Here is a 55,333-nt window from a genome sequence, read left to right as displayed (position 1 = left end):
CCGCGACCCAGTGAGTCGAGGGTAGCGTAGTCGGATGTACGTTGGTCCTGATGTTGGTTCTCCATGAAAATGCTGGAGGCAATGAGCACAATCATCAAAACGAGCCATTGCATTGTCATGATATGAGCTCCATCCACAAAATGGTGGTTGTTACCACCTACGCGTCAATAACAAAACTATTTCGTGAGGATAATCAATGTTAAGCAAATTCCTACTAGGCCAAGCGCAATGACAGTCCACTTTGCGGCTCGCTTGATGCTCATTGGTTTGCGTTGTGGATTGATTAATTCCATAGTGGCGATCTTTTTTACTAAATAACGACCAGAGGCCGTTGGTTGTAACTTGTAAGTGAACTCGCCGACCTCGAATGCCTCTTTTTCTTCTAGTGCGCGACGCCATAGCACAGTTGAGCATATCCTGCTTCGGGTGCTTAGCCAGGTCTGTAATTCTCCAGCACTATACTCAACGTTATTCTCAAGCGTCTGCACTGCAATAATCCCCATAAACATACTATAAAACGTTTTTGAAATTTTATAAATGGATGCTTTATTTGAAGCAGCTCCAATAGAAAAGACCTGGCCAGGAAAGTCGAGATGTGGAGAGAAACCATCCACTTGCATTTCTGAAGATGTACCCAGTCTCACTATCCCCGATGCCAAAAGCGCCAGTTAAAGAGCATGACTTCCATGTAGTGTCGCCAAGGGAGCAGGTCACACTTCCTCTGGCAGGCGCCTGGCAGGTGCCCTGGATCAGCTGGAATTCCCACCCACCTGGTCTTTTCCATAAGCCTTGTTCGCAGGACAACGTTATTCCCGCGGCGCTTTTTGCAAGAAGGGTTCGGTCACTGCACTGTTGCCCCTCGGTAGCTATGCCTCCCAGGGACAAATATTCATTTGTCTGAATGCGATCATAGGCCGTTATCTTGCCCGTCGAGGTTATCTTTCCACCCCATAGTTCACCTCCGGTTGAAAAGTTTTTGTCGTTATAAACTTGGACCCAGTTGGGGCTATTTTGATAAATCCCGCCTCCCCATTTTTCGCTGTACCAGCCTGTGTCACCACGTGTTCTGAACCAACCACCTGTGCTGGTATCACCGGTAATGGTTGCAGTAGCGGCATTAACATTGGCTGTGGCGATAACGTTTCGAGCTGTAATGTCGGCGTTAGCTGTTATGTTGCCTGACGCTGTGATACTTCCTGCGTTGTTAATATTGTGGTTGCCCATCGTGATATCAGTATTCATCGTGTTGAATTCTGGATGATTGGGCACTGCGTTTCGATATAGATAGTCATTAGCCAACGCTCCATCCATAAGAAAAAGTGCGCTAGCTGTATGTCCTGGGCCAGGAGCTATAGCATAGTTACTTAGTGCTACCTGCCATCCACCCCGCACGCCCTGGACGATGTTCGGATTGGCAGAAGAGATGAACCCACCAGGTCCTCCGAGATTTTCAGCGATGGTTCGAATACCCATTTCAGGAATCGTCTGCCCACCTGTAGTAACCACAATCACTTCCAGTTGATTGGCGTTGGGTTTCCGGGCGAGGCCGACAATGGTCTGCCCAAAGGCGTTAGTGGGGCTATAACCTGCAGGAAGGTAGTTGGTGTTGACGAGCATCGGAACGGTTATTTGCACCGGTACGGTTGCTGCCGCGTTGGCCAGCACCACGCTGTAGTTATCCTTCAGATATTTGGCCAATGCCTCTGAAATGGTTCTCTGTTGATCAGCCGCAATTCGATAGTCCTGAGAATCCATCTGCTTGATTTGCCATGCGATCGCCAAAGTGACGACAACGGAGAAAACGGCCAATCCGATCGCCATGTCCAAGCTCAAGAACCCCCGCTGCTTGATCCTACTGGTCATTCCAGAGACTCCTTGATGATTGGTGAGCGATGTCGTGATCGAGCATCGTGATCTTTCCTGCATGGACTTTCTCTCGGATGCCCGGTCCGTCATCGCCTGTGAAAAGCAGGCTCTGCAGGGTTAATCGACGACTTCCTTCGTTGCCACTTGATAAGGACTGGTGAAGAACAGCCACCAACCCCTTGGAGAGCAGCTCTCGGGCGTTATTGAGTAACGGCTGAGCCAGGGCTGATATACGTTCAATGCCTTGAGTAACGCTGCCGGCATGACCTGTGCTGATAATGAGATGGCCATTGATCGAGGCTTGAATTACTTGTGCTGCTGTCGAGCTGTCGCGAATTTCTCCCACGAACAGGAAATCGGCTCTTGTGCGCAGCGCTAGGATCAAAGCTTCCTCGTATCCCCCCATCCGGCGAGAGACCGGAACTTGAATGCAGCGCCCACTCCCATGCCTGCCATTCAAAAATGGTTCTGGAGGATCCTCTACAGCCACACAAATGCCTCCCCAGGCCTCGAGACGTGCTTTCACCAGTGATGCAGCACTTGAGGTTTTCCCTGTGCCCATTTCCCCACAAATAAATATCAGGCCGCGTACCGTGTCGCTCATCAGCGCGTCCTGCAGATAGTCGGGCAGACCCAGCATGTCCAATGGACGGATCTGGACTGAGGATTTGCTTACGACAAACACAGGCTTGCCATTCAAATCCAGCAACTGGGTTACACGAAGGACGACGCCATCTTCAATTAGGGCGAACTCTGGATCCTGGGTTGCCTTGTGCTTTTCCTCGCACTGCGCCCGTAAGCGCTCAAGGTCTGCCCGCCATTCGGCGGGCGCTTCAACCCTTCGTGCCTGCCCAGGGAGACCTTTGGCGTCGGCAAATCCATCGCCGAGGTACAGGTCGACGAATTCAGCATCAGAGATCACGCTCACACTGAGTTCCTTAGTACGAAGTCCAAGCGATGGTATTGGCGTCCGAGGAGCAGCTGGTCGCAGCTGCCACCGCAGTGATTTCGCCGGCAATTGCAGTGCCGCCATTGATCGCCGTCGTTGTCTGTTTGTCCTTGGCCATGTTCGAGGCAAGGGTGATGCAGGCATTTTTCGGAAGGTTGGATTCTGTGATGGTGAAGGTCATGCCGTTGCTCATTACGGTCACTGCGCCGTTCCAGCGGTTGGACAGGGCATTACCGTTGATGCTCATGCCGCCAGTTGCCTCGAGGTTGATCAAAGAAGGCGCCAAGTTGGTGCCTGCCGTGGCGTAGCCCGTGGTGCTTTTCAGTCGTTTGGTATTGCTCAGCAACGTGCCGAGATTGCTCTGTTCAATGGTGACGTCCGAGCTGCCGAACGTTCTGTAGCCCATGAACACGATGAAACCAAGTGCCACCGCGATCAGCATCAACCAGAACATCCCGTCCAGGGAGAGAAATCCGCGTTGGTTGTTTTGAGTGTTTGTTGGCATTTCCAGTACCTCATTTAGGTTTGATTTAAAGCGTTGCAGTCACATTGCCGGCCAACTGGAAGATCCCGACCACTACCAGAATCATCATGACCCCCATGGCCATGGAGGACATGCCGATAAGAGATTTGGCGATGGCTTCGACGCGCTGAAGCGTTTGCTCCAGCCACCGGTTGGAAAACCGTTCCATCGACTCAGCGAAGCCTTTGCGGGTGGCGAGCACTTCCAGAAAATGCATCGCCATGGGGTCTGGGAATTGATGACCCGCAAGCTTCAATGCGGTACCGAAGTTTTTGCCGGCGCTCACTCCGTAATGAATGGCGCTCAGGCGCTCTTTCAACCATGGAGAGGCATTGCGTTGAAGAGAGGTCAGCGCATCTAGTTGGTTGATGCCGGAGCGCAGCATCACAGCCATGTTGAGCAGAAAGATCGATCCGTGGAGCGCCTTGTAGACTGACCAAGGCGGGAGCCTCTCTGCTCGGACTCGCAGGACCTGGAGCAGCTTGTTCAACTGCAGCTTCCACGAAGGGCTGGCGGCCGTAATCTGAAGGCCGCAAAACACGGGTAGAGTGATGATCGATATGAGGATAAAGACGATTACAGCTATCAGCGTCACTAGCCCGTAGTGGGTCACGAAATTCGATAGGGCATAGAGGAAGGCCGGCACGCCGGTCCACGCCTCGGGGTTGGAGCGTCGTGTCATGGAGGGCACCATCCACACTGCAATCACATACAGCAACGCCGCCATGACGCTCCACACCATGGAGGGGAAAACGGTGGCGGACGCTACGAGTTTGCTGATCCGCTGACGTACTTCGATGATCCTCACGCAGTCCCGAAATGCCTGCACCAGGTTGCCGGTGTCTTCCCCGGAAGCGATCAAAGAGTTCTCGTCATAGGGAACCCAGCCTTCGCAGGAAATGCTCAGCGATTTCCCACCTTTTACCGATTGCGCGATATCCCTGCAGGCAAGGGACACTGGATGGAGCTTCTGCCCGTTATCGCTGAATGCTCTGGCCACCGTGTGCAGTGCGTCTTCAAGCGACACACCATCCTCAAGGATGCCCATCAGGCTCTCGTAGAACTGGATTCTTTCGTTTTTGCCAAACTGCTTGGCATAGAAGGTCTCTGCCCAACGATTCAGCATCGCTCTGACGTCACTCAGCATGAGCGAGCTCCAGGATTTGCCGGTCAAAGTCCAACGGCCCCACCGTCATTTCGGCGTGGCGGGGGTCTACTAATCCTTGTTTCAGTTTGATGATCGTGTGTGCGGTCTTGGTAATACCGCCCATTTCCTTGACCCAGTGGCGACGTGCCGCACTTGCACCCTGCCCATTGAAAACGCGCATGAATTCAAGGTCGGTGAGCAAAGTTTCCGCAACCACCGTGCGACCGGTGATGCCCAAGCCTTTGCAATGCGGGCATCCCGGTCCTTTGAGGTAGGTCTCATCAATCGCTTCCAAATCGCGCAAGTGCTGCACCAGCGCACTGTTGAGCTGCCCGAGATGCTCGCGTGCGGGGACGCGGCAGTGGGAACACAGCACGGGCAAGAGGGATTGATTGACCACGCTTGTCATCAGTGCAGGATCAGTAACCAGGTGTCGGTCTACACCCATGTCGATCAGTCGTTGAAGAGCTGCTACAGCGTTGTTGGTGTGCAGTGTCGTCAGCACCAGGTGACCAGTCATACCGCCGCGGAAAGCCGCTTGTGCTGATGCAAGGTCCCGGATCTCCCCATACATGAGAATGTCAGGGTCGAGTCGCATGGAATTGGTGATCCCGTCATTCCAGGTTTCACCGGCGCCCAGCGGTGACTGATTGGCGAGAAGTGGATATTCAGGTGGATCTTCCATCGTCAGAATGTGTTTTGTTCCACCGCACTCTTCGTGCAAGAGGTTCAGGTTTACCTGCAGCGACTTCGATTTGCCGGAACCGGTGGGTCCAGTGATCAGGTTCACCCCATAAGGCAAGCTGCGGATGCGGCTGAATGCATCAATTTGCTGCGTCAGGAAACCGAGATCACTAAGCGTCATTTTGGTTTTGTCGTCATACAGCAGACGCAAAACCATCAGAGGGCCATCTACGAGCGGCCGAGTGGCGACTCGGGCACCGAACAAACCGAGTTGGTCGACATAGGCGCGTTTTACCCTGGCGTCCTGGCTCACCTGCGGCTGGTAGTGGTCTTTCGCGACATCGCACATGCTGTTGTAGAGGGACGAGCAGAGCTCCATGCCCACCTGGCTCTGGTGCTGTTCTGCCTCCCACAAGAGCCCGTGGATGCGAAAGAAGATTCGAGTGATATCGTGACCTACGACAAAGTGGACGTCGCTGGCATTGCGCCGGTGGGCTTCTCCTAAAAGCTGCACCACCTGGGCCTGGCGCTTCGTCTCAGTCGCCGATAGTGCTTTACCATTTGCATCATCATTGGCGCGGTAGAGTGCCTTGATTGTGCTCATCGAGCAGACCTTGACCTCAAAGTGGTGATTTTCGTGTTCCAGCTGGTCCTCGAATGCCATGACATAGGCATCCGTTTGGTGTTGGGCTGACACATACAAAATCCCATCGCTGGTCAACGCACATAGTTGACGCAGCTCGGGTTTCAGCTCAAACGGTCCACCAGGGGCCGTCAGCAGTATTTGGTGCGACGTCAGTAGGACTGCAGCAGACTCATCACTGTCAGGCTCTATGACATCTGGTTTTTCAGTCAGGATCGTCATCGAACTTCTCAATCAACGTTGGCCAGGGATCAGCCCAGGCGGCATAGGTGCTGATGGGGTAATGCTGGGGGCTGAATTGTTAACGTTGCTCAAGCTGGCCGGGGGCGTACTGGAAAAGCCGAGGGGGTAGCGCTTACCGCCACGCTCGAGGGTCACGTTTTCGACGGAGAGGATGGCCATGCGATAGCCACCGGGTAACTCCCGAGATGAGGCATCTGCGTCTACTTCAAATCCGCTGCTGTAGAGCAGAGTCGCACGCAGCCGTTTTGCTGAGCCGAATACCGCTTTCACGACAGGCAAGTCAGACTGTGTATCACTGCTGTGCGCCGAGGCTGCAGCCGGCTGTGTGAGGTTTCCTTGAGAAAAAAACACAGTTGACGGCTGCGTCGTCGCACTTTGGTCTTCGCCCTTGATCGATCTTTCGGCCTTGGCCTTCTCGGCTTTGGCATTCAACAAGATCGTCTGGCTTTGAATCTGGGCCAGCTCGCCGACGTTCACCCCAGATAGGGTGTTCTCATCTGCCCAGCTCGATGGTGCCCCTAACGCAAGGATGGAGCACAAAAAGCACAGCGCTTTATTTCGCATATAGGTCACCTATTACTGACCAGACAAGGTGGCCGGTCTCATATTTGGTTGTGATTTCGCGCAGCCGTAAGCCCTGACTGGGTGCGCCGGATAATGAGTCCAGCGGCGTAATGCCAGTGGCATAGCTCAGCTCGAATTGCTTCCATTGAGGCGGTGGGGGCGGCGGTGGCGCAGGTTGGCCCGGTATCGCTGGTTGAATGGGCACAACGACCGGCACTTCTTTCAGCACTGGGGTTTGAGTGAAGCTGTGCAGCCAAGACGACAGGTTCGCCAACATCACGATGGCGTCTTTTAGAGGCTCATCACCGGCTGCGGGTAGAGAGATGTCGAATTTCAACGTGGCCGAGTTGCCCTCGTCAAAGAAGGCCGGCCGATCAGAAAAGTGGCCCTGCGTCGCCTGTATCAGTTTGTCGGCCGTGCTATTGCCCGAGCGCTTATAGGAGGACAAAACCTGTGCGCCGTCGCAGACGGCACTCGTGAACTGCCATCCCTGAATGGACAGAGGCAACTGATAAATGACGTTGCTGCAACCCTCCAGGAAATCTGCAACAGATGGACGTTTGGCCCAAGGGTGTTCAAGCGCTTGGGGCGTCTGTTCCATACCGGATTCTTTTTGCAGTCTGGCCAACTCTGCCAGGCGTTGCTGTTCAGCCTGGAAAGCCGCCTCTTTGGCTATCTGGTCCTGATGGTTCTGCCATTGAGCCCATCCGATGATGCCGGCAGCGATCAGCACGCCAAGAACCGCCAGCTGTACAAGTTCTGGTTTGGATAGCCCAAAGACGAGTGGCCGTAGCCGGTACTCGCGTTTTAGATGCGACGGCTGAAGCAGCTCTGCCACGTCCAGTGGTTGACCGCCCATATCGAACTCTGGGGGCAGGTACTCGTTGTCGAAGTTGATCCCACGACTGCGTTGTTGCGCGACTCGGCGGCGGACCTCAGCACCAGTGCCGATCATGTCGCAGCCAGAGATCACGCCACCTTGATACACAGCAACGAGGGCATATTGGTCAATCTCGCTTTCAGTTTTCCAGGCCGCGATCCATGAGTCCCCCAGCTGTCCAGCCAGGGTGGCCGCGAGCGAGTACATCCCTTTGATGACCTCCTCGCTGCGCGCTACAAAACCTGCCTGAATAATGGCTGGTGTTCTTCTAATGGCGACAATGTCGAGGTGGTGCTCACGACCGTACTGGCGCGCTTCCTTCATGTGCCCGGTGACACTACCCAGCGGATGCCAGCGCAGACCGGTGACAAATGATTTTCCACGATACTGGAGTACCTGGACTCGAGCAGAGCGTGCATTTTTTGAGGTTTCCGCAACCATGGCTTACCCCTTGGAACCTGTGCAATGCAGCAGTGGGGTAGGGCAAGAGCCCCAAGGCTCGTTGGCAGCAGGTGAAATCACCGCGCTGGGGCTGCCTGTGTCGCTATCAACAACAGGAGTAATCAGCACTACGAGTACGCTGTGCCCTGTGGTGCGGACACGGCTGCCGCCCAAACCGAAGAATCCAGGATCCCCTACGCCAGACTTGGTTGCGTTTTCGCTGTTCTCCTCAAAACCAGTCAGTACGAGGGTTTGACCGCTGCGCAATTTGACCTTGGGCGACAGATTCTTGGTGTCGTAATCCGCTGTCTGGACACTGGAGCCGTTGCTCGTAAAAGTGGTGAAGGTCGGTTTGCTACTCATGCTCAGGGTGATCATCAGCAACATGTTGTCCTGGTCGATGATTCGAGGGAGCAACATCATGTTGAAGCCGCTGGTGATAGTCGCGGGGGTGAGCGAAGTAGACGATCCAACGGAAGCCGTAGTGGTTGTCGAGCTTGATGCGACATAGCTCTTTACGTTGCCGATCTGGATGGGTGCCGGCTGCAGATTCAGCGTGGTGACCGACGGCGAGCGAACGTTCGAGATTCGGCCCTGTTCGGAAAGTGCTTTGATGATTAAGTTGGAGCCAGCCCAAGGAGACTTCGACGTGTCCAAAATACTCAACGAGCCCGACACCGCGCCCGTGCTTATGCCGGTGGTGGCATTCTTCAGCGAAAAGCCCCATTTGTTGCTCAAGGACGTATAGACAGCCGTCCAGTCCAGGCCGGTCTGGTCTGTGTCGGTGAGAGTTACCTCGAAAACTTTGACGTTGAACAACACCTGACGGGTGATACTGCTGTTGATCGAATTCAGGTATTTAGCAACGTTTGAGAGTACTTCTGGTCGATCACTTACCGTCAGGGTGCCAGTGGAACGCGAGAGGAACATCCGACCTTGGGGCTGTTGGCTCAGCATCGCCTTGACGTTTTTTTCAATGTCTCCGATCAGCGAGGTCTTGATGGTAACGGTGGTGCTCTGGTTGCTGCCTGATTCACCCGATGCACCTGTCGACGAAGATCCGCCGCCACCACCACCGGAACTGCTCCCGCTGCCTGTAGCGGTCAGCAAGCCCGACTTCACTGTGCTTTCAATGACCTGGTCATCACCAAATGCCCAGACGTCGAACGTCTTGGTGTCGAAGTAAGTGACATGCACGCTTCGATCATCGGAGGAATAATTCCACGCTAAGCCCAACTGGGAGGTCGCTTGATTCAACAACCCTGACAGCTTGCCGCTGTACTTAATGGGGAATGTGTTGGGTGCAGTCAGCCCAATCGAATTCATTGAGCGGGCGTTGCTCGGAACATTGCCGATGACGCCGGCGGGCATGAAGTTGGTCAGGTTGTCGGCAGAGCCCAAACCAGGTGGAACTGCAGGTCCTGAGTTGCCCTGCGTCGAACTGGAAAGGACACTTGGGTCGATTGCGTCAGGGGCTACGATGACCGGTACACCACATTCACTAGTGATGTACTGCGCGATCTCAGCGATCCCAACGTTATATGAGGGGCGATAGGTGATGTCGCAATCCATGGTCAGCGGTAAACCACGCTTGGCGACCAGCGGTTTTTTGGACACCCATGGTTTGTCGCTGAACACCACCGTAGCGCGCGCGGACTCTTGCTGCTGATTTCTCAGAAATCGGCTGTATTGAGAGGCTGTCGCAGCGTCATTTTCAGCTCGGCTGGCCGATTCATTCACACGCTGCAGCGAACAGGAACTCACCAGTGCGACGATAAGTGACAAGGCTGTGCTTTTGATCCAGAGACGAGCAGTCATCATTTGTTCCTCTCTGTAATAAAAATCAGCCGCTGTGAGGAGTTACTGTCGACCACATCGACCAGAAAGGACCGTGGAGCCGAGTCGTAGAGAGGGAAAATCGACCCAATGGCTTCTTGGAAACTGCCCTCAAATCGAAGTGGAGCGTCAATTGAGTAATCCAAATCATCGACCTGCCACATCAGTTTCCAGCCCGCTTTTTCAGCCCAGCCTTCGACGGTTTGACGAAGGGTTGAGCCAGTTGAAGCCGTCCATGTCTGGGCCAGCGGCTTCGGCGCTGCAATGTCCGTCGCAACCGGCTTTGGCGCTGCAGAAACTGCGGACGGCGCGGTGACCAGTTTCGGAGTTGAAGCGGCCTTGGCATCTGGGTTGCTGGACGAAGTCGAGGCCGGACTCTGAGTCGGCAAGGCAGACGTTTGTTTTGTAGAGCCATCCTTGGTAATCACCGTAGGAGGGGCCACGGTTTTGGCTGGTGCAGCGTTCGCCACAGGGGTAGCGGCTGATGCCGTTGTTGTGAAAGGCGCTGTTTGGGGAACGGCGGCGACTACTACTTGGCTGCCCGCATCATTGTTATTGCTCTTCGCTGCGATAGGCTGTGCAGCTGTCGATGTGTTGAGTTGAGCAATCTGAGTTGATGCAGGACGTGGAGAGTCCGGGAGCTGGTAGCCAGGGCGCAGGACGTAGCACACCTGACGGTTGACCTCGTCGACCTTCACCTGCCAGGCCGGACCTGCGAGCACCTGCAGGGTGTTACGCAGGGTCATAGGGCCAAGTTTATATTGGGCTGCTGGGAGTGGTCGGGTGTAAAGGATGTTGACGTGGCCAGAGTCTGCCGAGCAAAGCGTATAACCTGAACGGTCCACCACGTACTGCATGGCCTCATGCACATTTGGGTGCATGTTGGCTGGAATGCTGATGTCGATAATCTGAGCCATCAGGTCACGTTGGCCAGAATCTGGCAGCGTGCTGACGAGGGTGTAGCGGCCATAGCGCACTACTGGTTCTTTTTCAGGAACGGCGCCGCCAGGATAGAGGTCTGGCGTCAACATGTCCGGATTGCGACTGCTGTCGAAAGCGGGCTTGGGTGTCTGCGCCGTTTGGGTCGTGCAACTGGCGATTAACGCTAGAAGCGAGAGCGTGGTGACGTGCCTGATCATGTGCCGAGAGGCCCCCTGTAATGATAGGGGAACGGTGACAGGCTGGTACCAGCTGCGCAGTAGGAAATAGAAAACTACGTCTATAGGTATTTATAGGCTATACAAAGATGACGCGACCGAGGTGGAAAATTACCTAGTATCTGATCACCCATTTCCATTCACGCTGAGCATTCATTTGCATTCACGCTGACCACTCAATTGCATTCGACCTGACCAGCTATCCTGCCATTACGCCTAGAGTAATGAATCCAAAATCGCGTTCAGCGAACATCCATTCGAACATCAAATCTCCGTCCGCGTGCTGAGGCGATTGTTAATCCCTCCTGGTCGTTACCCTGTGGTCGACCGGTGAGCATTGATCCCCATCGTTAACTCCCGCCACAGGCATTTGTGCAAGCAGGCTGAACGTGGTTAAATCTGCATATTCGATTATCCACATATGCAGAGCGATTGCTTATGAGCCTTACACCACACACATTCTTCAAGTGCTTGGGTGATGAAACTCGCGCCCGGATCATGCTCATGCTTTCGGCTGAGGGTGAGTTGTGCGTGTGCGAGTTAATCTGGGCACTGGACGATAACCAGTCGAAGGTCTCCAGGCATCTTGCCCAACTGCGTGCTTGCGGGTTACTCGCAGATCGGAGGCAGGGTCAGTGGGTTTACTACCGGCTGCATCCCGAGCTTGAACAGTGGGCACTGGATGTTCTGAACGTCACTACGCAGGCACACCAGTCCTGGGTTAACGACCATCAAGGACGGCTGGCTTCCATGGAAGACAGACCCGTGCGCCAAGCCTCCTGCTGCTGACATCCTGATCTGGAACATACTCATGCTCATCGCAGCATCGATTTTCGTAGTTACGCTCGTCTTTGTTATCTGGCAACCCAAGGGGTTAGGTGTCGGCTGGAGCGCGGCAGCGGGTGCCGTTCTGGCACTACTGACTGGCGCCGTAAGTCTAGGGGATGTGCCGGTTGTGTGGCACATCGTCTGGAACGCTACCGCGACCTTCATTGCTGTGATCATCATCAGTTTGTTGCTCGATGAAGCGGGATTCTTCAAATGGGCGGCGCTTCATGTCGCTCGCTGGGGTCGGGGCAAAGGCGGACGTCTGTTTGCGCTGATGATCCTGCTCGGTGCAGCCGTTTCGGCACTGTTCGCCAATGATGGAGCCGCACTGATTCTGACCCCAATCGTCATCGCGATGCTGACGGCGCTTCGCTTCAGCCCGGCATCCACCTTGGCATTCGTGATGGCCGCAGGCTTCATCGCTGATACCGCCAGTCTGCCGATGGTGGTGTCCAACCTGGTGAACATCGTTTCGGCAGACTTTTTTGGCGTGGGTTTCGGTGAATACGCTTCTGTCATGTGGCCAGTGAACCTAGTGGCCGTGGCCGCGACACTGTTCATGCTCTGGATGTTCTATCGCAAGGACATTCCCGCCCAGTACGACGCGGATCAGCTTGAGGCCCCGGAGTCGGTGATTCGAGATCGGGCGACCTTCATTGCTGGCTGGTGGGTACTTGGCCTGCTGCTGGTTGGTCTGTTCGCACTGGAGCCGTTAGGTATCCCCATCAGCGCTGTTGCTGCTGCGTGTGCAATGATCCTGCTGGTCATCGCAGGTAAAGGCCAAATCATCTCCACGAGAAGGGTCATCAAGGACGCGCCCTGGCAAATTGTCGTGTTTTCGCTGGGCATGTATCTGGTGGTCTATGGCCTGCGTAATGCTGGCCTAACCGACTCGCTCTCGGGGCTGCTGAACATATTTGCCGAGCATGGCCTATGGGCCGCTACCTTGGGCACCGGTATCACCGCTGCGCTGTTGTCCTCGATCATGAACAACATGCCGAGTGTGCTTATCGGCGCTCTGTCCATTCAGGGCAGCGACGCTACAGGACTGGTACGTGAGGCCATGATCTACGCCAACGTCATCGGTTGCGATCTTGGCCCCAAGATCACGCCCATCGGAAGCCTGGCCACGTTGCTGTGGCTGCATGTGCTAGCGCAGAAAAATATCCGCATCACCTGGGGTTACTACTTCAAAGTCGGCAGCATCCTCACCCTCCCTATCTTGCTGGTAACGCTGGTGGCACTGGCGTCGCGGCTGAGCATCCCTGTCTAGGAGAAACCCATGAAAGTGCTATTTATGTGTACGGCAAACAGCTGCCGGAGCGTTCTCTCGGAGGGGTTGTTCAACCACCTGGCCCCGAGCGGTTTTAACGCCGTCAGTTCGGGCAGCTTCCCAAGCGGACAACTGAATCCACGCGCCGTGAGTACGTTGCAAGCGCTTGGTATCGACACCACAGATCTCTACAGCAAAGGCTCAGAGGTGTTTTCGGACTCACCACCGGATGTGGTGATCACCGTGTGTGATAAGGCTGGAGGCGAACCCTGCCCGGTCTATTTCGGGCCTGCTGTCAAAAGCCACTGGGGCCTCGCCGACCCTTCCGATGTAGAAGGCACAGACAGCGACATCCAAGCCGCATTTGACGCGACCGTCGTCCAGATTAAAAAGCGTTTCGAGGCATTCTTCAGCTTGGATCATTCGGCGCTCACACCGCAGGAACTGAAGCGCGAGCTAGATCAAATAGGTGAACTGTAATGGACGAATTTTCCTCGGAAAGCAGCCTGGATCTACCTAATCTGGATCAGTCGCTAATCGACTTCGTCACACTGGATCGCCTGCAAGGCAACGAGCAACCGACTCACAAACCACGCATCTTGTTGCTGTATGGCTCAACCCGTGAGCGCTCTTTCAGCAGGCTGCTGACCCAAGAGGCCGCGCGCATCCTGACCCTAATGGGAGCCGAGACCGTCATCTTTGATCCCTCGGGTCTGCCTCTCCCTGATGACGCTCCGGAAGACCATCCAAAGGTTAAAGAGCTGCGGGATCTGGTTCTGTGGTCAGAGGGACAGGTGTGGTGTTCGCCAGAGCGTCACGGTGCAATGTCTGCTGTATTCAAAGCCCAAATAGACTGGATACCTCTCACGTTGGGCGCTGTCCGCCCCAGCCAGGGCAAGACGTTGGCCGTCATGCAGGTCTGCGGTGGATCACAGTCCTTCAACACGGTAAACCAGCTTAGGATCCTCGGGCGCTGGATGCGGATGATCACCATCCCAAACCAGTCGTCAGTACCCAAAGCCTTTCTGGAGTTCGACGACGCAGGGCGTATGAAGCCATCCGCCTACTACGACCGTGTTGTGGACGTGATGGAGGAACTGATGAAGTTCACGCTGATGGTTCGGGGCCGGGAAACGTATTTGGTAGACCGCTATTCGGAGCGCAAGGAAAGCGCCGAAGCACTCTCGAAACGAGTCAATCAAAGATCGATTTGAGCGACCAAGGGGATAGAGGATGAGCAACACCACAGTAAGGATTGCGCAGATTTCGGACGCTCAAGCCATCCAGGCAATTTACGCACCGATGGTTGAGCATACGGCGATTTCGTTTGAGCTTGAGCCGCCCACAGTCGAAGAGATGGCCAAGCGGATTGGGTCGACTTTGCCGACTTACCCGTATCTGGTAGCGGAGCGAGACGGCCAGCTCATCGGCTATGCATATGCCAGTCAGCACCGGGCTCGTGAGGCCTATCGCTGGTCGGTCGACGTCACCGTTTATATATCGCCAGAAGCGCACCGTAGCGGGGTCGGCCGGGCACTGTATGGCGTGTTGCTGCCGACATTGAAAAGGCAAGGGTTTCACGCAGCCTTTGCCGGGATCGCGCTGCCAAACGATGGCAGCGTGGGGCTGCATGAAGCACTAGGCTTCGCTCACATCGGTACGTATCCAGAAGTAGGATTCAAGCATGGCGCTTGGCATGATGTTGGATATTGGCGTATCGCGCTGGATTCAACGAGTCCGCCAAAACTGTCCGTGCCTTTCAGTGAGATCAGTCTCTTCTGAATGGGTCTCGACGGCCATTATGAGCGATGGGAAGATTCTAATACGTAACAAAGTCAATTATGTTCGACTCCTCGAAATGAATACGAGCAAAGTGGGTAAAATCGAAATAGATTTGCCACTTTCGGAAGTTTGCAGATATCGAACGAAACTATTGTTGCCGATGGGGAGGCCTATTAGATTCCAGAAAACAAAAGTAATGGTTCCAAGTACGTTTACAAGGTCTCAGCCACTAAGAAGCAGTGATATACCGCAGATCTACAAATTGGTCGCCAATGCTTGTCTCGCGTTGCCGGCCGCGTCGGGCTCAATGAGGTCACTTGCCAACTGACGCTTATCCTGCAGCATTTGCCAAAGCATCTGGTCGATTGTGTTTTCCACCAGCGGGATTTTCACCACGACCATGCGCAATTGCCCATTGCGGTAGGCCCTGTCCTCAGCCTGGTCCTGCAGTCCAGGCGTCCAGGGGAGGCCCAGGAACATCACATAGTTGGCCGCAGTGAGGTTGTTGCCCGTGCCGGCAGCGGAGGTAGTGGCGGCAAAGACGCGGGTTTCTGGATCACTTTGGAATTGATCGATCGCCTTCTGCCGTTTGCCTACAGAGTCACTGCCGACAACCGTGACGCACCCGTACTCAGCTTGCTTGCACCGAGTGCGAAGTGTTCCTACCGTATCCTTGAACTCACAGAACAAGATTACTTTGTCCTCCGCGTCCAGTTCGCACAGCAGATCCATTACGACACGAATCTTTACCTGCTCAAGCAACTGACGCAGTGATCCCAACCTGGCGAGGCTAGGCCTGTCTTCGAGCCGAATTTGATCGTATTGCTTGCGCTCTTCAGCAGTGAGTTCGATGGGTAAAGTTTGGCGCTGTTTGCCCTTGAGACCGGGCAAGACATCCTTGCGTCGACGGAGCATCCAATCGCCGATTGCGCCCCGCAGATTCATGCGGAAATCCTGACTGCCGGCGAACTGTTCGCAGAATTCTTTCAAGGGCAGTTTCCCAACGGGGTGGCCGGATAGCCGTAGCAGCGTGTGCAGCTCAGATTCTCGGTTGAGGACTGGCGTACCCGTCAGCAGGTAACGGTTGGGTATCTTGGCGGCAATGTCGAAGCCGTGACGTGTCCACGCGGCGGTCGGCTCTTTCAGGCGGTGCGCCTCGTCGATGATCATCACTTCAAAGTGTCCTGCATGCAGAACAAAATCGCCAAGGCGTTCGTAGTTGGTGATAATCCATTGCGAAGAGGGATCAAAGACCTGTTGGCCGATAGTGGCCTTGGGATACACCATCTGGATTTCGCGTTGCCAGTTGATGATCAACGTCGACAGGGTGATAACCAAGATGGGTCTATTAGCTGCTCGGATTGCAGCGGCAATGATTGCTTGGCGAGTTTTACCAAGCCCCATGTCATCCGCAAGCAAGGCGCTTGTGCGCTGTAGCAAGTGCCGGATGCCTGCCGGTTGATGGTCCAGTAAAGAATAACCAGCCAATGCCTGGTTAATCTGTTCGGTAGTGGACCCGGTGCGCTCGATTGAGGGCACCGCGGCTAAATACACATCGGTTGAGGTGCTATCGTCAGCCGCTTTTGCTGCGCGCTCTTGTGGCGGTCCACCAAGACTGATGCGGGTGATTTCATCAGCTGGAACAACGGATCCGTCGGTCAGCAGCTCTTGCACGGTGTCGAGGATTTCGAACTGATCCTCCGACAATCCAAGCTCCAGGATCAAGTTGCTTCGCACCACTTCCGCACCAGCGTCAATGCGCCAGGACTTGGAATGCCCGAGAAACACGCCGTGCATGCGCCTTGAAACGGCGACCGCGCCAGGATGGTAGTCACCTGACAGCAGGATCCCGCCCTGAACGAGTGGAGCTATCCGAAAGGTCAGCCCCCACGTGAATGCCTGCCGATCTGGGTCGTTTTGTGCGGCTGTGATTTTATGTGAAAACGTCTCCCAACTTTCATTGAAACGGTCCTCGGACAACTCCATCAAACGGTGGAAGAGCACATCCAGGTCATCCAGCAACTTGCCTTTTGGTAATCGCCAATAGCGATGTTGAGGATGCTCGGCACGCCGAATATAGAAACCATTACGTTCGAGAAACAGCCGGTTCGCACCCTCAACGTATTGCATTAAGACCCCGAAGTCATAGCCGTCAAAAATGACTTTTTCGACCAGGTCCTGCCGGCGGTTCATCAGACGTGGACGACTCATGTCCTGCTCAATCGTTGGTTGATCCATTCCGCACAGGCCTGGGCATGCATTTTTTTCCGGTTTCGATTTGTATAGCGCGACATGGATAGTGTTTGGTCGGGCCATTCCAGGTTAATGGCGAGCTCACCCGATTTGATCTTTGCCCAAAACCATTGATAGGCCCGGTCAACCCTGGAGCCCGACTTAGGTGTGCGATTGCGGAGCCCTCTCAGTTGTATCGTCACCAGGTGTTTGGGAGTCAATTTTGCTAACGTTTCGCCCCAGGCACTTTCATCCATTTGGATTTCTGCAGAGGCCAACGATTTCCCGTTTTCGCGAACCGAAAAAAGACGGCAGATGCCCCGATAAGCACTGTAGTCGTAACCATCAATGCAATGGCCCAGCGCTCGATGTTCCGCATCAAGATCGGCGGGGCACTTCAGTTCGATAATTTGCAGCCCATTTGGACTCACGAGGGGTGTGCTGGTTGAATAAAGCAGCGGCTTCCAGGGCGTTAAAGAGTCTGTTCTTGTTTGTGGATCTACTGCATCTAAAGCCTCACGGATGTCTATCAACGCGAGGTGAAAGCCATTCACCAAGCTGGCGATCTGGTGATAGGAAGCAGTAGCAATGAAGCTTTTGAGTTTCTGCAGTGCTTCACCAGAAGCTGGTCCGTCGCTCTCATCAACGTTGTTAAAGAGCTCGTTCAGGTCTCGAAAGTCGTCGGCGATTTTGGACCAATTGTCGTCCGACCAATCAGTTGGACACCCTGACAGCAGCCTGTTCCAGTCCTGCGTTTGATCCAGCAGTTGATACGGGATTTTATCCAGCAGCGCGAAGAGAGTGATCCAGTGCGCTTTTTTAAGAGGACGGCGATTGCCCAGTGAGGCTCCCAGCAGCAGTCGATGCCAGGGTCCTTGTGGCCCCTCGCGGCTGATACGGGTCAATGCACTGCCGGTATCGAATACCCGCTGTTGACCCAGGTAGCGCACTGCAGCGCGCGGCGCCTGTAGCAGCCAAGCCAGTGTGTCGGAAAGGGGGAGGCCCGCGTCGGCTATGCGACCTACCAGGCACTCTTCAGCGGAAATCAAATAACGGTCCTCACTCCAGTATGGGCGCCACGCCTGAAGTTCATCCCATGGGCAGTTCATGTATACCTGCTGCTGCCCATCCCACGGCCACGGCCATTGATCTGCTAGTACCAGAAGTGGAATCAGTACTGGCTGGGCTTTTAGGGCCTGAAGGCGGCGTTTTCGGTCACCTTGAGCCAGCCAGTTATAGAGCTTGGGTGAGGGACATTGCGCTGAACGAATGGCGAATAAAAGCTCTTGGTCCAGACACTGGCAAAACTGCTTCAGCGTGCTGCCAATCTGCTTCAGGTAAAATCGGGTGCGGGGATTGAAGTACCGATTGTTGCTCGCCGTCCAATCGAAGCCGCGGCGATTAAAGCTTCCTAGATCTTCAATCGAAAGGGCTTTCGCCCTCTCTCCAGCAGACTTGCAGAAGGAGGTCAGTAGGACGTCTGCATACCAGCGTTTTTCAAACCTGAGCAGTAGCTGCTGGGCCACCATTGCGGTGGGTTTTCTCTTATGCACGCGGTCCTTGCTGAAGATTTTGCAGGCCTTAACCTGATGACCATCGAAGTACTGGAGGTGATCGCCGATTCTGGCCAGGAGCCGCCGTGTTTGATCATCTGTAGAGGGCAGGGCTACGCACCAGCAACGAGTATGGACAGTGGAACTCAGATAGGTATCGATGAAGGAGGTCAGCTGGGAGGGCGGTACGTTAAATTGTAAAGCCCAGGTCTGGGCGACTTCAATTTGCCGGTCTGAGAACTTCTCCAGCTTCGGCGCTAAGATGCGCAGCCCCACCACCGATTGTCTCTTCTGTACGCTCACCCATGACCTCCTCTGCAATTTCGCAGAGGACTGTCAGGTATAGGAATGGTGGGCTTCTAGGGTTAATGCGTAACGGCGTTGTCGGTGATTTATATCGGCAATGGCAGAAGTCACACCCCTCTGGGTTTATTGAGATCTGGTTTGCCATTCAAGTTTGGAAAACTCACCTTGCATCCATTCGATTTGAAGCCTGTGCAACCCCAAAAGTCATAGCCACCGCCCCCTTTTTTTTGTCGCCTTGCGAGGGGTTGATTGCACTTGGGACAGTTGAAAGCGCCACCTGCTGTGGCTGGGCGTGGAGCGGACGCCATCGGCACACTCGGCATTCCACGTTGCTGAGACAGTTCCTCTTCCAGGCGTCTATGCAGACGCGCAACGACAGCTCCATAGGTGTCTTGGCCCTGGGCGACTTTGTCCAAATCCCGCTCCAGCTCCCTCGTAAAATCGAGCTCCACGAAACTGTAGAACCCTTCCAGCTTCGCGATTGTTTCCTCCCCCAGCGGCGCCGGTACCAGCTTGCGGCTTTTTTCCTCAATCATTCCTTTGCTGGTGATGTTCTTCAAGATCGAGGCGAACGTGCTGGGACGACCAATACCGCGGCGCTCCATTTCTTTGATTAGACTGGCCTTGGTGTAGCGGGATGGCGGCTGAGTTTTCTTCTTCAGCAGTTCTCCGTTGTGCACAGAGATGATCTGTTTTGGTGTGAGTGCAGGAACTGGGTTGCTCGCTGCTCCATCTTCCTCATCGTCTGTGTCATCGCCCTTGAGCAGTTTCCGCCACCCAGGATGAAAAAGGGTTTCACCAGTTGCATTGAATCGCAAAGCCTTACCATTTGGGCCAACCGCGAGCAGTTTTACAGCACGCACGTCGAATACCGCCGCTTCGATCTGGCTGGCCAGCGCCCGGACCCAAATCAACTTGTACAGGGCGAGTTCCTCGTCGTTCTCACCAGCTTTTGTATCAGCCCAATGCGTCGGGGTAATAGCGGGGTGGCCTTCCTGCGCGCCTTCGGCGGCCTTGAATGTACGTCGCTCGTCGACGGTCTTCAATCCGATAGATCTAGCTACGGTTCTAATATCCTCCATGGCCTCGTCTGGTACGTTGGGATTATCCGTCCTGTGGTAGGTGATCACGCCTTGTTCATACAATCGCTGGGCGACTTGCATGGTCTTGTCCGGGTCCCATTTCAAGGCGTTGCTGGCTGCTTGTTGAAGGGTGGAAGAGATGAAGGGCGCGGGTGGGTGGCGCTCGGCCTTGCGGTCTTCACAGGACTCGACGACGACATTACGTGTGCCGGCGACGAGTCGGGCCAGGTTGGCATCTTGAACGTAAGGAAAGTCTTTGCTCGCGAAATCCGGTACCGGTTGCCAGTCTGCATACCAGGTGGTGCCCTGATTCATATCCACAAAGTTCAGACGCACACCGAAGTGGTTGATTACCTGAAAGTTGCGGATCTCGCGCTCGCGCAAAACCACCAGGTATACGGCAGGCGATTGCACGCGGCCTGCAGAGGTGGGCTTGCCCATCAGTCGGCGTAGCTCCTGAGTCACCAGGTAACCCACCAAACGATCAAGTACACGCCGGCATTCTTGTGACGCGACTCTGTTCAAATCGATTTGGCGAGGATTGGCTAGAGCCTCTGCGACACGCTTCAGGGTGATTTCATTGAAGGTGATGCGTTTGTAGGATTTGACCGCCAGTACCTGCTGGATGTGCCAGCTGATGCTTTCACCTTCGCGATCCGGATCGGTTGCGAGGTAGATTTCATCGGCCTGTTTAGCTGCGGCCTTGATGGTCCGCACGGCCTTGGCGCTCTTATCCAGGATCTCGTACACCGGTGTGTAATTTTTGCGGACGCCTGTGGTGATCATGCTGTCGTCCTGCCCTCTGGCGGGCAAGTCACGTATGTGCCCACCACTGGCGACAACCAACCAGTGTTCGCCTGGGCGCAGTTTCTTCATCATTGGCTGAAGCTTTTTCAGCTTCCCAGGTGCCTCGATGATCAATAGCTTCACGGTGTGCCCCTTCTCAATTATGCAGAGCGGGACTGTCACGTCATGGCAGGTAAGGCTTCAATGGGAAATGGTCAATGCACAACGGGAGGCTTTTAGCGGCTAGAGGTCCAGCGTCAGCTGCTGTTCCTGGGCAAAGCCCTTTAGCCACGACGCGCGCATCGCAGGATGGTGGTAAGGGCAGTCATACACCCGTAGCCCTTTTCGGGCGGCGTCAGCACCGGCTATTTGAACGGCAGTATGGGGGTTATTGAATTGCCGCCTATCTGCTGGTTTCAAAGAAGTTCGAGATTGCGCCATTGGCTATCGGTCCCCGAAGAACAGATCTATCAGACAGTAACATCACGAATAGCGCATTTTTTTGCATCAAAAACGGAAGTTTTAAACTTCTGTGCTTGAGATAGCCGAATGGAAGTGTGACTCAACCTGAAAGTTAACGAATGGCGCGATTTTTTGCCAACCAATTGGCGGTTTGATGTCAATTCGAAGCTGGCTCGTCCGTCCAGTTCGCAACTCTGATCCACGCGATGAAGTCCTGAGTGGATTGTCCGCTTTGAACACGTAGTTGTTCCAGCTTGCCGTATAAGTGTTCAGTCATTTCGTCGTCGTCGTCAAAGTCGACGCGGTATTCAGTATCTAAGCGGTATTCATCGAGCAAGGTGTTGATAAATCGGCGGGCTTGCCAGGTATCAAGGTCTGTCTCTCCACGGCCCCCCATCAGATACTCTCCCGTTCGCCACCCAACTGGAGCCCATGATGCTCGGTTTATGTCCAGGGTGAGCCCGTAGTAGTCCGGAGCATTCACCTCGCTTTCATCAAAGTAAGCCCAGTAAACACGGCCTAAAGCTGGGTGCTCTGCGCCAATGACAACGTACCCTGTTGGGTCCCTCAAAACTTCATCCATCGGCACGTCCTAATTTGTAGTGGTTCTCTAATGAGGTCGGGGGAAACGATGAGCTGTTTCCCCCAACACCGACAGCTACACGAATGGGCCGAAAAATTAAGCCCCTGTTTTCAGAATTGCGGTGGATCGGTATCTGGATATTCATCCGGGCCTGGAGCTGGCTGCGGCCGCGATTCGGGTCTGTTGGACTGTTGCGAATTCTGGTTTTGCGAAGGCGCCAGATTCACCATGGTCACGCGGTGTGGCAGCATGCCGACCCGGCTGGCCTGGATTTTCAAAGCTTCGAATTCGCCATCGTCGTTCTTCCAACGGTCCATAACGGCGCGACCGGAAACCAGCACTCGCATACCTTTCTGGAACAGTTGCGAATAATGCTCGGCGTCCTTGTGCCACCACTCCACATTCGCCCAAAAACCGCCACGATCTTCGTAGCCGCCTTTGCCATCCGGAATCGAATTGTCGAAGTAAACGTTGGCTCGCATGAGTCGACGTGGGTCTTTATTGCCGTTGGGGAATTCTTTGAATTCCGGTGCAGAACCGATATTGCCTTCCCAGCCTTGTACGGGCGTGCCCATGAGTATTCTCCGAGGTTATTGGTGTTGCGTTGGGTTGTTGAGCTGCTGCAGGCGAGCGGTATACACGGCCTCTGCCTGGCCCATTTTTTCTGCGCACTCGGCGGCCTGTTTGGTGATCGAGTGCAGCAAACTCATTTGCATATTCAAGGTGATGCGCTGCAGCTCCATCACGTAAAGATCCTGCAGCATGGATTCCGGTGTTCTGGGTGAGCCCATCATTTCTGCCCAAACCCCTACGCCCATCCGCCGATCTGTCACCTGCTGCCATCTCAAAAACTGGGTGCCGGCTTGGGTGTTCTGCTCAGTCAACCGCACTGGAACTAGGGTGAATGGATATCGGCGGGCCTGGCTCAGCACTTCCTGGGCAAGAGCTTTTAAGTCCGATTCTTGAGCTCGGCAAAGATCGGCAAATTGGGTCAGCTCCCCCTTACCTTTAAAAGGCTTTAAAAGGCCCTTTAGTGAGGCAGCCTGTTGCAGTCGCTGAAAGGCTTCCTGTTGCAGTGGCCGGAAGGCGGTCTGTTGCAGCGACCCATCATTGGAGGGAATCTGGCCCATGCTCTTTAACCCTCAACGGGGTCATCGAGATGATCATCCGTCTCGGTTTGCTGCTGACCGCGGATGATCGGTGGCGCGAAATTCGAACGGCGGGTGCCTTCCAGGATGTCTTGTGGCAGCTCACCGTACCGCTCGTACATTTTGCGGGCTGCTTCAGCCTTGGCATTGTTTGCAGCGAAGTCGTCGCGGGCAGCGCCTGAGTACTTATAGATCTGGGCCAGACCAAACAGTCTCCGCAGTACCGCTGCGCCTTCGTCGATCCAGGTTTCCATATCGTGGCGCCCGACAAGGCCAACGTGCTGGGCCAACAGAATGCGTCTGACAATTTCGTCGTAGTTCGTCAGCAGGTACACAGCCTGAAATCCCAGGGGATTGGAGATGTACAGCGGGAGGCTGACAGGCTGGATCGAGAGGTTTTCGCTAATGCTGATGGCCGGTGGAAGAGAGGCCATGGCTGTGTCCAGGCGATCTTCGATGGTCTTTAACGCTTCCTTGGAATCGTTGATCTTTTCCTCGAGGAGGATCATCCACCAGTCAGAGTAGGGATCATCCTGTTGGGCGCCTCGAGACATTCGATTGACGACAGTGCAGAACCCTGACAGACCAATGATGCCGGCTTTGAGGTCATTTTTAGGGCGCCCCATCCATATACGAGCGGCGTGGTGAGTGTGAAGGGTGAGCTTCACATCGCTGCGCAGTGAACCGATGTTGAGCCGGAAGTTATCAGCCATGGTGCAGTGTTTCCTTGGGAAGAGGATTGACGTACCCATGCTGCAATTTGGCTATAGGAGACGCAGCATTAAATACGTAGCCCGATGGAAGGGGATTTGTTGAGGCTTCTATATAGGAAGAGCTGAAACTCGCCGGTGCGGACCGAATCCCTTGCGTGGCGGCCACCTCCGGTGCCGGATGCTGTCAGGGTGTTGTGGGCCACAACACTTGCCATGTCGCCGGCACGGATGCCGGATCCTGCCAAGGTGGTGCGGGCCGCACCACTTATATGGCTGCCACCTCCGGTGCCGGATGCTGTCAGGGTGTTGTGGGCCACAACACTTGCCATGTCGCCGGCACGGATGCCGGATCCTGCCAAGGTGGTGCGGGCCGCACCACTTATATGGCTGCCACCTCCGGTGCCGGATGCTGTCAGGGTGTTGTGGGCCACAACACTTGCCGTGTCGCCGGCACGGATGCCGGATCCTGCCAAGGTGGTGCGGGCCGCACCACTTATATGGCGGCCACCTCCGGTGCCGGATGCTGTCAGGGTGTTGTGGGCCACAACACTTGCCATGTCGCCGGCACGGATGCCGGATCCTGCCAAGGTGGTGCGGGCCGCACCACTTATATGGCGGCCACCTCCGGTGCCGGATGCTGTCAGGGTGTTGTGGGCCACAACACTTGCCGTGTCGCTGGCACGAATGCCGGATCCTGGGCAAGTGATTTGGGCCGAGTCACTTGCGTGGCGGCCGCGGCGTATTTCGGTTCCTGTCAGGGTGTTGCGGGCCGCAACACTTGCTGTGTAGCTGGCACAGATTCCGGTCACGACCGCTTCGCTCTGGGCCGCGTTACCACGATATTCTGGTTGTCCACCTGACATCATGGATGTGTACCCCGATTAGGCTTCAGCAGATGCAGCATTCCGCTGAGTGTGTGTTTTGCGGTTTGTATCGACTCAGGGCTACGCGTCTGCGTTAGCGTCTTCGTCGGCTGCTCTGCGCCCTCTGGCGGGGCTGAAGCGTCTTGACGCTCGGGGCTCGCTTTTGCCTTGTCGTCAGGGTTCCATTGGCTGTTGAAATCGCCGCGAACGGCCATGCCGACGAGCGTCATTAAGTATCCAAGCGGGTTTCGGACCCCTCCCGAGTCACAGCGGTGGACCCATTGTTTGATGAGCGCGGTTTTCAACTCTGCTGGAACCTTTTGCAGCGCCAGGACCGCGTTCTGTTTTTGCTCGACCGGTAGTCGATGCAGTGCACCGAGCAAATCGGCAGCGATGTCGTTTGGTGTGGGCGGTACATGTACAGAGCTTTTACAAACATCTTTGTGTGTATCTGTATACGTACTATATGAGTTCGGATGCCGAACTAAGTCCGAACTCAGTGATTTACGGCTGAGTTCGGCATCCGAACTCTGCTCCAAAGCGATTCGCTCTTCGCCTTTTTCACTGAGTTCGGTATCCGAACTCAGTGGAGATAGAGCTATATTTTGCTGAGTTCGGATTCCGAACTCAGTCGCTTTAAGAACGACTGGAGCCTGCGCTTTGGTCCAGGCCTGGCTATTCATGCGGGATTCGATGATGTCCAGCCTGCTAGGTAAGCGTTGGCCAACATCAGGATCAGCTGCAAATTCCTTCCAGGCAATTTCTGCCACTTCGCGAATCACCTTGGTCTGGTGCTGCATTGACTGCGCGAGTAGCTGCAAGTAGTCCTTGTCGAACTCTATAGCTTCGGCCGGTGTGACCGGTTCGTCGTGAAGCAGGTAGACGTTGCCTTGCACTTGTCCACTCAGATCATTGCGCACCCGTCGCCCCAGGCTAAGCCAACGGGTGAGACGTAAGGTCACTAATGCTTTTGATACAGTTTCACGCGAGGCAGGCCTACCGGGTTGCATACCCAAATATGGCCGCAGTTGGTCATAGGTAGGGAACGCCGTAAGGCCGTCGTCATTGATCAGTAGGCGAAATACCTGCCAGGTGTTTCTTTCAAGCGGGGTTAAGCGATCATCCAAAAGCAATCGGCGAGGAACCGTTTCGTGTGGGTTCCCGCTGAAAATAATTCCGGAGTAGGGGGAAGACCCTTCAATCCCCGGAGGCGCCGACTCTTTTTTCTGAAGCAAATGAGCTTCAAGGTGACCCGAGGCCGAGTCTAAAAGCGTCGACAAGGGAAGCCGAGACAACCTCATAATACAGAGTCACCTTCCACCGATGTCGCTGCAGGCTGTGCAAGTCGTTGAGAAGACACAAGCTGTAGCCTTCTCGGAAGGCCAGGGTTTGCAGGAGGGTAAAGCCCTTCCTTTATCCAGGACTGAATGCGATGCCAGATGATGGCCAGGCTGAGGTTTTCGTGGGTCTCATCTGGGCTAGTATCCTGTGGAGCATTGAGTTCCTCGGCGACCAACATGGCGATGTCCAGCAACGCGAGACTGTCGCCAAGCTCTACCTGATGCTCTTGCATTAGGTGCGTCCATCGGTACCAAAGCTGAGCGTCCATCTCCTCACTGAATTCGCGCCAACGGCCACGACGTGCCGTCACGCCGATCATTAGGCGTTGAAGGGCCACATCCTGCGGAGACAGCCCGAAGAACTGTTGCAGCATTTGAGTGGTCGCGCCAAGTCGCAGCGCACGTTCAATCATGCGCACTTCTTCATCAGAACGCTGCGCGCCTGACAGTAGTTTTTTTACCATGTCCCCATCAATGGTGACGTTGCACCAAGACACGGGAGTGTTAAGCAGCAAGCTCAGTACTGAAGGTTGTTGGAGCTGAGCCAATATCTCTGGCTCCAGGCCCATTTCGATGCAGCGCCGAAGTTGGCCATTACGCATGTGATGAAGCACCTGTGACAGGATTGCTTCATTTATTGGTGTCTTGGACATGACGACTCCCCCTTGTAGAGTCCGTGTGTTAACTGGCTGAATTCGGACCGTTGTTGGCGACTGACTGGATTTCCAGGTCAATCAAACGTCTTGCGAGACGAATAATGCGGAACAGCTTCACTAGAGCGCCGTCGCTGAGACGGCATTCACTTTCAGGGGGCTGATCTTTTGTGTGAGGCTGGCCCAGTAAGATCTGGCCCAGTCCGGCTGCGAACTCAAAGTCAGCCAACGCGTCGATTTGAAGCTTGGGTTGCTGCTGAATCATTTTCAGTACGATGGCCATCGAGCCGCTCAAAGACTGGAGCAGCGTCAAGGTATGTTGGGCTGTGGCAGTAATTTCGACTTCCGCTTCGGGGTGTCGGTAGCTGAACCCGACGCCACCATCGATATCGATAAATTGACCTGGGGCTTTGACCGAGCTGGCTATTTCGCGAGCCAATTGAGCGATGTGCTGACGCAGGGTCGCGGTATTGTCTATTTCGCGTTCGATGTACCAAAGGTCAGAAATGGGATTGAGTCCGCCAGCTTGAACAGGGATGGCCACCAAGGCATTGGAGGCGAAGTCGGGCAAGACCTCACCGTCAAGCGCAGCGAGCTCCCGTTTCATCTTGTCGACTCTGGGAGAAGTCTTCACAGGGCTCGCAACGTGCCCATCGATACGTGCTTGGCGCTCTTGTGGGCTCATTTGCTCCTGCGGAGTTGGGGCCAGTTGCTGTTGCACCCCTTGAGGTGAAGGACTCTCTTTGGAGGGCGTCGTCTTATGTGTGCTGCCCCCCGAAGTAGTAGGGGGTAGTTGTAGAGGGTTCTGATTAGCCTCAATGCCATTGTTCGAAACGTTAAGTTGAGTCCCCCCCTCAAATTGCGATGCAGGGTACTGTGGCAGCTCAAGAACCGGCGTAGACCGGCGCAATTGGTCCTGGTTCTGAGTGATTTCCAACAGTATTTGCTCGTAGCCGAGGTTCAGCGGCTTTTTAAGGTGATCTATCAGTTCGTCCTGAAATCGCTGGAATAGAAATTCTTCAGCGTCGCCCTCAAACTGGGACAGTACATCTTGGAAAAGCGTATCGAAATCAAGGTGCTGCTCCTGCTCTTGATAATTGCGATCCCAGCACTGAAGAGCTGTTTTGCGCAAAGACAGAAGCTTTATGATTCTGTCTACTCCCAGTCCAGAGTACAGCGCGCCTGGAATTGCTGGCAGTAAGTACCGAATGGTGTCGTGCATACGACTCAAGTGAGACGCGGAGACCGGGTAGCCATCCGCTGACAGCCGCCGTGAAAGCTCACGTAATGAGATAGACTCCCCTGCCTCTGTTTCATACAGCGCTCTCGCTTTGTCGACCCCAATAGCCCGCTCAATGAACAGGAGCTGGCCTTGGAGGTCGTTTTCAGCCAAGTGGCCGGTGAGCGAGATGATTTCGCCCCGAACGGCGTCCCAGGGTCGAAATAGGCAGTGAAACTTGAAGTACTTCTCGTCGCCGGTCTCACGATACAACTCGTTTAAAATTGCCAGGCGAGTGTTGCCGCCGTTGCGGATCCGGTACTTATCTTCCCCAGGTTTACGAGTGACGGGAGGTGGCGTATCGAGTCCCCGATTTCGTATCGACTCTTTAATTTCATCGTACTTCGGGTTACGAGTCGTCCTTGGGTTTTCGTCATACGGCAGCGTTTCGTCGAGAGTCAACAGCATGGGGGTATCGACGATGGGGTCGCTCATTCGCGCTGCCACCGGCGACTTCGATTCAAACGCCGGCAGCAACAGCTTATCTTTCATGGTTTGGGCCAAAGACGCTTTCATACTCTGGCTCCTGGCTGCTCATAAGCCGGGCTTGCCGCCAAAAGCTGGTCAATGATTTTCAAAGCACGATCCAGAGCAGCTTCAAGTTCGGCAGTTGTCTCCAGCCGATAAACAATTTCTGAGTTCATCGACCTGGCGTTTTCACGTGCTTCCAACGCGATGCGTTCGCGCATCCCGTCGGGCAGGCGAATAACGAATTTTTCTTCATGCAGACGCTGTGGTTTGTTACTCATGGTGGGCTCCGATGCCTAGGGTAGAAAGTGTGTTCAGCGACGTTTCAACTGATCAGTGAGTTGGGTAGGTAACCCCTTGATGACTAATGAATTGGACGCCTCGTCGTACTCGATCTTGTCCCCTAGCAGATGCGCTTCAAAACTGATGGACAAGCCTTCGGCACGGCCGGTGAACCGACGGAATTGGTTGAGAGTGCGTTTATCCAGGGGGATTTCCGGCGACAGGCCGTAGTCCTTATTGCGGATATGGTCGTAGAACGCCTTGGGGCGATCTTCATCGATCAAGCCTGACAGTTCCTCCAGGCCCATGGGTTCACCGAGCTTGGCCTGGCTGGTGGCGTAGTCCACCAGGGCCTTGGTTTTCTCGCGGGCCGATTCGTCTGGCAGGTCTTCGTTTTCAACGAAGTCGCTGAACGCCTTGAGGAGGGCGCGGGTTTCGCCCGGGCCGTCGACGCCTTCCATGCAGCCAATGAAGTCGCTGAAATACCCCGAGATCTTCTTACCGTTTTTGCCTTTGATGTACGAGATGTACTGCTTGGATTGCTTGTTGTTCTGCCACTCGGACAAGTTGATACGCGCTGCCAGGTGCAACTGGCCAACGTCCAGGTGGCGTGAAGGAGTGACGTCCAGATCGTCAGTAACCACCACGCCTTCACTGTGGTGGAGCAGGGCGACAGTTAGGTAGTCGGTCATGCCTTGCTGGTAATGGGCAAACAGTACGTGGCCACCGGTGGAGAGGTTGGACTCTTCCATCAGCTTTTGCAGATGCTCGACCGCCGTGTGGCTGAAGGCGGTGAAGTCCTGGTCACCTTCAAAGTACTGCTTTAACCAGCCGCTAAACGGGTGCGCGCCGGACTCGGCATGGAAGAAACCCCAGGCCTTGCCTTGTTTGGCGTTATAGCTCTCGTTGAGGTCGGCAAGCATGTTCTCGATGGCGACCGATTCGGATAGCTCCGAATCGCGTGCCTGGAGAACAGCAGGTGTGCCATCGGGTTTTTTGTCGATCAGGTGGACGATGCAATGACGGATAGGCATTAGATTGCCTCCTGCGAGTGTAGGGTTTGAGCTCGATCAGCACGACGAATACGGGCTTTGGCGTTGAGGCCTGAGCGGTAATCGCTTGCGGTTGATGAGGTGTAAATCGATCCAAGGCCAGATTTCGTGAACTTGATATGGCCACCTTGAGTGCGAGACACCGTCCAGCCATTCGCTTCAGCAAACTTCACGAGTACACGAAGGCTCTCGCTTTTTCCGCGTAGGAGATTGGTGGTCATAGCTCTGCATCCCTGTCTGCCAGAACGTTACCGGTCTGGATCGCGATGATTTCAGCCTGATCGCCAGGAAACTTGGTACCGAGCTCATGCAAAAAGTGACGCGTAGCCTCACGTGCTCCAGGCACGCGGAACACCACGCTGCAGTGCTGAACTTCCGCGGGGTGTTGCAGGTGAGACATGACGGCCACTTTCAGCGAGCAGCACTGGAGGTAGCGGGGCACCCAAACCGACCAGAAGTAGCTGGATAGCAAGGCGCCCGCACAGAGCAGTTCAACGGTAATTGTTGCGCTGGGCGTGTTGGTCAGCTCGACGTAGCCGAGCTTCTCAAACTCCAACAGATCCTCACGCATGCTCATTGGGACCACGGTGCTGTGGTCACGAGCAAGGCGGCCGATCGCTTGAGCTAATGCGTCGAGCTCCACCGGGTTGATCCCAGATTTATGGGCATGAGCCACAGCAGAGGCTTCGAACACGGCACCGGCATGGATACTAGGAAATAGCTCGGCGCTACTGTGCATCCGACACCTCCTGAAGCTCCTCGATGTCATAGCTATTGCAAGTAGGGCAAATAAGCTCGTCCACTTCACCGCCGGGTAAGGCTGGAGCGCCACTCACTTGATGTTTCGGGTGGTGGCTATCGCATTGAAGGCACCAGTGAGTGATGCGTACGAGAGTATTCATCGCTGAGGTGTGCTTTTTCATAGTTGAGCCCCTTGCCAGCCGGCGTTGGGACTGAGGTTGGCAAACCGGGTCTGATTGGCGATGAAGGCTGTTCGTACGGTCCCAGTTGGGCCGTTACGCGCCTTGCCGAGAATGATTTCTGCAATGCCTTTGTGTTCGCTCTGAGGGTGGTACACCTCGTCCCGGTAGACGAACATAATCAGGTCCGCGTCCTGTTCAATCGCACCGCTATCACGCAGGTCTGCGTTGATCGGACGCTTATTTGGCCGTCGCTCCAGTTCTCGGTTGAGCTGGGAAAGCGCAACCACCGGGCAATTCATCTCTTTCGCTAGGGCCTTGAGGGACTGGGATATAGCGCTGATCTCGTTGGCCCTGTTTTCCTGACCTGGGCAGCGCATGAGCTGCAGGTAATCGATCAGGATCAAGCTCGGGTGTCCGAAGCGACGAGCTGCTCGACGAGATTTAGCTCTGATTACTGCAGGCGTGAGCGCTGATGAGTCGTCGATGACCAGCCGCTCTCCATAGCCATTAATACGAGAAACCGCTGCAGTCAGCTTCGGCCAATCATCATCATCGAGCTTGCCCTTCAATAGCCTGCCCAGATCGATATGGCCTAGGATGCCCATCAATCGATACATCAGTGCTTTGGCCGGCATTTCCATGCTGAAAACCTGAACTGTACGATCAAGCTTTGCCTGCAGAGCCGTATCTATGAAGTTCAAGGCCAGAGAGGTCTTCCCCATAGACGGGCGCGCGCCGAGGATGATCAGGTCGGCTTCTTGAAAACCCGACGTCAGCTCGTCCAGGTCCTCCAGGCCTGAAGGCAGGCCGGTCACGGTGATATTGCCGTTGAAATGTTCGTCTATTTGTTCGACGACGTTCGTCAGGCATTGGTTGATATTGACGAATTCCGTTGCGCTCTTGCCTTCACCCAGAGCGAACAGTTGCTGTTCAATTGATTCTTGAACATCCTCCGCACTTGCCAACGGGTCTGTCGCCTCGCGAGAGCATTGGTATCCAAGGGACATGAGCTGTCTGAGCCGAGAGCGATTACGCACGATGGATGCGTAATGCTCGATGTTGGCTACAGACGGCGTGTTTTTGGCCAGCTCGCCCAGATAGCTCAGCCCTCCGGCTTCGTCTGGCTCCTCCAACGCGTTGTGGACGGTGACGATGTCGAACGGAATGGACTTGTCAGCAAGGCTTGCCATTGTCCGGAACAGCAACCGATGGTCGTGTCGGAAAAAATCAGAGGCATCCAGTTTGTCTGCGACGAGATCCCAGGTGTTGTTGTCGAGCAGTAGCCCACCTAACACACCTTGTTCAGCCTCTACGGAGTAGGGAGGTGAGAGGTCAAGGTGATTCATTTCCCAGACTCCTGGCCTATCTGAAGAAAACCACTCCCGTTGCGTGCCCCCAGGGCTTTGACCATGTCGACTTCAACCTTCGCTGAATTGATCATGACCTGAGCAACCTCGGCAACCGCTTTGGCCCGTTCGATTTCCATTGGTCTTTCTGGGTCCAGGAGGCTCTCGATCGCGACGAACAGGTGATTACGTAGATCTTCAATCTTGTTCTTCATGTTCAACCTCCCGGATGGTGCGTTTGAGTTTGCCGATAGCGCGTATTGCGGATTTCAGCTCTTCCGGATACCGATGAATGGTGTTCCGACGCATACGTTCTGCTCTCGTCAGCAACTCCAGGTTATTCAGGGCTATATGGGCCTTGTTGCCGTCCTTGAAGCACACGCACATGTTTATAGGGACTGGTCCGTGATGCTCCTCCCAAAGCAGTACATGCACGGCTTTCCAGTCAACGGGTGGGTAACCGGTATCGGTGATTTTCTTCTGCTGATAACCGTCAGGAGTTGTGCGCAGGCTGCCAATAGGCAGCCAGTTCCCCGGTTTATTGCCGGCCTTAAACTGCGTCTGAGTCATACGGCCAGAGGAGGGGAGCCCCTTAAGGCCCTTATTCCATGGGACGGATCCCTTGGGAAAGCGGAATTCTGCGCCCAACTTGCCGTCAAGCCGGCCACAGAGACTACTGCGAAGAAACTCGGCGCTTTTGCTCAAGCCCAGCCGTTTGGCTTTGGCATAGACCTGATAGACGCTGAGCCCCAATTCGGCGGCTAGGACCTGAGTCGGTTCATTGGGATAGCGGGCAATGAGCGAGCGCTCTTCTGCCTCACTCCAAACATGGTGTTTGTGAACCGGGGCAAGCCCAAGTTGGGATCTGGCTTGTTCCAGCGCCGCCATGGCCAAAGGTGAAAGCGAATGAGTTCTCATTGGCTCCCTCCATGCCCAAGGGCTCCTTGTGACTGCTGTCCGACACCACGATGCAGCCTGGCATGCTTGCCCTGGTCCCATCCCGCTTGCAAAGAGCGGGTGTCATGACCTTTGGCTTCGATGGGCTTGATAATGGCTAGCGTTAGTTTTGGATGATGCCATTCCAGGTAGGCTTGGATCTCCAGCGCAGTGTTTTCGTCTATCCCACCTGCAAACTGGTTCACCTTAGAGGCGACGGCATTGAGCCAGCCCTCGGCAAACAGTTGGCCGCGGTGACGTTTGGTTTTCAGTTGGCAGCGCTTCTGCTGGGCAACATGAGCTCGTCGGGCTGCGACAAGCTGGTGATGCAGCGTTGAATAGGTGTGAGCTGCCAGATCGGGTGAAATACCTTTCCCCAAGAACTTGAAGGACCAGCCAAGTAGCGGATTGAAATACGCCAAGTGGCTGCAATCGAAGGCTTGGGAACAGATTGAGGCCAGGTTGTGCAGCCAATCCTGCGGTGCCCGACGGGTTTTGGTACCCACAATGGATTCTTCGATTGTATGGGCAGCGACTTCGGTGTGTTCCAAGTTGTACTGATTCATCAAATGGCGAGCTTGACGAAGTGCAATTTCCACTTCGTTTGGGGCAGCGCCTTGTGACTTGGCCAGCGCCATGAGTTTGGCGACCTTGCTGAGGACTTTTTGCTTGTCCATCATTCACCCCCTTCCTGTTGGAGGCGGGGGGAGAGCGCCTCTGACCACAGGCGAAGTGTTTCTTCCTCATCAGCAGAGAGGTGAGTCCGGGCAAGGCAGTCCGCAACCTTCTGTTTCAGGGCATCAAGGCGGTCTTGAACACTTGACCCATCGTCGTAAGCAATCTCTTGCTCAACAGCTTGCACAACGTCATTACGAAGAGAGAGAACCGTGCTTATCCAAAAAGCACTTGGGCTGGTCCAGCCAATGAGCTTTCGAGTTCTGGCAGGCGACAGGTAATCACGGAGCCTGAGATTGAACTCCCTAGGGGAATAACCATTCCTGAAAACGTCTGCTCGATTAAGCGTCAGCGCTGTTTTAAGAATATCTAGAAGAGGGTCCAAAGCCGTTGGCTCAGGAGCAAAGGGTTCTAAATATGTTTCAGCTACCAGGCGTTTGGCTTCGGCATATCGACTTTGCTGACGGCGTTTGGCTTGGTTTTCGTCGCGGCCGCGCTTTTCCTTCGCGTGCTTAATGTTCGAGTTCACTGACTCGATAAGCTTCGCGGCGTCCTGCAAAAGCTGAAGCTGGTCAACGCTCAACTGAGCGCCAATCCGACCGGGTAATTGGTAACCGCTTGTCAGGGCTCGGATTTCTCGTGCGGTTCCACTGAGCTTGGCTTGCAAGCTGCGCAATTGCTGAGCGCTGTAGTACTTGCCAACCTCTAGGATGAGGTTTGCAGTAATACTGCGGGCGTCGGTAATGGAGGGCTTCGCCATTTCAACGACCCTCCCTCACCAAGTTAGCTACCTTTTCCTCGGTCATGGCCTCGAAGCGGTCACGCCATTCTGGAAAAAGCTCAATGGCCAATTGGCGGATCACGACAAGGGCTGCAGGGGATATGCGGTTGGAAGGCTGTCTGTATTCCAAGCGGTGTACTGGGACGCCCAGGGATGAACTGTTACGAAACACCACTGCGGAGGGGACGACGCATTCCAGAACGTTGATTTCGTCATTGTCCTGGAAAATTTCCCGTACCGACTGCTCGATCATTTGCGCGTCGGTGGTTTGGTCGAGATTGTTGACGACGATCCGCACAGGAGGGATTTTCATGCCCAGGCGCCCATAGGCGCGCAGGCCGTCCAGCATCTGCATGGATCCCCGGCTGAACTCCCGTGCAGCGAGCATATTGGGCGGAAGTGGGGATATGACCAAATCAGAGGCTAGGACCACCATTTCGAGCATTGCCGACCTGGCGCCTTGGGTGTCAATCAGTACCAGGTCGAAATGATCTTTGAAGCCCGGCATCAGGTTGGCGAGTCGCAACCGTCCGTCAGGTGCTTGCAGGATCAGGCTGTTCAGTTGGTTGTTGATGTCGTTGGAAATGACAAGCGACAGGTTTGGTATCGTGGTGCTGGATATGATCTTGGCTGATTCGGTGATATTGAATGCCAGCAGGTCGTAGATGCCTCCTTGAGCTTCATCGACCAATTGGTAATACGAGGAGAGCGAAGGCTGTGCAGGATCTAGGTCGATCATGAGCACGCGCAGGCCTGCATCCGCACAAAAAGCGCCGAGGTTGGCCTCGATGGTAGTTTTGCCTACGCCGCCTTTGGTCGAAACGACCGCAGAGATTTTCATGGTTTGGAGCCTCTAATGTGGGTTCATTAGAGGCTGCGAGGCCACGGAAACAGCTATGTGTAGCGAACACGATCCTGGGCTATGAAGCACTAAAACCAATTGTCTTTTAACCAATTGGTCGTAGGTTCGAATCCCACACGACCCACCATTTTTGAGACCAGTTAAGGCTGGAATCAGATCTTAAGATCAGCGGTCAAAAGCCCTGATCGCATAAGGCGACTGAAAGGTCGCCTTTTTTTACCGGGGTATAGCGCAGTCCGGTAGCGCGCCTGCTTTGGGAGCAGGATGTCAGGAGTTCGAATCCCCTTACCCCGACCATATTAAAAATCCTCGTATCGAAAGATACGGGGATTTTTTTTGCCTGAAATTATCTCAAATCCAACACAAAACTAATGCGGGAAAGGGTTTGCTCCCGATGACGGTGAGTCAGCCAAATAATGAGTGGCTGACTCACCGTCATCGGGAGCAAGCCCCCTCCCACATTGACCGAGCCCTACCAGGGGCTGTGTTGTTAGTGCAGTTTGAGTCGCGGCTCAGTCCCGCGTCCAATCTTGCTGCCCAGCATCAGCATTGCCGTGCGGAAGAAGCCATACAGCGCCATCTGGTGCATGCGGTACAGCGATACATAAAACATCCGCGCCAGCCAGCCTTCCAGCATCACGCTACCCGTCAGGTTGCCCATCAGATTGCCCACTGCCGAAAAGCGCGACAGCGAGATCAGCGAACCGTAGTCGGTGTACTTGTATGACGGCAGGTCCTTGCCTTCGATGCGCAGTTTCAGCGACTTGGCCAGCAGCGACGCCTGCTGGTGTGCGGCCTGGGCCCGTGGCGGTACATTGCGATCGGTACCCGGTTGTGGGCAGGCGGCGCAGTCACCAAAGGCGAAGATGTTGTCATCGCGAGTGGTTTGCAACGTCGGCAGCACTTGCAGCTGATTGATGCGATTGGTTTCCAGGCCGTCGATGTCCTTGAGGAAGCCCGGTGCGCGAATCCCGGCCGCCCATACTTTGAGGCTGGCTGGAATCACTTGGCCGCTGTTGGTAATCAGAGCATCGGCAGTCACTTCGCTGACGGCCGAATTGGTCAACACCGTTACCCCAAGTTTCTCCAGGGTTTTATGCACAGGCCCGCCGATACGCTCCGGCAGGGCAGGCAGCACACGTGGGCCGGCTTCGATCAGGGTGATATGCATGTTTTCCGGCTTGATGCGGTCCAGGCCATAGGCCGCCAGTTCATGGGCAGCGTTATGCAACTCGGCGGCCAGTTCCACCCCCGTGGCGCCCGCGCCGACGATGGCGACGCTGATTTTTTCCACCGCGTCGGTCTGCCCCGCGTGCGCGCGCAGGTAGTGATTGAGCAACTGTTGGTGGAAACGCTCGGCCTGTTTGCGGGTGTCGAGGAACAAGCAGTGTTGCGCCGCGCCCTCGGTGCCGAAATCGTTGGTGGTGCTGCCGACCGCGATCACCAGGCTGTCATAGCCCAGCACGCGCGCCGGTACCAGCTCACGGCCTTCTTCGTCGAGGGTTGCGGCCAGTTGGATTTTCTTCTGCTCACGGTCGAGTCCGCTCATGCGCCCCAGCTGGAACTCGAAGTGGTTCCATTTTGCCTGGGCAACATAATTGAGTTCGTCTTCCGAGGAGTTCAGTGAGCCGGCAGCCACTTCGTGCAGCAGGGGTTTCCAGATATGGGTCAGGTTGGTATCCACCAACGTGATCCGTGCGGTGCCGCGCTTGCCCAGGGTCTTACCCAGGCGGGTAGCCAACTCCAGGCCGCCGGCACCGCCGCCGACGATAATAATACGATGGGTCATGGGGATATCTCGCAAGGCTAAAAAAAATCGGAGCAGTTACCCCCGCGAGCGCCAGGCAGCTCATAGCGTCAGGTAACTCAGAAGGCGGCTCAGCAGACCAAGCCCGATCACCACCACCAGCACGACACCGAGGAGCAGCCAAGGCCGGAAAGGTTTGCGCTCGACTCTGTTCTGGGACAGTTGCAGGTACTCTTCGACATGCTGTTGGTCGTCGGGGTTCAGGCGGCTGGTCATATAAGGCCTCGTCAGGTAGACGTTGCAAAAGGGCGCCACGTTGCAGTCGGGGATCAGAGGCTGATGCCCACGTCGAACACTATGCTGCGGCCCAAGTTGTTGCGCAAGAAATCCGGCGCGTCTGGATGGGCGAACAACACTCGCGCAAAGGTCGGCCCCACCAACGACAGCGAACGCCAGCCCTGGCGCAGGTATTCGGTGGGCGGCGGGAAGTGGCTGTTGAGGTCCAGGACTTCGCGCTTGAGGCTGGCGAAGGCGACGATATCCAGGTCGCCCAGGTCCATCCCGCGTTCCTTGTAGTTGTGCGCTTTTTTTCGCAGGGTCGGCGCCAGGCGCAGCAGGAATTCATGGGCGGGGATGCGCCGTGGCTTGGCTTCGCGCCGCACCAGTTGGCTCAGGGAAAACGCACTGCGCCGACGCAGCAATTCATCACGCCATTCGTCGTTCAGGCGTCGCCCTTCATCCAGTACGAAAAACACCTCGAAGCTGGCGTCGCGAAACAGCACGTCCGGTGGCTCTTGCCCGGCGGCGTGAAATTCTTCGGCACGGTAGGGCACGTTCAAGCCTTGCAACAGGCGCTGGCAGACCCAACGCTCACGCTCCCATTTGCGGGCATTGGACAAAAACGCGTTGGCTTGTTCGGCCGCTACGGTGAGCAGGCGCAAATAATCTGAGTCATCCATCCCTGCAGCTTAGCGTCCAAATGATGACCACAGGAAGTCCCGCCGCAAAAGCCCGGTGTAGACTAGCGACTCGTCTTTCTCCCGAGCATGAGGTGTGCAGTGAAATTTTTCGCAGTGCTGGTATTGAGCCTATTGCCCTTATGGGCTCAGGCCGCTGAGGTGGGGGAGCGTCTGGCCCCTTGGACCCTGCTGGATCAGTTCGACCAGGCCTACACCCTGGACGACCAGGCGCAAATCCTGTTGGTGGCTCGTAGCATGGATGGCGCCAAGTTAGTGGATGCCGCTCTACAAGGCCAGCCCAAAGGCTATCTTGAGGCCCGGCATGGCGTGTTTGTCGCTGATATCCAGCGTATGCCCCGACTGGTTGCCAAACTGTTCGCAGTGCCAGCCATGCAGTCCTACAACTACCGGGTCATGCTGGATCGTGACGCGCGCATCGCCCCACGTTATCCCGCACCTGTGGATAAAGTGCTGTGGCTGCAACTGAAAGACGGCAAATTGGTTGCGCAACATGAGTACAGCACCGCCGCCGAACTGCGCCAGGCGTTGGAGCAGGTGCAACTGTGATCAGTGCAGCGGTGCTGGCGCCGGAAACCCTCGGCATTGGCTGGCTGTTGTTCGCGCCGCTGCTGCTGTGGGCGATCCTGCGCTCGCCATGGGTCGAGTTGTTTGCCGACCGGCGGCGCCAGCACCTGCTGTTCGGTACGGTGTTCGCGTTATTCATGTTGTGGCTGGTGAGACGGGATTTCGACACCGGCGTCTCCTATCACTTTATCGGCATGACAGCCGTCACCCTGCTGCTCGACTGGCCGCTGGCCGTCGTCGGAGGGTTTGCGGCGCAGCTTGGTTTGCTGGCGCTGGGACGCCAGGACCTGGCCGCAATGGGCGTCAACGGGTTGCTGCTGATCGTGCTGCCCGTGATGATTACTGAAGGCTGCGCATTGCTGGTAGAGCGCGCGCAGCCGCGCAATCCCTTTGTGTATATCTTCTGTTCCGGTTTTTTTGCCGCCGCGCTGTCGGCCTTGCTCTGTCTGCTGGTGGGCATTGGATTGCTGTGGTTCGACGGTCGTTTTGCCATGCCCGAATGGTTGGAGGATTTCATCGGCTACCTGTGGCTGATCATCTTTCCTGAAGCTTTTATCAACGGCATGGTCATCAGTGCCCTGGTGGTGTTTTGCCCGGAATGGCTGGAGACTTTCAACCGTACTCGCTACCTCTCGGCGCCCTGGAAGGATGACGATTCGCAGCTTTGACCCAGATCAAATCCTGCGCGACCGGGCAGGCCCATGCTCTGCGAAACTTTAGTGAGCAACATGGGAGCACGGATCATGAGTGTGTATGAATGGGCACGGCAGGAGTTGCGCAGAAGCCAGGATGCGGCACAGGAAATCGGATTTGATCCAGGCTTGACACTACGTGCCATGCTCAGCGCCGTGGTGCAGCAGAGCAAGGGCGTGCGCAGTTTTGAAGACTTGGCCGACGAGCTGCAATACCTTGCAGAGAACCTCGACGACCAGCAGGAATATGCCTTTATGCGACCTTAATGTCGCGGCGGCAGGTCTTCGGAGAACAGCTCGTCTTCAGCATCTGGAGCGACAGGGATCTTGTGCTCTTCTGCGGCCCAGGCGCCCAGGTCGATAAGTTTGCAACGGTCCGAGCAGAACGGTCGGTTGAGGTTGGTCGCTTTCCATTCCACGGGGGCGCCGCAGGTTGGGCAGTCGACGGTCAAGGGTTGGCTCATGATCGGCCTCCACGCAAAGTAAGGTAAAAATGATGCAGTCGCTCGACCTCGCTGTGCAGCCAGGCGAGGTCTTTGTTGTTGACCAGCACGTCGTCGGCATGGCTCAGGCGGTCTTCGCGGCTGGACTGGGCCTTGAGGATTGCCTGCATCTGCTGCTCACTGATGCTGTCGCGCTGCAGGGTACGCTGAATCTGCAGCGATTGCGGCACGTCGATCACCAGGATGCGCTGGGTCATGCTGGACTGTCCGGATTCGATCAGCAGCGGTGACACCAGGATCGCGTATGGTGACCGGGCGCGGGCCAGGTGGCTGCGAATCTCCTCGCCAATCAACGGGTGCAGCAAGGCTTCCAGCCAGCGGCGTTCTTCGGGTATTTCAAAGATCAGCTTGCGCAGTGCGGCGCGGTCCAACTGGCCGTCGGGCTGCAGCACGCCGGCACCAAAATGCTCGACGATGTGCGCCAGTGCCGGCCGGCCAGGTTCGACCACCCAGCGGGCAGCATGATCGGCATCCACCAGGTCAATGCCCAGGTCGACAAAGTGTTGGGCCGCCGCGCTTTTGCCGCTGCCAATGCCGCCGGTGAGGCCAAGAATCCAGGGTGTTGCAACAGAAATAGTCATCTGAAACCGACGGACTGCAAATAGAAGTCGGTTATTTGACCACCCCAAAGCAATGCAATCCAGCCGGCAATCGCCAGATATGGACCAAACGGCATGGGCGTCGACGCCTGGGTCTTGCGCAGGCGCATCAGGATCAGCCCGACAAACACGCCCAGCAGTGATGAGATCAACAGTGTCATCGGCAGGATCTGCCAGCCGCCCCAGGCGCCGAGCAGTGCCAGTAACTTGAAGTCACCGTAGCCCATCCCCTCCTTGCCGGTGACCAGCTTGAACAGCCAGAACACGGTCCACAGGCTCATGTACCCGATCACCGCGCCCCACAAGGCATCTGGCAATGTGGTCAACAGTGAGAACGCATTGACGATCAGCCCGAGCCACAGCAATGGCAGCACCAGGACATCAGGCAGCAGTTGGTGGTCTGCATCGATCAGGCTCATTGCCAGCAAGCCCCAGCTCACGACCATCACCGCTGCCGCTTGCCAGCCGAAACCAAAATGCCAGGCCACCACGGCACAGATGATGCCGCTCGCCAGTTCGGTGAGCGGATAGCGGGCGCTGATTGTCCCCTGGCAATGGGCGCAGCGGCCCCTGAGGAACAGATAGCTGAGCAGTGGGATGTTTTCCCACGGGCGAATCGGATGATTGCAGTGTGGGCAGCAGGAGTTGGGGTGCGCCAGGTTGTAGGTCGATCCGTTGGGTTCGGCAGGCAAACCGAGCGCTTCATGGGCCTGGGCGCGCCATTCCCGCTCGAGCATTTTCGGCAGGCGCCATACCAGCACATTGAGAAAGCTGCCGACGATCAGCCCCAGCACCAACGCCAGCGCGACAAACGCCCAAGGGTACTCACTGAGCAGCAGGCTCAAAATGCGCTCCCCACTTGGAACACCGGCAAGTACATCGCGATGACCAGTGCCCCGACAATGCCGCCCAGCACGACCATCATCAGCGGCTCCATCAAATGCGTGAGGTTATCGACCTGGTTATCCACATCGGCCTCGTAATGGCTGGCGACTTTTTCCAGCATGCGGTCCAGCGTGCCGGACTCTTCGCCGATCGCTGTCATCTGGATTGCCATGCCGGGAAACAGGCTGCTGGCGGCCATGGATTGATTCAACTGCATGCCCGTGGATACATCGTGTCGCATATGCTCGATAGCCTGTTTGAACGGCCCTGAGCCTGCCGCGCCGGCCACGCAATCCAGTGCCTGTACCAGCGGAACACCGGCGGCAAAGGTGGTGGAGAGGGTGCGGGCGTAGCGGGCCACGGCCGATTTTTGCAGCAGTTTGCCTGCCAGGGGGACTTTCAACAAACCGGCGTCCACCCAGTGACGAAAATCAAGGGACGCGCGATAGGCATGACGCAAGCCCACGGCCCCCGCAGCCAGGCCCAGTGCCACGACCCACCAGGTTTGCTGCATGAACTCGGACAGGGCGATGACCTGCAAGGTGAACCCGGGCAGATTGCCGCCGACCCCAGCGAACAGTGTCTGGAATTGCGGCACCACGTGAATCAACAGAACGCCCGTGACGAGACTCGCGATCAGCAGGACCGCGACCGGGTAGGTCATGGCTTTTTTGATTCTGGCTCTAAGCTGTGCGCTCTTTTCCCGGTGGATCGCGACGCGCTCCAGCAGGGTCTCAAGGGTCCCCGCTTGTTCGCCGGCGGCCACCAGGTTGCAATACAGGTCGTCGAAATAACGCGGTTGTTGGCGCAATGCATCGGTCAGGCTGGTGCCGGCGGCGATCTCTCGCTTCAACCCCTGCACCAGTTCACGCACCGATCGGTTGTCGACGCCTTCGCTGATGATGTCGAAGGCTTGCAGCAGCGCGATCCCTGCTTTCAGCAGGGTGGCCAGTTGGCGAGTGAGCAGGGTAATGTCCGCCGGCTTTATCCGCGGGGCCAGGCTTGGCAGCAAGGCGGATTTCTTGTGTACACGGCCCGGGCTGATGCCTTGCCGACGCAGTTGCGCCTTGACCATGGCCGGGTTGTGCCCGGTGGTGTGCCCGCACACCCTGCGTCCTTTGCGGTTGATGCCTTCCCAGGCGTAAAGCGTCGATGTGTTGTTCATGTCACGGTTCCGCACACAGGTCGTCGAAGAATTTATAGCTTAGTCAGGTGACGGATTCGGGCCGGCGGGTGGCGAAGGATAAAATGTCAGAATATGCGTCTTGTGCGCGATTGACCTCGTGCGGGTGAGTACACTGGCGCCGTTGCAAACTACGGGGTGCAGGACGCGCCTTGTCATGAGTTCTATTCTGGAGAGTGAATGTGATGCGTCAGAAAGGCTTTACCTTGATCGAGCTGTTGATCGTCGTGGCGATCATCGGCATTTTGGCCACCATTGGCCTGCCCATGTACACCACACACCAGGCCAAGGCCAAGTTCACGGCCGGCCTGGCTGAAATCACCGCGTTGAAGACCGGCTACGAAGATGCCATCAACCAGGGCACCGTCCCGACCTTGCCCGCGATCGGCGGCAAAAGCCCCACCGCCAACTGCAAGATCGACGTGGCAGGCGACGTTGCCACGGGCGCGGGTTCCATCCGTTGCGAAATACTCGACGCACCGGCCCCCGTGCTGGGCAAGACCATCAGCCTGACGCGCAGTGCAACCGACGGCTGGAAATGCACGACAACCGCCGAGGCAAAATATGCCACCAAGGGTTGCGGCGCGGACGGGGCATAACGGCTGAACCCTCCACATGGACGTCAGAGGTGGCCGATGGTGTTATCCATAGAGCGGCGCGGAACTGTTTTCCTGGTTGCAGTGGTGTGTTTGCTGGTTGGCGGGATTTGTGCGCCATTCAGTGGTCATGATCTGCAGCGCGCAATGCAGATTGCCATCGTGTCCTGCGCGGTGTTGTATGGGTTGACGGTCACTCCGGTCGAGCGCTTGGTGGACCGACCCACGACCCTTGGCCTGGCGCTGATCATCGGACTGGGCCTGATGTCTTCGGCGCTGGCCCACCAACCGCTCTGGGCGTTTACCGAAGTGGCGGTGTTTGTCGGCTGTGGGGCCATTGCCGTGGCGCTTGCCTTGCTTCGTCGCCACGGTGGTGAGCCACTGGATCGTGTTCTGCTGCTGGTAGTGGTGGTGCTCTGCCTGATCAAGTCAACCCAGTACCTGTATGCCGGTGCGCTGGCACTCACCAGTGGCGAGCGAACGCTGGACCCTGATTTGCTACTGTCCGGTTTTTCCAACAAGCGCTTCTACGGCCAGTTCCAGACATTCACCCTGCCGCTGCTGGCGTTTCCCTTGTTGTTACCCCATGTCTCCCGTTCCCTGCGTGGGGCGGCATTTGCGTTGCTGTGTGTCTGGTGGCTGATCGCGATCAGCGGCGGCACGCGCGGTACGTGGCTTGGCATGGGCGTGGCAGGCGGCGTACTGGCAGTACTGGGCCCCTGGGGGCGGCGCTGGCTGGGATGGCAACTGGCTGCGGTGCTGGGCGGCTTGTTGCTGTACTGGCTGGCGTTTACGGTCTTGGCGGGTTACCTGGGGTTAGAGGTCTCCAACGTTGCCAGTGATCGCCTCACCACCTCGCTGTCAGGACGTGGCCCGATCTGGTGGCAGGCTTGGCACATGCTCGTCGAGCGCCCTTGGCTGGGGTTCGGGCCGATGCAGTTCGCCGATATTGCCAACAGGATTGCCGCTCACCCTCACCAGGCCATCTTGCAATGGGCGAGCGAATGGGGCGTGCCGTCGGCGTTGTGCGTGGCGCTGTTGGCGTGGCGTGGCGGCTGGGCTACGTGGGGGCTTTTGCGCCAGCGCCCGCAGGCCGGTGAGCGCGCTGACCTGCTGCGGTTATGCCTGTTTGCGGCGTTGGTCGGTGCGCTGGTGCAGTCCATGGTTGACGGTGTGATTGTGATGCCTAATTCCCAGGTCTGGCTGGCGTTGGTCGTGGGTTGGCTGCTGGCATTGCATGTGTGGCAATCTGCGCCAACTGCGACGCTGCGGTGGGGGTGGGCGGCGTGGAGAGCCCTGAGTGTGCTGGCCGTCGTTCTGTTGATTGCGATAGCGGTGCGCGATGTACCTCACCTTACGCAAGCCCAGCAGCAGTACCTGGGTGGCCATGGCAATTACCTGCAACCGCGCTTCTGGGCTCAGGGCGTCATTGCCCGCTGAAGCCCACAAGTTGCCGGACGCCCGATGCGGTGCTAGCTTTAGCCCACCGCCCGTGTAGCTCAGTTGGTAGAGCAGCGCACTCGTAACGCGAAGGTCGCAGGTTCGACTCCTGTCTCGGGCAAAAAGGCAATACCGTTTTCAGATGATCCCAGAATGGTTCTGAAGGCCAGACGAGCCGGCATTCGTGCCCACTCTTTTGTATCTGCGCAACCTTGATGACCCAGATGCATCCCCATTCCATGATCTAAGAGAACAACATGACCACGACTGAAATGACCCAGGAAGTTCGGCATCAAGCAGCCCTCGAAAAATACCTCGAGGAATCGCCGCAGCTTAAAGAAGAGATCAAAGACCTGAGCGCTGATGATCGGCGCGACCAGATCCAGTGGGCATTCGAGGACGAGGCCGAGAGCCAGGGCTATCAGCCTTGGGAGCTGACCCTCAAGTACACCTCGACCTCGGAAGAGTTCGAAGCGGCGCGGCTGGCCTTGCACAAAGAGGCGGCCGAAGTGCTGGGTGTCGAATGGGAAGAGTATTGCGAGATGAATGACCTGGTGGTCTAAGACGTGTCGTCTGCAGGAGCGAGCCAGCTCGCTCCTGCATAACGCGCTTCAGATGCTGAGGCGCATCGACAAATCCACCGCCTTCACATCCTTGGTCATCGCGCCGATGGAGATGTAGTCCACCCCGGTCTCGGCGATGGGCAGCAGCGTGCGCTCATTGATTCCCCCGCTGGCTTCCAGCTTGGCCTTGCCGCTGTTCAGGCGCACGGCTTCACGCATGTCGTCCAGGCTCAACTCATCGAGCATGATGATATCGGCGCCTGCCGCCAGCGCTTCGCGCAGTTCTTCCAGGTTTTCCACTTCGATTTCTACCGGCTTGCCCGGTGCAATCTTGTGGGCGGCTGTAATGGCCTGCGCAATGCCACCACACGCGGCGATATGGTTTTCCTTGATCAGGAACGCGTCATACAAACCGATACGGTGGTTATGGCAACCGCCGCAGGTTACCGCGTACTTCTGCGCCAGGCGCAGGCCCGGCAGGGTTTTGCGGGTATCGAGCAACTTGACCTGAGTAGTGGCGACCACATCCGCCAGAAACTGGGCACGCGTGGCCACCCCGGACAGCAACTGCAAAAAATTCAGCGCGCAGCGTTCGCCGCTGAGCAGCGAACGGGCCGGGCCTTCGAGGTGGAACAACACCTGGTTGGGGCTGACGCGCTCGCCGTCGGCCACTTGCCAATGCACAGCGACTCGAGGGTCCAGTTGGCGGAATACCGCGTCCACCCAAGCGGTACCGGCGATGACGGCGGTGTCGCGGGTAATGATCGTGGCGGTGGCCAGCCGTTCGGCCGGGATCAACTGTGCGGTGATGTCGCCGCTGCCGATGTCTTCCAGCAGTGCACGGCGCACGTTGGCTTCGATTTCGGCGGTGAGGTCGGCAAGACGGAGATTCGGCATAACAGGCTCCACAAACAAAGTGCCGGGATTATAGGGGCAGTGTGCGTTCGAACCCAGACTCACTGCTCATTTACAAGGCAATGGCAGAGTTTGCTGGCGCACCCACCCTCGTTTGCAAGATAATCTCGCGCCTTGCAATTGACGTCATAGCTTTGGCGTTATGGAAAAAACGGTTTTCCCTGGCGGCCAGTTGGCCCAGTTCCCGATTTTCCCCCACTCGATACCACCGTTTCAGGAGGCCAGGATGCACAATGACGGAAAGGTGGTGCCAATCAATCAGGCACACACGACGCCATCGCCACTCGCCCGACTGCCGGTAGTGTTGCTGCAAGTCCGCGATAAGGCGGCGCAACAGTTGCAGCAGGGGCTGCAGGAACTGTTCGATAACGCCGACGACACGCTGTTTGAAATGGCCGATAAGGCCCGTAATACCATCGACCACCATATTTTCTTTGAAGCCATGCGCGACCTGCGCCTCAAGCGCAAGAATTTCGAGCGCGTGTTCATGGCGCAACTGTTTGAAGCCTTTGCCGACCTGAGCCATGCGGGGCAGGGTGAGTTGCAGTTGGTGCCGGTGGTTTCCTATGACTTGGAGGCGGGTGCGTCCAGGGACGCCCTTGAAAAAGCCGTGGCACTCAAGGTCATGGTGGACCGGGTGCATCACCGTGACGGCCTGGCCCTGGGGCAACTGACCACGCGATTGAGCGCGTTGCTGGGCAACCGTCTGAATGATTGGGAGAACCCCCTGGGGCCAGCGCTGCTCTGCGAGTTTTTCCTGCGGGCGGGGCGCAGCCTGGGCGTGGAGATCCGCGTCAAACTGATCATGCTCAAGCTCTTTGAAAAGTACGTGCTCAGTGATGCCGACCAACTGTACGGCGGAGCCAATCAATTGCTGGTCGCGACGGGGGTGTTGCCTGGGCTCAAGGCCGTTCCCTCGCGCCGCCCGGCTGCCCGCGAAGCCTGCGGCGAAGCGCTGCTGTCAGCGGTCGATCAGCCTGTCGGCGAAAATGGCCAGGAAGCCTTCACCACCTTGCAGGCCTTGCTGGTAACGGTGCGCGGCAGCGTGGCCCCCATCCTCGAAGCCTGCGCCGAGCCCCAGCCGATTGCCACCCGCGACCTGCTGCGTCTGCTCTCCCATTTGCAGCAGTATGTGCCGGAGCCGGAGGTCGAAGATGATTTCGACCTGCGCAACCAGCTTGAGCAGTTGCTCACACGTGTCAGCGTCAAGAGTGGCAAGTCACGGGTGGTAGAAGATGCGGACGAAGACGTGATCAACCTGATCGCGCTGTTGTTCGAGTTCATTCTCAATGATCGCAGCGTGCCCGATGCCTTCAAGGCCTTGATTGCACGTCTGCAGATCCCGATGCTCAAAGTGGCGGTGCTGGACAAGAGCTTTTTCAGCCGCGCCAGCCATCCGGCACGGCGCCTGCTCAATGAAATCGCCGCCGCCGTCATAGGCTGGAGCCCGCAGCACGACTATCCCCGCGACAACCTGTATGTGCGCATCGAGCAGGTGGTGCAGCGCTTGCTCAACGAGTTTGTCGAAGATCCGGCGATTTTTTCCCAACTGCTTGCGCAGTTCGGCGAGTTCACGGCCAATGAACGGCGGCGCAGCGAGCTGCTTGAGCAGCACACCCGCAATGCCGAAGAAGGGCGCGTGAGTACTGAGGCGGCCCGTCAGCGGGTGGCGGAGGTGCTTAATCGGTGCCTGCCGGACAATGATCCCGATCTGCTCAACGTTCGCCAGCTACGCATCGGGAGCTGGGTGGTGTTCCAACAAGACCAGGCCAACAGCTTGCGTTGCAAGCTGGCTGCGATCATCGAACCGGCGAACCGCTTCATTTTTGTCAGCCGCACGGGGCTCAAGGTCCTGGAGAAGAGCACCGGCCAATTGGCGCTGGCATTCAAGCATGGTGCGTTGCACACCCTTGACGATGGGCCGCTGTTCGAGCGGGCGCTGGCGGCAGTGACGGGCAAACTGCGTCAACTCAATCGCGGCAAGTGATCGCAACCACAAGGGCGAACGCGGCATACTGGTCGCACGTTGTCTCGTTCAAGGAACCTGTATGCAGTTGGACTCCGCCACCGGTTGGTGCCAGGGCATCCGTCATTGCCCTTCGCCCAATTTCAACGAGCGCCCGGCAGGCGAAATCTCACTGTTGGTGGTGCATAACATCAGCCTGCCTCCGGCACAGTTCGCCACCGGCAAAGTGCAGGAATTTTTCCAGAACCGTCTGGATGTCACGGAACATCCCTACTTTGAGGGGATTGCCGACCTACGGGTTTCCGCGCATTTTCTGATTGAGCGTGACGGCGCGGTGACGCAGTTTGTGTCCTGTATCGACCGGGCCTGGCATGCCGGGGTCTCGCGCTTCGAGGGACGTGAGGCCTGCAATGATTTTTCCTTGGGCGTGGAGCTGGAAGGCACGGATGACCAGCCATTCACCGACGCCCAATATGCCGCGCTGATCGACCTGACCCGCCAGTTGCTGGCGGCTTACCCGGGCATCACCCCGCAGCGCATTTGTGGTCACAGCGATATTGCCCCGGGGCGAAAGACCGACCCCGGCCCCGCTTTTGATTGGACGCGCTTTCGTAGCGCCCTGCAGGATGGAGGACACGCACGATGAGTTTTCTGGTGTTGGTACTGGCGGTGTGGATCGAGAAATTCTCGGCCCTGCGCCAGCGGTTGCAGCGCGATGGCGGTTGGTTGCGTGAGCTGGCCCGGCTGGAATCGAGCCCGCGCACGGACAAGCAGCCCTGGCTGATTCTGATGCTGCTGGTGTTGTTGCCGGTGGCGGTGCTGGCGTTGTTGCTGCTGGTGCTGGAACCGGTGGCCTATGGCTTGCTGGCACTGCCGGTGCACCTGCTGGTGGTGATCTACAGCCTGGGGCGTGGCGATCTGCTGGCCGGGCTCGGCCCGTTTCGCGATGCCTGGCGGCGCGGCGACCTGCAAGCCGCCGAGCACGTGGCCGAGCGCGACTTGGGCCTGGGTGCCGACAACGGTGAGCAACTGCTCGAACGCGTCCAGGGCCATTTGCTGTGGCAGGCTTACCAGAGCTTTTTCGCGGTGATTTTCTGGTACTTCCTGCTGGGACCGGTCGCCGCGCTGGCTTATCGCCTGCTGGCCCTGGCCACTGAACACAGTCAGAACCCGCTGGTGACCGAGCGCGCCGGGCAACTACGCCATGCCTTCGACTGGTTGCCGGTGCGCCTGCTGGCGGCCAGCTTTGCCTTGGTGGGCAATTTCGTCGCGGTCAGCCGCGTGATGCTCCACGAGCTGTTGAGTTGGGACATCAGCGCCGCGCAACTGGTGGAGAAAGTCGGCCTGGTGGCCGCCGAAATCCCACCTCCGGCGGTCGGCGCGGATGGCATCAATAGCCTGGACCGTCTCTGGGAACTGCTGCTGCGCGCGGCTGTGTTGTGGTATGCCGGGTTCGCCATCTGGACGGTGTTGCCTTCGTAGCGCGAACACCCTCAAACCATGAGGGAGCGGGCAAGCCCCTCCCTCATGTCGTTAACCTTAAGTTACAAAACTCCCTTTCAATTTGAGCTATACAGACAGAGCGCCAAATAGTGGCTTTCTGCCGCCGCCCTGCGCCTCAAATAAAAATAAAAGAAAGGGAGTGCACCAGTGAAGAGCTTGCTCTATCCCGCCGTCGCGCTGATGAATCGCCTGAGCTTCGGCATGAAGTTCAGCCTGATCAGCGTGTTGTTCCTGCTGCCGATGCTGGCGACCAACTATTACCTGGTGCGTGATTCCTGGCGCGAATTCCAGGGGACTCGCATCGAGCTGCAAAGCCTTGATTTACTCGGCAGTAGCCTGGCCCTGCGCCGCGACCTGGAAACCCTCAACAACCAAGTGCAGATCAACGCCACCCTCGGTCAGTCCGGCAAGGCCGGTGACTTGGAGGGCAAGATCAGCGCCCTGGAGCAAAGCGTGCTGGGTCGCCTGCAAAGCCTTAACGCAGTGGCCACCGAGCCTGAGCAAGTGGCGGCCTTTGAAGGCAAGCGCGACGAACTGGTCGCCGCCTTCAAGGCCCAGCAACAGGAAACCTCGCTGCTGAGTAAAAGTGCGCTGATCGGCAAATTGTTGAACAAGGCGCAGATGTTCAGCCAGATCATCGCCAGCCAATCCGGCTTGAGCCGCGACCCCCAGAGCGATTTGCGCCAACTCAGTGAACTGATCACCAGTGTCACCCCGAACGTGACCCAGACCTTGGGCGAGGGGCGAGCGATGGGCGCTTATTCCCTGGGCCAAGGCTTTCTCAATTCATCGTCCAGTACGCGGTTTGACGAGCTGCTGCAGCAGTTGGAAAAGCTCCAGGCCGAATATGGCCTCAAGCTGCAGGACGCCCTGGGCTCAAGCAACGCCGCGCGCACCGCGCTCGACAGTCTGACCAAGGCCAGTCACGCCAGCCTCAAGCAAGGCAGCGAGCTGTTCGAAGAACAGGTCGTCATGGCCGAAACCCTCGATGCACCCTGGCAGGGGTTTTACGACGACGTCAGCCAACTGATGGCCCAGACCTATCAGCTCGACACCGCCACCCTGACCTTTATCGGCCAGCAGTTGGAGCAACGCCTGGGGCAAAATCGCGCGCACATGGTGGTGCTGGTGTTGGCCCTGACGGCAGTGTTCCTGCTGATCTTCTACTTGTACGCGGGTTTCTATGCCTCCACGCGCACAACCTTGCGGCGCCTGGGGGCGATGATGGACAAAGTCGCGGCCGGCGACATGACCGTGAGCTTTGTTGCCCATAGCCGCGATGAGTTGGGCGAACTGGGCCAGGTGTTCAACGGTACCGTGGCGAAAATCCATGATTTGATCGAACGCGTCGGGCACACCGTCAGCCAGGTCGAACTCCAGGCCAGCCAAGTGGAAACGGTCTCGGCCCGCAGCAACCTGGCGGTCTCCGGTCAGCGGACCCAGATCGAGCAGGTCGCGACGGCCATGAACCAGATGTCGTCCACCGCCCAGGAGGTCGCGCGCAGTGCGGCCGCCGCCGTCAACAGTGCCCACAGCGTCAATGATGAGACCGTCAGCGGCCGTGGACTGGTGCAATCCCAGCAGGGCAGCATCGCGCGGCTGGCGTCGGAGATCGACCAGTCGGTGCGGGTCATCAACCAGTTGGCCAGCGACAGCCAGGCCATCAGCAGCGTGTTGGAAGTGATCAAAAGCATCGCCGAGCAAACCAACCTGTTGGCCCTCAATGCTGCCATCGAGGCGGCACGGGCAGGCGAGCAGGGCCGTGGTTTTGCGGTGGTGGCCGATGAGGTGCGCACCCTGGCCCGACGTACCCAGCATTCCACCGAAGAAATCGAACAAATGATCAGTCGTTTGCACGACGGCGTGGCGGCCGCCGTGAAGGCCATGGGCACCAGCCATGAGATGGCGAACGGTACGGTGGGGCAGTCGGAAAAAGTCCAGCAGGCCTTGGAAAATATCCTCGGTGCGGTCGGTTCGATCGTCGATCAGAACCAGCAGATTGCCGCCGCCGTGGAGCAGCAGACCGCCGTCGCCCATGACATCGACCGCAACATCGTCGAAATCAATCGTGCCGGTGAGCATGCCGCTGACGGCGCGCATCAGACCGAAGCGGCGAGTCGACAGCTATCGCTGCAGGTGATCGAGTTGAAGCAACTGATCGGGGCGTTTCGCGTGTAAGACATGATCGTAGGAATAGTCTGTTGTTGCTGTGGTGTTGTTCCTGATTTTCAGACGTCACTTTTCTGGGCATGGGAATGGGTGAGAATTTGTTTCAATCAAATTCCGGTTCAGGGGAGCACGGCGATGACCGTCACAATCGGCATCAAAGGGCACTGCGCTCATTGCGACATCACGTTTGAACTCAAGCCTTGGCAATTGAATGCTATTGCCATCGAGGAACCGTTCGACTGTCCCTACTGCCAGCGGGTCTTGCAGTTGAGCTGCCCGCGGCAACTGCGCCAGTTCAAGGCGCTGGACCACTGGGCGCTGGTGCACCCAAGCATGGCGGTGCTGACCTGTGTGGTGCTGATCGTGGCGCTGGTGGCGGAGTGGGTGGGGTTGATCAGTGTGATCGGTCAGCTCAACGTGTCATTGGTGGTGCTGCTGGTTCACTTTCTGGCCCTGCGCTATGCCCGTCACCGGCAGCGGATAACCCTGGATTTGCAAGCGGTCCTGCCGGCACTACCAGTTGAACAGCTCACACGCATTGCGCGTGCTCGCCTCGGCCAGCAATAGGGGACTGGTGCCTATGCGTTCGGCCAGGGCCGCGCAGATCGCCGGCAAGTGTTGCGGGCTATTGCGCTGGCCGGGGTACATGGCCGGGGCCATGTCGGGTGAGTCGGTTTCCAGCACCACCGCGTCCAGCGGCAATTGCGCCAGCACCTTGTGCATGCGCAGCGCCTGGGGCCAGGTCGCGGCACCGCCGAGGCCCAGTTTGAAGCCGAGCTTGATGTATTCGCGGGCCTCCTCCCGGCTACCGGCAAACGCATGGATGATGCCGCCCCGTGGCAGGCGGATGCGCTTGAGGGTGGCGATTACCGCGGCGTGACTGCGGCGTACATGCAGCAGCGCTGGCAACTGGAAGTCCACCGCCAGCTTGAGCTGGGCCTCGAACAGGTGTTGCTGGCGTTCGCGGTCCAGGGTTTCGAGGAAGTAATCCAGGCCGATCTCGCCCACCGCGCACAGTTGCCGATGCCCGTGCAGGCGGGTCAGCCAGTCAGCCAACTCCACCAGATCGGCGGGACGGTGGTCATCGAGATACACCGGGTGCAACCCGAACGCGGCGAACAAGCCTTCATCCGCTTGCACCAGATCCCACAGCCGTTGCCAATTCTGCTGATACACCCCCAGCACCACCATGCGCCGCACCCCCAGCTCCCGGCTGTGGGCGAGGACGTCCCGGCGATCGCTGTCGAAGTCCGGGAAGTCCAGGTGCGTGTGGGTGTCGATCAGCTCCACGTTCAGGCCTCGTGAATACGCTGCTTGAACGTCCGGCCGATGGCATGCACGCCGGGTTGATAGTGTTCTTCTTCGATCGCGGCCAGGGCCAGGCGCAGGGCGGTGTCGGCGATCAACTGATGTTGCTGGGCCATGGCGTTGACCGGCAGCGGCAGGAAGTCGAGCAACTGGGTATCGCCGAAAGTGCCCAGGCGCAGCGGCCGGGACTTCAACGGGTAGTCATGCAGGGCGTCAAACACGCCTTGCAGCAGCACGTAGGACGTGGTGATCAACGCGTCGGGCAAATGCCCCAGGCGTTGCAGCAATTGTTCCATCAGTTGTCGACCGCAATCGCGGCTGAACGCTTCGCCGTGTTCTATCAGCACCTCGCCGGTGAAGCCCTGCAACGCTTCGCGAAAGCCTGCGGCCCGTTCCTGGCTGATGCTCAGCTCGGGCCGCGCGCCGATCAGCACGATCTGCTTGGGCAGCGGTTGCAGCAGGCTGCTGGTCAATTGCTGGCAGGCCTGGCGGTCGTCGCTGACCACCGAGCAGAACTGCCCCGGCGCCATCACCCGGTCGATGGCAATCACCGGCAACCCCTTGGCTTGCAGTTCACGGTAACTGTCATCGCTGGCCGGCAGGCAACTGGCCACGAACAGCGCATCGCAGCGGCGCGCGCGGAACAGTTGCAGCAACTGGCGCTCGCTCTCGGCCTCATCGTCGGAGCTGGCAATCAGCAATTGATAGCCACGCGCGCGCGCGCCTTGTTCCAAAAGCTTGGCAATGCGTGCGTAACTGGGGTTTTCCAGATCGGGCAGGATGAACCCCAAGGTGCGTGTATGCCGACTGCGCAGCCCGGCGGCCTGGGGATTGGGGGTAAAGCCATGGGCTTCCACCACGGCGCGCACCCGCTCGACGGTCGCGTTGCTGATGCGTTGCTGTTCAGCCTTGCCGTTGATGACATAGCTGGCGGTGGTCACGGACACACCGGCGAGACGTGCGATATCACTGAGTTTCAAACCGGGATTTCCTTGTTTTCTGTAGCTTGCCCCGACATTTTGTCCAATCGTAACCGATTACTGCAGACGACCAATGTCTCAGCTCAAGTGCCGAGCGGTTGTTCAACGATGCACAATTAACGCGTAATCTGCCATAAATTCTAGATTAAACGTTTCAGCAAGCGTATTTTTACGATCTTAGCGACTCGGTGGTAACTGCCCCCTGACCACTCAGTCACTTGCCTCTAAACACCCTTACACTGTTTTATTCAAAACAATACCTAGTGCGGCCACCGCACTAACTAGGAGAACGGCATGCTTGAGCTCACTGTAGAGCAGATTTCCATGGGCCAGAGCGCTGTGGATAAGTCTGCTGCCCTGCACCTGCTCGCTGACAAACTGGTGGCCGATGGCCTGGTCGCCGAGGGTTATCTCAGCGGCTTGCAGGCCCGTGAAGCCCAAGGCTCGACCTTTCTCGGCCAAGGTATTGCCATCCCCCACGGCACCCCCGAAACCCGTGACCAGGTATTTTCCACCGGCGTGCGCCTGCTGCAGTTCCCCGAAGGGGTTGACTGGGGCGATGGCCAGATCGTCTACCTGGCCATCGGCATCGCCGCCAAATCCGATGAACACCTGCGCCTGCTGCAACTGCTCACCCGCGCCCTCGGTGAAACCGATCTGGGCCAGGCGCTGCGCCGCGCCGGTAGCGCCGAAGCGTTGCTGAAACTGCTGCAAGGCGCGCCGCAGGAACTGGCGTTGGATGCACAGATGATCAGCCTGGGCGTGTCCGCCGATGATTTTGAAGAGCTGGTGTGGCGCGGTGCGCGCCTGTTGCGCCAGGCCGATTGCGTCAGCAATGGGTTCGCCGCCGTCTTGCAGCAGGTCGATGCGCTGCCCCTGGGCGATGGCCTGTGGTGGCTGCACAGCGAACAGACCGTCAAGCGCCCGGGCCTGGCCTTTGTCACCCCGGACAAACCCATGCGTTACCTCGGCCAGCCGCTCATCGGACTGTTCTGCCTGGCCAGCCTCGGCGAAGCCCATCAGGCCCTGCTTGAGCGCCTGTGCGCGCTGCTGATCGAAGGCCGCGGCCACGAACTCGGCCGCGCCACCAGCAGCCGCGCGGTGCTTGAAGTGCTCGGCGGCGAATTGCCCCCGGATTGGCCCAGCGCGCGCATCACCCTGGCCAACGCCCATGGCCTGCATGCGCGACCGGCGAAGATCCTCGCGCAGTTGGCGAAAAGTTTTGACGGTGATATCCGCGTGCGCATCGTCGATGGCCCGGTGGGTGCCGTGTCGGTGAAAAGCCTGAGCAAACTGCTGAGCCTCGGCGCCCGGCGTGGCCAGGTGCTGGAGTTCGTCGCCGAACCCACGATTGCCGGCGATGCGTTGCCCGCGTTGCTGGCCGCAGTCGAAGAAGGCCTGGGCGAAGCCGTCGAGCCGCTGCCGACCGTGAGCGCCCAGCCCGACCCCCTCGAGATCGAACCGACGATCAGCGCGCCGCTGGCCGGCAGTCAGATCCAGGCCATCGCCGCCGCCCCTGGCATCGCCATCGGCCCTGCGCATATCCAGATCCAGCAAGTGTTCGACTACCCCCTGCGCGGCGAGTCTTCCAGCATCGAG

Annotated in this window: 60 protein-coding genes, 2 tRNA genes and 1 pseudogene (2 of these 63 running past the window's edge); 20 read left to right on the top strand and 43 right to left on the bottom strand. The window is 57.0% G+C overall.

The genetic code is table 11. From position 1 onward, the window contains the following. The 11 genes in view from pilM to ACLH0J_RS29955 are tightly spaced (at most 57 nt apart) and all read right to left on the bottom strand, a layout consistent with a single transcriptional unit that may run on beyond the window. Positions 1-119: the start of a type IV pilus biogenesis protein PilM gene (gene pilM / locus ACLH0J_RS30005; RefSeq protein WP_019818097.1), read on the bottom strand. The gene continues 322 nt to the left of window position 1, outside the view; only the first 119 of its 441 coding nucleotides appear in the window; the start codon lies at positions 117-119; its stop codon lies beyond the left edge, outside the window. A gap of 57 nt (positions 120-176) precedes the next feature. After that, the gene (locus ACLH0J_RS30000) at positions 177-614 is read right to left on the bottom strand and encodes a hypothetical protein (protein ID WP_124356003.1); all 438 of its coding nucleotides are present in this window, start codon (positions 612-614) and stop codon (positions 177-179) included. Further along, positions 547-1,863 (bottom strand): shufflon system plasmid conjugative transfer pilus tip adhesin PilV, encoded by a 1,317-nt coding sequence (pilV, locus tag ACLH0J_RS29995; protein ID WP_019818096.1) that lies wholly within the window; start codon positions 1,861-1,863, stop codon positions 547-549. Before pilV ends, ACLH0J_RS30000 begins: the two co-directional genes overlap by 68 nt. After that, entirely contained in the window at positions 1,853-2,794 is a 942-nt protein-coding gene (locus ACLH0J_RS29990; protein ID WP_008437359.1) for an ATPase, T2SS/T4P/T4SS family, read from the bottom strand. The genes pilV and ACLH0J_RS29990 overlap by 11 nt, the downstream gene beginning before the upstream one ends. Before the next feature lie 10 nt (positions 2,795-2,804). Then, positions 2,805-3,320, bottom strand: coding sequence for a type 4 pilus major pilin (locus ACLH0J_RS29985; RefSeq protein ID WP_019818095.1), 516 nt, complete (start codon positions 3,318-3,320; stop codon positions 2,805-2,807). 25 nt (positions 3,321-3,345) lie between these two features. After that, positions 3,346-4,485: a type II secretion system F family protein gene (locus ACLH0J_RS29980; RefSeq protein ID WP_019818094.1), complete on the bottom strand. Its 1,140-nt coding sequence runs from the start codon at positions 4,483-4,485 to the stop codon at positions 3,346-3,348. Then, on the bottom strand, positions 4,475-6,034 hold the full coding sequence (locus ACLH0J_RS29975) for a GspE/PulE family protein (RefSeq protein WP_019818093.1): 1,560 nt from the start codon (positions 6,032-6,034) through the stop codon (positions 4,475-4,477). The genes ACLH0J_RS29980 and ACLH0J_RS29975 overlap by 11 nt, the downstream gene beginning before the upstream one ends. Before the next feature lie 12 nt (positions 6,035-6,046). Continuing rightward, positions 6,047-6,619: a type IV pilus biogenesis protein PilP gene (gene pilP, locus ACLH0J_RS29970; protein ID WP_008437355.1), complete on the bottom strand. Its 573-nt coding sequence runs from the start codon at positions 6,617-6,619 to the stop codon at positions 6,047-6,049. Then, positions 6,609-7,940, bottom strand: coding sequence for a type 4b pilus protein PilO2 (pilO2, locus tag ACLH0J_RS29965; RefSeq protein ID WP_024073376.1), 1,332 nt, complete (start codon positions 7,938-7,940; stop codon positions 6,609-6,611). The genes pilP and pilO2 overlap by 11 nt, the downstream gene beginning before the upstream one ends. A gap of 3 nt (positions 7,941-7,943) precedes the next feature. Beyond that, positions 7,944-9,758 carry a PilN family type IVB pilus formation outer membrane protein gene (locus ACLH0J_RS29960; RefSeq protein WP_019818091.1) on the bottom strand — a complete coding sequence of 605 codons (1,815 nt, stop codon included), beginning with the start codon at positions 9,756-9,758 and terminating at the stop codon, positions 7,944-7,946. Then, the gene (locus ACLH0J_RS29955) at positions 9,758-10,915 is read right to left on the bottom strand and encodes a TcpQ domain-containing protein (protein WP_019818090.1); all 1,158 of its coding nucleotides are present in this window, start codon (positions 10,913-10,915) and stop codon (positions 9,758-9,760) included. Before ACLH0J_RS29955 ends, ACLH0J_RS29960 begins: the two co-directional genes overlap by 1 nt. A gap of 456 nt (positions 10,916-11,371) precedes the next feature. On the opposite strand from ACLH0J_RS29955, the gene ACLH0J_RS29950 reads away from it, so the two are divergent. Genes ACLH0J_RS29950 through ACLH0J_RS29930 form a run of 5 tightly spaced genes read left to right on the top strand, consistent with a single transcriptional unit; the run spans position 11,372 to position 14,816 of the window. Continuing rightward, positions 11,372-11,722 carry a metalloregulator ArsR/SmtB family transcription factor gene (locus ACLH0J_RS29950; RefSeq protein WP_008437351.1) on the top strand — a complete coding sequence of 117 codons (351 nt, stop codon included), beginning with the start codon at positions 11,372-11,374 and terminating at the stop codon, positions 11,720-11,722. Between the two features lie 22 nt (positions 11,723-11,744). After that, positions 11,745-13,034 (top strand): arsenic transporter, encoded by a 1,290-nt coding sequence (locus tag ACLH0J_RS29945; RefSeq protein ID WP_008437350.1) that lies wholly within the window; start codon positions 11,745-11,747, stop codon positions 13,032-13,034. Positions 13,035-13,043: 9 nt separating this feature from the next. Further along, entirely contained in the window at positions 13,044-13,514 is a 471-nt protein-coding gene (locus tag ACLH0J_RS29940; protein ID WP_008437349.1) for an arsenate reductase ArsC, read from the top strand. Beyond that, a complete protein-coding gene (gene arsH / locus ACLH0J_RS29935; protein WP_008437348.1) occupies positions 13,514-14,248 on the top strand; it encodes an arsenical resistance protein ArsH in 735 nt (244 codons plus the stop codon). The genes ACLH0J_RS29940 and arsH overlap by 1 nt, the downstream gene beginning before the upstream one ends. Before the next feature lie 19 nt (positions 14,249-14,267). Then, the gene (locus tag ACLH0J_RS29930; protein ID WP_008437347.1) at positions 14,268-14,816 is read left to right on the top strand and encodes an arsinothricin resistance N-acetyltransferase ArsN1 family B; all 549 of its coding nucleotides are present in this window, start codon (positions 14,268-14,270) and stop codon (positions 14,814-14,816) included. Positions 14,817-15,071: 255 nt separating this feature from the next. On the opposite strand, the gene ACLH0J_RS29925 is transcribed toward ACLH0J_RS29930, so the two are convergent. The 22 genes from ACLH0J_RS29925 to ACLH0J_RS29820 form a co-directional block, all read right to left on the bottom strand. Beyond that, entirely contained in the window at positions 15,072-17,027 is a 1,956-nt protein-coding gene (locus ACLH0J_RS29925) for a DEAD/DEAH box helicase (protein WP_024073377.1), read from the bottom strand. Next, positions 17,024-18,904: a hypothetical protein gene (locus tag ACLH0J_RS29920; protein ID WP_019818088.1), complete on the bottom strand. Its 1,881-nt coding sequence runs from the start codon at positions 18,902-18,904 to the stop codon at positions 17,024-17,026. Before ACLH0J_RS29920 ends, ACLH0J_RS29925 begins: the two co-directional genes overlap by 4 nt. A gap of 110 nt (positions 18,905-19,014) precedes the next feature. Next, positions 19,015-20,919 (bottom strand): type I DNA topoisomerase, encoded by a 1,905-nt coding sequence (gene topA, locus ACLH0J_RS29915; protein ID WP_008437341.1) that lies wholly within the window; start codon positions 20,917-20,919, stop codon positions 19,015-19,017. Positions 20,920-21,018: 99 nt separating this feature from the next. Beyond that, positions 21,019-21,216, bottom strand: a complete 198-nt coding sequence (locus tag ACLH0J_RS29910; protein WP_073845721.1) for a CrpP family ICE-associated protein — start codon at positions 21,214-21,216, stop codon at positions 21,019-21,021. Positions 21,217-21,394: 178 nt separating this feature from the next. Beyond that, complete coding sequence (locus ACLH0J_RS29905) at positions 21,395-21,820, bottom strand: hypothetical protein (protein ID WP_008437339.1); 426 nt, start codon at positions 21,818-21,820, stop codon at positions 21,395-21,397. Between the two features lie 110 nt (positions 21,821-21,930). Further along, positions 21,931-22,395, bottom strand: a complete 465-nt coding sequence (locus ACLH0J_RS29900; protein ID WP_008437336.1) for a single-stranded DNA-binding protein — start codon at positions 22,393-22,395, stop codon at positions 21,931-21,933. Between the two features lie 15 nt (positions 22,396-22,410). Further along, positions 22,411-22,950, bottom strand: coding sequence for a DUF3158 family protein (locus ACLH0J_RS29895; RefSeq protein ID WP_008437334.1), 540 nt, complete (start codon positions 22,948-22,950; stop codon positions 22,411-22,413). Positions 22,951-22,955: 5 nt separating this feature from the next. Continuing rightward, complete coding sequence (locus ACLH0J_RS29890; RefSeq protein WP_008437331.1) at positions 22,956-23,681, bottom strand: PFL_4669 family integrating conjugative element protein; 726 nt, start codon at positions 23,679-23,681, stop codon at positions 22,956-22,958. A gap of 68 nt (positions 23,682-23,749) precedes the next feature. Then, a complete protein-coding gene (locus tag ACLH0J_RS29885) occupies positions 23,750-24,340 on the bottom strand; it encodes a hypothetical protein (protein ID WP_124356005.1) in 591 nt (196 codons plus the stop codon). Positions 24,341-24,543: 203 nt separating this feature from the next. Then, on the bottom strand, positions 24,544-25,845 hold the full coding sequence (locus tag ACLH0J_RS29880; protein ID WP_019816979.1) for an STY4528 family pathogenicity island replication protein: 1,302 nt from the start codon (positions 25,843-25,845) through the stop codon (positions 24,544-24,546). Further along, positions 25,842-26,537: a DUF2857 domain-containing protein gene (locus ACLH0J_RS29875; RefSeq protein WP_008437329.1), complete on the bottom strand. Its 696-nt coding sequence runs from the start codon at positions 26,535-26,537 to the stop codon at positions 25,842-25,844. The genes ACLH0J_RS29880 and ACLH0J_RS29875 overlap by 4 nt, the downstream gene beginning before the upstream one ends. A gap of 28 nt (positions 26,538-26,565) precedes the next feature. Next, positions 26,566-28,332: a ParB family protein gene (locus ACLH0J_RS29870; protein ID WP_008437328.1), complete on the bottom strand. Its 1,767-nt coding sequence runs from the start codon at positions 28,330-28,332 to the stop codon at positions 26,566-26,568. Continuing rightward, entirely contained in the window at positions 28,329-28,565 is a 237-nt protein-coding gene (locus ACLH0J_RS29865) for an Arc family DNA-binding protein (protein ID WP_008437327.1), read from the bottom strand. Before ACLH0J_RS29865 ends, ACLH0J_RS29870 begins: the two co-directional genes overlap by 4 nt. Before the next feature lie 33 nt (positions 28,566-28,598). Continuing rightward, on the bottom strand, positions 28,599-29,600 hold the full coding sequence (gene yejK / locus ACLH0J_RS29860) for a nucleoid-associated protein YejK (RefSeq protein ID WP_008437326.1): 1,002 nt from the start codon (positions 29,598-29,600) through the stop codon (positions 28,599-28,601). Further along, complete coding sequence (locus tag ACLH0J_RS29855) at positions 29,600-29,839, bottom strand: type II toxin-antitoxin system HicA family toxin (RefSeq protein WP_008437325.1); 240 nt, start codon at positions 29,837-29,839, stop codon at positions 29,600-29,602. The genes yejK and ACLH0J_RS29855 overlap by 1 nt, the downstream gene beginning before the upstream one ends. Beyond that, on the bottom strand, positions 29,836-30,357 hold the full coding sequence (locus ACLH0J_RS29850; RefSeq protein WP_008437321.1) for a hypothetical protein: 522 nt from the start codon (positions 30,355-30,357) through the stop codon (positions 29,836-29,838). Before ACLH0J_RS29850 ends, ACLH0J_RS29855 begins: the two co-directional genes overlap by 4 nt. A 180-nt stretch (positions 30,358-30,537) precedes the next feature. After that, complete coding sequence (gene dnaB / locus ACLH0J_RS29845) at positions 30,538-31,887, bottom strand: replicative DNA helicase (RefSeq protein ID WP_008437319.1); 1,350 nt, start codon at positions 31,885-31,887, stop codon at positions 30,538-30,540. After that, positions 31,884-32,102, bottom strand: a complete 219-nt coding sequence (locus ACLH0J_RS29840; protein WP_008437317.1) for a hypothetical protein — start codon at positions 32,100-32,102, stop codon at positions 31,884-31,886. Before ACLH0J_RS29840 ends, dnaB begins: the two co-directional genes overlap by 4 nt. Then, positions 32,086-32,805, bottom strand: a complete 720-nt coding sequence (locus ACLH0J_RS29835) for an HNH endonuclease signature motif containing protein (protein ID WP_020301295.1) — start codon at positions 32,803-32,805, stop codon at positions 32,086-32,088. Before ACLH0J_RS29835 ends, ACLH0J_RS29840 begins: the two co-directional genes overlap by 17 nt. Beyond that, complete coding sequence (locus ACLH0J_RS29830; RefSeq protein ID WP_008437315.1) at positions 32,802-33,503, bottom strand: DUF2786 domain-containing protein; 702 nt, start codon at positions 33,501-33,503, stop codon at positions 32,802-32,804. The genes ACLH0J_RS29835 and ACLH0J_RS29830 overlap by 4 nt, the downstream gene beginning before the upstream one ends. Beyond that, positions 33,500-34,258: a hypothetical protein gene (locus ACLH0J_RS29825; protein ID WP_008437314.1), complete on the bottom strand. Its 759-nt coding sequence runs from the start codon at positions 34,256-34,258 to the stop codon at positions 33,500-33,502. The genes ACLH0J_RS29830 and ACLH0J_RS29825 overlap by 4 nt, the downstream gene beginning before the upstream one ends. Position 34,259: 1 nt before the next feature. Beyond that, complete coding sequence (locus ACLH0J_RS29820; RefSeq protein WP_008437313.1) at positions 34,260-35,120, bottom strand: ParA family protein; 861 nt, start codon at positions 35,118-35,120, stop codon at positions 34,260-34,262. Between the two features lie 241 nt (positions 35,121-35,361). Here ACLH0J_RS29820 and ACLH0J_RS29815 point away from each other — a divergent pair. Next, positions 35,362-35,438: transfer RNA gene (locus tag ACLH0J_RS29815), tRNA-Pro, on the top strand. Between the two features lie 193 nt (positions 35,439-35,631). Here the strand turns inward: ACLH0J_RS29815 and ACLH0J_RS29810 are convergent. Genes ACLH0J_RS29810 through ACLH0J_RS29800 form a run of 3 tightly spaced genes read right to left on the bottom strand, consistent with a single transcriptional unit; the run spans position 35,632 to position 37,847 of the window. Continuing rightward, complete coding sequence (locus ACLH0J_RS29810) at positions 35,632-36,930, bottom strand: NAD(P)/FAD-dependent oxidoreductase (RefSeq protein ID WP_411390246.1); 1,299 nt, start codon at positions 36,928-36,930, stop codon at positions 35,632-35,634. Positions 36,931-36,990: 60 nt separating this feature from the next. Next, the gene (locus tag ACLH0J_RS29805) at positions 36,991-37,164 is read right to left on the bottom strand and encodes a DUF3094 family protein (RefSeq protein ID WP_016976295.1); all 174 of its coding nucleotides are present in this window, start codon (positions 37,162-37,164) and stop codon (positions 36,991-36,993) included. A gap of 53 nt (positions 37,165-37,217) precedes the next feature. After that, on the bottom strand, positions 37,218-37,847 hold the full coding sequence (locus ACLH0J_RS29800; protein WP_010565579.1) for a DUF1780 domain-containing protein: 630 nt from the start codon (positions 37,845-37,847) through the stop codon (positions 37,218-37,220). Positions 37,848-37,946: 99 nt separating this feature from the next. On the opposite strand from ACLH0J_RS29800, the gene ACLH0J_RS29795 reads away from it, so the two are divergent. The 3 genes from ACLH0J_RS29795 to ACLH0J_RS29785 all read left to right on the top strand — a co-directional run bounded on the left by ACLH0J_RS29795 (position 37,947) and on the right by ACLH0J_RS29785 (position 39,391). Continuing rightward, entirely contained in the window at positions 37,947-38,414 is a 468-nt protein-coding gene (locus tag ACLH0J_RS29795; protein WP_411390245.1) for an FAD/FMN-containing dehydrogenase, read from the top strand. Then, positions 38,411-39,100 carry an energy-coupling factor ABC transporter permease gene (locus tag ACLH0J_RS29790; protein WP_411390244.1) on the top strand — a complete coding sequence of 230 codons (690 nt, stop codon included), beginning with the start codon at positions 38,411-38,413 and terminating at the stop codon, positions 39,098-39,100. Before ACLH0J_RS29795 ends, ACLH0J_RS29790 begins: the two co-directional genes overlap by 4 nt. Positions 39,101-39,175: 75 nt before the next feature. Then, a complete protein-coding gene (locus ACLH0J_RS29785; protein WP_003171680.1) occupies positions 39,176-39,391 on the top strand; it encodes a hypothetical protein in 216 nt (71 codons plus the stop codon). Here ACLH0J_RS29785 and yacG read toward each other — a convergent pair. Genes yacG through ACLH0J_RS29765 form a run of 4 tightly spaced genes read right to left on the bottom strand, consistent with a single transcriptional unit; the run spans position 39,388 to position 42,276 of the window. Further along, complete coding sequence (yacG, locus tag ACLH0J_RS29780; protein WP_003188437.1) at positions 39,388-39,588, bottom strand: DNA gyrase inhibitor YacG; 201 nt, start codon at positions 39,586-39,588, stop codon at positions 39,388-39,390. The genes ACLH0J_RS29785 and yacG overlap by 4 nt on opposite strands. Continuing rightward, entirely contained in the window at positions 39,585-40,208 is a 624-nt protein-coding gene (coaE, locus tag ACLH0J_RS29775; protein ID WP_411390243.1) for a dephospho-CoA kinase, read from the bottom strand. Before coaE ends, yacG begins: the two co-directional genes overlap by 4 nt. Continuing rightward, positions 40,205-41,071, bottom strand: a complete 867-nt coding sequence (locus ACLH0J_RS29770) for a prepilin peptidase (RefSeq protein WP_411390242.1) — start codon at positions 41,069-41,071, stop codon at positions 40,205-40,207. Before ACLH0J_RS29770 ends, coaE begins: the two co-directional genes overlap by 4 nt. Then, positions 41,068-42,276 (bottom strand): type II secretion system F family protein, encoded by a 1,209-nt coding sequence (locus tag ACLH0J_RS29765; protein ID WP_411390241.1) that lies wholly within the window; start codon positions 42,274-42,276, stop codon positions 41,068-41,070. Before ACLH0J_RS29765 ends, ACLH0J_RS29770 begins: the two co-directional genes overlap by 4 nt. A 203-nt stretch (positions 42,277-42,479) precedes the next feature. Between ACLH0J_RS29765 and ACLH0J_RS29760 the strand changes: the two genes are divergently transcribed. The 4 genes from ACLH0J_RS29760 to ACLH0J_RS29745 all read left to right on the top strand — a co-directional run bounded on the left by ACLH0J_RS29760 (position 42,480) and on the right by ACLH0J_RS29745 (position 44,893). Continuing rightward, positions 42,480-42,893: a pilin gene (locus ACLH0J_RS29760; protein ID WP_411392912.1), complete on the top strand. Its 414-nt coding sequence runs from the start codon at positions 42,480-42,482 to the stop codon at positions 42,891-42,893. A gap of 36 nt (positions 42,894-42,929) precedes the next feature. Next, positions 42,930-44,330, top strand: a complete 1,401-nt coding sequence (locus ACLH0J_RS29755; protein ID WP_411390240.1) for an O-antigen ligase family protein — start codon at positions 42,930-42,932, stop codon at positions 44,328-44,330. A gap of 48 nt (positions 44,331-44,378) precedes the next feature. Next, positions 44,379-44,451: transfer RNA gene (locus tag ACLH0J_RS29750), tRNA-Thr, on the top strand. Positions 44,452-44,587: 136 nt separating this feature from the next. Further along, positions 44,588-44,893: a DUF6388 family protein gene (locus tag ACLH0J_RS29745; RefSeq protein WP_411390239.1), complete on the top strand. Its 306-nt coding sequence runs from the start codon at positions 44,588-44,590 to the stop codon at positions 44,891-44,893. Between the two features lie 48 nt (positions 44,894-44,941). Here ACLH0J_RS29745 and nadC read toward each other — a convergent pair whose 3' ends face one another. Continuing rightward, positions 44,942-45,790, bottom strand: coding sequence for a carboxylating nicotinate-nucleotide diphosphorylase (gene nadC / locus ACLH0J_RS29740; protein WP_411390238.1), 849 nt, complete (start codon positions 45,788-45,790; stop codon positions 44,942-44,944). 244 nt (positions 45,791-46,034) lie between these two features. Here nadC and ACLH0J_RS29735 point away from each other — a divergent pair, with 244 nt between their 5' ends. From ACLH0J_RS29735 to ACLH0J_RS29710, 6 genes and pseudogenes are all read left to right on the top strand, one after another. After that, entirely contained in the window at positions 46,035-47,795 is a 1,761-nt protein-coding gene (locus ACLH0J_RS29735) for a DUF1631 domain-containing protein (protein ID WP_411390237.1), read from the top strand. 61 nt (positions 47,796-47,856) lie between these two features. Further along, complete coding sequence (gene ampD, locus ACLH0J_RS29730) at positions 47,857-48,420, top strand: 1,6-anhydro-N-acetylmuramyl-L-alanine amidase AmpD (protein WP_411390236.1); 564 nt, start codon at positions 47,857-47,859, stop codon at positions 48,418-48,420. Continuing rightward, positions 48,417-49,256, top strand: coding sequence for a regulatory signaling modulator protein AmpE (gene ampE, locus ACLH0J_RS29725; protein ID WP_411390235.1), 840 nt, complete (start codon positions 48,417-48,419; stop codon positions 49,254-49,256). The genes ampD and ampE overlap by 4 nt, the downstream gene beginning before the upstream one ends. A 201-nt stretch (positions 49,257-49,457) precedes the next feature. Further along, positions 49,458-50,597 (top strand): annotated as a pseudogene (locus ACLH0J_RS29720) (HAMP domain-containing protein); the annotation flags it as partial. A gap of 144 nt (positions 50,598-50,741) precedes the next feature. Next, positions 50,742-51,455 (top strand): methyl-accepting chemotaxis protein, encoded by a 714-nt coding sequence (locus ACLH0J_RS29715; protein WP_411392911.1) that lies wholly within the window; start codon positions 50,742-50,744, stop codon positions 51,453-51,455. Between the two features lie 126 nt (positions 51,456-51,581). Beyond that, positions 51,582-52,013, top strand: a complete 432-nt coding sequence (locus ACLH0J_RS29710) for a hypothetical protein (protein ID WP_411390234.1) — start codon at positions 51,582-51,584, stop codon at positions 52,011-52,013. Here the strand turns inward: ACLH0J_RS29710 and ACLH0J_RS29705 are convergent. Next, on the bottom strand, positions 51,960-52,736 hold the full coding sequence (locus tag ACLH0J_RS29705; RefSeq protein ID WP_411390233.1) for a TatD family hydrolase: 777 nt from the start codon (positions 52,734-52,736) through the stop codon (positions 51,960-51,962). The genes ACLH0J_RS29710 and ACLH0J_RS29705 overlap by 54 nt on opposite strands. Before the next feature lie 2 nt (positions 52,737-52,738). Beyond that, positions 52,739-53,734 carry a catabolite repressor/activator gene (gene cra / locus ACLH0J_RS29700; RefSeq protein WP_411390232.1) on the bottom strand — a complete coding sequence of 332 codons (996 nt, stop codon included), beginning with the start codon at positions 53,732-53,734 and terminating at the stop codon, positions 52,739-52,741. A 294-nt stretch (positions 53,735-54,028) separates the two neighbouring features. On the opposite strand from cra, the gene ptsP reads away from it, so the two are divergent. Next, on the top strand, positions 54,029-55,333 hold the beginning of the coding sequence (gene ptsP / locus ACLH0J_RS29695; protein WP_411390231.1) for a phosphoenolpyruvate--protein phosphotransferase. The gene runs 1,554 nt beyond the window's last position; 1,305 of the gene's 2,859 nt are visible here — the first part of the coding sequence; its start codon is at positions 54,029-54,031; the stop codon falls past the right edge of the window.

The organism is Pseudomonas sp. MPB23 (assembly GCF_046605395.1).
GTDB lineage: Bacteria > Pseudomonadota > Gammaproteobacteria > Pseudomonadales > Pseudomonadaceae > Aquipseudomonas.
This window is presented reverse-complemented; position numbering and strand designations above follow the sequence as displayed.

Coding starts and splice junctions, on each gene's coding strand:
- ACLH0J_RS29865 (WP_008437327.1), bottom strand. CDS start 28,565: ATGAGTAACAAACCACAGCGTCTGCATGAAGAAAAATTCGTTATTCGC.
- dnaB (WP_008437319.1), bottom strand. CDS start 31,887: ATGAATCACCTTGACCTCTCACCTCCCTACTCCGTAGAGGCTGAACAA.
- ampD (WP_411390236.1), top strand. CDS start 47,857: ATGCAGTTGGACTCCGCCACCGGTTGGTGCCAGGGCATCCGTCATTGC.
- arsH (WP_008437348.1), top strand. CDS start 13,514: ATGGACGAATTTTCCTCGGAAAGCAGCCTGGATCTACCTAATCTGGAT.
- ACLH0J_RS29710 (WP_411390234.1), top strand. CDS start 51,582: ATGACCGTCACAATCGGCATCAAAGGGCACTGCGCTCATTGCGACATC.
- ACLH0J_RS29765 (WP_411390241.1), bottom strand. CDS start 42,276: ATGAACAACACATCGACGCTTTACGCCTGGGAAGGCATCAACCGCAAA.
- ACLH0J_RS29925 (WP_024073377.1), bottom strand. CDS start 17,027: ATGAGTCGTCCACGTCTGATGAACCGCCGGCAGGACCTGGTCGAAAAA.
- ampE (WP_411390235.1), top strand. CDS start 48,417: ATGAGTTTTCTGGTGTTGGTACTGGCGGTGTGGATCGAGAAATTCTCG.
- ACLH0J_RS29950 (WP_008437351.1), top strand. CDS start 11,372: ATGAGCCTTACACCACACACATTCTTCAAGTGCTTGGGTGATGAAACT.
- ACLH0J_RS29745 (WP_411390239.1), top strand. CDS start 44,588: ATGACCACGACTGAAATGACCCAGGAAGTTCGGCATCAAGCAGCCCTC.
- ACLH0J_RS29945 (WP_008437350.1), top strand. CDS start 11,745: ATGCTCATCGCAGCATCGATTTTCGTAGTTACGCTCGTCTTTGTTATC.
- ACLH0J_RS29840 (WP_008437317.1), bottom strand. CDS start 32,102: ATGAAGAACAAGATTGAAGATCTACGTAATCACCTGTTCGTCGCGATC.
- ACLH0J_RS29870 (WP_008437328.1), bottom strand. CDS start 28,332: ATGAAAGCGTCTTTGGCCCAAACCATGAAAGATAAGCTGTTGCTGCCG.
- ACLH0J_RS29900 (WP_008437336.1), bottom strand. CDS start 22,395: ATGGGCACGCCCGTACAAGGCTGGGAAGGCAATATCGGTTCTGCACCG.
- ACLH0J_RS29910 (WP_073845721.1), bottom strand. CDS start 21,216: ATGGCGCAATCTCGAACTTCTTTGAAACCAGCAGATAGGCGGCAATTC.
- nadC (WP_411390238.1), bottom strand. CDS start 45,790: ATGCCGAATCTCCGTCTTGCCGACCTCACCGCCGAAATCGAAGCCAAC.
- yacG (WP_003188437.1), bottom strand. CDS start 39,588: ATGAGCCAACCCTTGACCGTCGACTGCCCAACCTGCGGCGCCCCCGTG.
- ACLH0J_RS29880 (WP_019816979.1), bottom strand. CDS start 25,845: ATGAGGTTGTCTCGGCTTCCCTTGTCGACGCTTTTAGACTCGGCCTCG.
- ACLH0J_RS29755 (WP_411390240.1), top strand. CDS start 42,930: ATGGTGTTATCCATAGAGCGGCGCGGAACTGTTTTCCTGGTTGCAGTG.
- ACLH0J_RS29890 (WP_008437331.1), bottom strand. CDS start 23,681: ATGGCTGATAACTTCCGGCTCAACATCGGTTCACTGCGCAGCGATGTG.
- ACLH0J_RS29975 (WP_019818093.1), bottom strand. CDS start 6,034: ATGACGATCCTGACTGAAAAACCAGATGTCATAGAGCCTGACAGTGAT.
- ACLH0J_RS29895 (WP_008437334.1), bottom strand. CDS start 22,950: ATGGGCCAGATTCCCTCCAATGATGGGTCGCTGCAACAGACCGCCTTC.
- ACLH0J_RS29805 (WP_016976295.1), bottom strand. CDS start 37,164: ATGACCAGCCGCCTGAACCCCGACGACCAACAGCATGTCGAAGAGTAC.
- ACLH0J_RS29810 (WP_411390246.1), bottom strand. CDS start 36,930: ATGACCCATCGTATTATTATCGTCGGCGGCGGTGCCGGCGGCCTGGAG.
- ACLH0J_RS29835 (WP_020301295.1), bottom strand. CDS start 32,805: ATGAGAACTCATTCGCTTTCACCTTTGGCCATGGCGGCGCTGGAACAA.
- ACLH0J_RS29955 (WP_019818090.1), bottom strand. CDS start 10,915: ATGATCAGGCACGTCACCACGCTCTCGCTTCTAGCGTTAATCGCCAGT.
- ACLH0J_RS29905 (WP_008437339.1), bottom strand. CDS start 21,820: ATGGATGAAGTTTTGAGGGACCCAACAGGGTACGTTGTCATTGGCGCA.
- ACLH0J_RS29930 (WP_008437347.1), top strand. CDS start 14,268: ATGAGCAACACCACAGTAAGGATTGCGCAGATTTCGGACGCTCAAGCC.
- pilP (WP_008437355.1), bottom strand. CDS start 6,619: ATGCGAAATAAAGCGCTGTGCTTTTTGTGCTCCATCCTTGCGTTAGGG.
- ACLH0J_RS29825 (WP_008437314.1), bottom strand. CDS start 34,258: ATGGCGAAGCCCTCCATTACCGACGCCCGCAGTATTACTGCAAACCTC.
- pilO2 (WP_024073376.1), bottom strand. CDS start 7,940: ATGGTTGCGGAAACCTCAAAAAATGCACGCTCTGCTCGAGTCCAGGTA.
- ACLH0J_RS29850 (WP_008437321.1), bottom strand. CDS start 30,357: ATGCACAGTAGCGCCGAGCTATTTCCTAGTATCCATGCCGGTGCCGTG.
- ACLH0J_RS29820 (WP_008437313.1), bottom strand. CDS start 35,120: ATGAAAATCTCTGCGGTCGTTTCGACCAAAGGCGGCGTAGGCAAAACT.
- ACLH0J_RS29985 (WP_019818095.1), bottom strand. CDS start 3,320: ATGCCAACAAACACTCAAAACAACCAACGCGGATTTCTCTCCCTGGAC.
- ACLH0J_RS29715 (WP_411392911.1), top strand. CDS start 50,742: ATGAACCAGATGTCGTCCACCGCCCAGGAGGTCGCGCGCAGTGCGGCC.
- ACLH0J_RS29960 (WP_019818091.1), bottom strand. CDS start 9,758: ATGACTGCTCGTCTCTGGATCAAAAGCACAGCCTTGTCACTTATCGTC.
- ACLH0J_RS29760 (WP_411392912.1), top strand. CDS start 42,480: ATGCGTCAGAAAGGCTTTACCTTGATCGAGCTGTTGATCGTCGTGGCG.
- ACLH0J_RS29940 (WP_008437349.1), top strand. CDS start 13,044: ATGAAAGTGCTATTTATGTGTACGGCAAACAGCTGCCGGAGCGTTCTC.
- yejK (WP_008437326.1), bottom strand. CDS start 29,600: ATGCCTATCCGTCATTGCATCGTCCACCTGATCGACAAAAAACCCGAT.
- pilV (WP_019818096.1), bottom strand. CDS start 1,863: ATGACCAGTAGGATCAAGCAGCGGGGGTTCTTGAGCTTGGACATGGCG.
- ACLH0J_RS29855 (WP_008437325.1), bottom strand. CDS start 29,839: ATGACCACCAATCTCCTACGCGGAAAAAGCGAGAGCCTTCGTGTACTC.
- ACLH0J_RS29830 (WP_008437315.1), bottom strand. CDS start 33,503: ATGATGGACAAGCAAAAAGTCCTCAGCAAGGTCGCCAAACTCATGGCG.
- ACLH0J_RS29875 (WP_008437329.1), bottom strand. CDS start 26,537: ATGTCCAAGACACCAATAAATGAAGCAATCCTGTCACAGGTGCTTCAT.
- coaE (WP_411390243.1), bottom strand. CDS start 40,208: ATGACTATTTCTGTTGCAACACCCTGGATTCTTGGCCTCACCGGCGGC.
- ACLH0J_RS29735 (WP_411390237.1), top strand. CDS start 46,035: ATGCACAATGACGGAAAGGTGGTGCCAATCAATCAGGCACACACGACG.
- ACLH0J_RS29800 (WP_010565579.1), bottom strand. CDS start 37,847: ATGGATGACTCAGATTATTTGCGCCTGCTCACCGTAGCGGCCGAACAA.
- ACLH0J_RS29980 (WP_019818094.1), bottom strand. CDS start 4,485: ATGCTGAGTGACGTCAGAGCGATGCTGAATCGTTGGGCAGAGACCTTC.
- ACLH0J_RS29785 (WP_003171680.1), top strand. CDS start 39,176: ATGAGTGTGTATGAATGGGCACGGCAGGAGTTGCGCAGAAGCCAGGAT.